The organism is Methanospirillum lacunae, assembly GCF_003173355.1.
In the GTDB taxonomy this organism is placed as follows: Archaea; Halobacteriota; Methanomicrobia; order Methanomicrobiales; family Methanospirillaceae; genus Methanospirillum; species Methanospirillum lacunae.
Map to the genome: position 1 here is coordinate 173015 of NZ_QGMY01000006.1, position 57671 is coordinate 230685.

At 46.0% G+C, this 57671-nt stretch carries 56 protein-coding genes and 2 tRNA genes (2 of these 58 running past the window's edge); 18 read left to right on the forward strand and 40 right to left on the reverse strand.

The genetic code is table 11. The annotated features are described in order from the left end of the window. Positions 1 to 1009, forward strand: partial view of an Nre family DNA repair protein gene (locus DK846_RS06655; RefSeq protein ID WP_109968153.1) — the 3' portion only. The gene continues 155 nt to the left of window position 1, outside the view; only the last 1009 of its 1164 coding nucleotides appear in the window; its start codon lies beyond the left edge, outside the window; its stop codon occupies positions 1007 to 1009. A 62-nt stretch (positions 1010 to 1071) separates the two neighbouring features. On the opposite strand, the gene DK846_RS06660 is transcribed toward DK846_RS06655, so the two are convergent. After that, positions 1072 to 3792, reverse strand: coding sequence for a DUF3821 domain-containing protein (locus DK846_RS06660; RefSeq protein ID WP_109968154.1), 2721 nt, complete (start codon positions 3790 to 3792; stop codon positions 1072 to 1074). A gap of 58 nt (positions 3793 to 3850) precedes the next feature. Further along, positions 3851 to 5122, reverse strand: a complete 1272-nt coding sequence (locus tag DK846_RS06665) for a 6-bladed beta-propeller (RefSeq protein ID WP_109968155.1) — start codon at positions 5120 to 5122, stop codon at positions 3851 to 3853. Positions 5123 to 5325: 203 nt separating this feature from the next. On the opposite strand from DK846_RS06665, the gene DK846_RS06670 reads away from it, so the two are divergent. Then, positions 5326 to 5733: a bacteriohemerythrin gene (locus DK846_RS06670; RefSeq protein WP_146201167.1), complete on the forward strand. Its 408-nt coding sequence runs from the start codon at positions 5326 to 5328 to the stop codon at positions 5731 to 5733. Between the two features lie 51 nt (positions 5734 to 5784). Here DK846_RS06670 and DK846_RS06675 read toward each other — a convergent pair whose 3' ends face one another. After that, complete coding sequence (locus DK846_RS06675) at positions 5785 to 6315, reverse strand: hypothetical protein (RefSeq protein ID WP_146201168.1); 531 nt, start codon at positions 6313 to 6315, stop codon at positions 5785 to 5787. A 185-nt stretch (positions 6316 to 6500) separates the two neighbouring features. Between DK846_RS06675 and DK846_RS06680 the strand changes: the two genes are divergently transcribed. The 4 genes from DK846_RS06680 (at position 6501) to DK846_RS06695 (ending at position 11163) form a co-directional block, all read left to right on the forward strand. Continuing rightward, entirely contained in the window at positions 6501 to 7589 is a 1089-nt protein-coding gene (locus tag DK846_RS06680; RefSeq protein ID WP_109968158.1) for an ABC transporter substrate-binding protein, read from the forward strand. 109 nt (positions 7590 to 7698) lie between these two features. Continuing rightward, positions 7699 to 9648 (forward strand): HAMP domain-containing sensor histidine kinase, encoded by a 1950-nt coding sequence (locus DK846_RS06685; RefSeq protein WP_109968159.1) that lies wholly within the window; start codon positions 7699 to 7701, stop codon positions 9646 to 9648. Beyond that, positions 9638 to 10015 (forward strand): response regulator, encoded by a 378-nt coding sequence (locus DK846_RS06690; protein WP_109968160.1) that lies wholly within the window; start codon positions 9638 to 9640, stop codon positions 10013 to 10015. Before DK846_RS06685 ends, DK846_RS06690 begins: the two co-directional genes overlap by 11 nt. Then, a complete protein-coding gene (locus tag DK846_RS06695; protein WP_109968161.1) occupies positions 10015 to 11163 on the forward strand; it encodes a response regulator in 1149 nt (382 codons plus the stop codon). Before DK846_RS06690 ends, DK846_RS06695 begins: the two co-directional genes overlap by 1 nt. A gap of 134 nt (positions 11164 to 11297) precedes the next feature. Here DK846_RS06695 and ilvD read toward each other — a convergent pair whose 3' ends face one another. Then, on the reverse strand, positions 11298 to 12941 hold the full coding sequence (gene ilvD, locus DK846_RS06700) for a dihydroxy-acid dehydratase (protein WP_109968162.1): 1644 nt from the start codon (positions 12939 to 12941) through the stop codon (positions 11298 to 11300). Positions 12942 to 13105: 164 nt separating this feature from the next. Between ilvD and DK846_RS06705 the strand changes: the two genes are divergently transcribed. Together DK846_RS06705 and DK846_RS06710 are read left to right on the forward strand one after the other, a co-directional pair. Beyond that, entirely contained in the window at positions 13106 to 13543 is a 438-nt protein-coding gene (locus DK846_RS06705; protein ID WP_109968163.1) for a hypothetical protein, read from the forward strand. A gap of 8 nt (positions 13544 to 13551) precedes the next feature. Beyond that, complete coding sequence (locus tag DK846_RS06710) at positions 13552 to 13935, forward strand: response regulator (protein WP_109968164.1); 384 nt, start codon at positions 13552 to 13554, stop codon at positions 13933 to 13935. Between the two features lie 28 nt (positions 13936 to 13963). Here DK846_RS06710 and DK846_RS06715 read toward each other — a convergent pair whose 3' ends face one another. After that, positions 13964 to 14533: a cysteine hydrolase family protein gene (locus DK846_RS06715; RefSeq protein ID WP_109968165.1), complete on the reverse strand. Its 570-nt coding sequence runs from the start codon at positions 14531 to 14533 to the stop codon at positions 13964 to 13966. 124 nt (positions 14534 to 14657) lie between these two features. Between DK846_RS06715 and DK846_RS06720 the strand changes: the two genes are divergently transcribed. Then, positions 14658 to 15461 (forward strand): sulfite exporter TauE/SafE family protein, encoded by an 804-nt coding sequence (locus DK846_RS06720; RefSeq protein ID WP_109968166.1) that lies wholly within the window; start codon positions 14658 to 14660, stop codon positions 15459 to 15461. Between the two features lie 151 nt (positions 15462 to 15612). On the opposite strand, the gene DK846_RS06725 is transcribed toward DK846_RS06720, so the two are convergent. From DK846_RS06725 to DK846_RS06740, 4 genes are all read right to left on the reverse strand, one after another. Then, positions 15613 to 17523, reverse strand: coding sequence for a S8 family serine peptidase (locus DK846_RS06725; RefSeq protein ID WP_109968167.1), 1911 nt, complete (start codon positions 17521 to 17523; stop codon positions 15613 to 15615). Positions 17524 to 17766: 243 nt separating this feature from the next. Beyond that, positions 17767 to 18204, reverse strand: coding sequence for a hypothetical protein (locus DK846_RS06730; protein WP_109968168.1), 438 nt, complete (start codon positions 18202 to 18204; stop codon positions 17767 to 17769). A 300-nt stretch (positions 18205 to 18504) separates the two neighbouring features. Beyond that, positions 18505 to 19782, reverse strand: coding sequence for an MFS transporter (locus DK846_RS06735; RefSeq protein WP_109968169.1), 1278 nt, complete (start codon positions 19780 to 19782; stop codon positions 18505 to 18507). Positions 19783 to 19917: 135 nt separating this feature from the next. Beyond that, positions 19918 to 21396 carry a serine hydrolase domain-containing protein gene (locus DK846_RS06740; RefSeq protein ID WP_181391663.1) on the reverse strand — a complete coding sequence of 493 codons (1479 nt, stop codon included), beginning with the start codon at positions 21394 to 21396 and terminating at the stop codon, positions 19918 to 19920. Positions 21397 to 21629: 233 nt separating this feature from the next. Between DK846_RS06740 and DK846_RS06745 the strand changes: the two genes are divergently transcribed. Then, entirely contained in the window at positions 21630 to 23204 is a 1575-nt protein-coding gene (locus DK846_RS06745; RefSeq protein ID WP_109968171.1) for a tetratricopeptide repeat protein, read from the forward strand. 60 nt (positions 23205 to 23264) lie between these two features. Here the strand turns inward: DK846_RS06745 and DK846_RS06750 are convergent, their stop codons facing one another. Then, positions 23265 to 23816 carry an NADPH-dependent FMN reductase gene (locus tag DK846_RS06750; protein WP_109968172.1) on the reverse strand — a complete coding sequence of 184 codons (552 nt, stop codon included), beginning with the start codon at positions 23814 to 23816 and terminating at the stop codon, positions 23265 to 23267. 77 nt (positions 23817 to 23893) lie between these two features. Continuing rightward, on the reverse strand, positions 23894 to 24511 hold the full coding sequence (locus DK846_RS06755) for an SOS response-associated peptidase (RefSeq protein WP_146201169.1): 618 nt from the start codon (positions 24509 to 24511) through the stop codon (positions 23894 to 23896). A 172-nt stretch (positions 24512 to 24683) separates the two neighbouring features. Between DK846_RS06755 and DK846_RS17890 the strand changes: the two genes are divergently transcribed. Beyond that, positions 24684 to 28409 carry a PAS domain S-box protein gene (locus DK846_RS17890; RefSeq protein WP_219970663.1) on the forward strand — a complete coding sequence of 1242 codons (3726 nt, stop codon included), beginning with the start codon at positions 24684 to 24686 and terminating at the stop codon, positions 28407 to 28409. A gap of 20 nt (positions 28410 to 28429) precedes the next feature. Here DK846_RS17890 and DK846_RS06785 read toward each other — a convergent pair whose 3' ends face one another. Then, a complete protein-coding gene (locus DK846_RS06785; RefSeq protein WP_342769652.1) occupies positions 28430 to 28798 on the reverse strand; it encodes a YkgJ family cysteine cluster protein in 369 nt (122 codons plus the stop codon). Between the two features lie 739 nt (positions 28799 to 29537). Here DK846_RS06785 and DK846_RS06790 point away from each other — a divergent pair. Further along, complete coding sequence (locus tag DK846_RS06790; protein ID WP_109968175.1) at positions 29538 to 30602, forward strand: PEGA domain-containing protein; 1065 nt, start codon at positions 29538 to 29540, stop codon at positions 30600 to 30602. A 381-nt stretch (positions 30603 to 30983) separates the two neighbouring features. After that, positions 30984 to 31544, forward strand: a complete 561-nt coding sequence (locus DK846_RS06795) for a flavin reductase family protein (protein WP_109968176.1) — start codon at positions 30984 to 30986, stop codon at positions 31542 to 31544. 53 nt (positions 31545 to 31597) lie between these two features. On the opposite strand, the gene lon is transcribed toward DK846_RS06795, so the two are convergent. Together lon and DK846_RS06805 are read right to left on the reverse strand one after the other, a co-directional pair. Beyond that, the gene (gene lon / locus DK846_RS06800) at positions 31598 to 33991 is read right to left on the reverse strand and encodes an endopeptidase La (protein ID WP_109968177.1); all 2394 of its coding nucleotides are present in this window, start codon (positions 33989 to 33991) and stop codon (positions 31598 to 31600) included. A gap of 50 nt (positions 33992 to 34041) precedes the next feature. Beyond that, complete coding sequence (locus tag DK846_RS06805) at positions 34042 to 34461, reverse strand: MarR family winged helix-turn-helix transcriptional regulator (protein ID WP_109968178.1); 420 nt, start codon at positions 34459 to 34461, stop codon at positions 34042 to 34044. A 359-nt stretch (positions 34462 to 34820) separates the two neighbouring features. Between DK846_RS06805 and ilvB the strand changes: the two genes are divergently transcribed. Both ilvB and DK846_RS06815 read left to right on the forward strand, forming a co-directional pair. After that, on the forward strand, positions 34821 to 36500 hold the full coding sequence (gene ilvB / locus DK846_RS06810; RefSeq protein ID WP_109968179.1) for a biosynthetic-type acetolactate synthase large subunit: 1680 nt from the start codon (positions 34821 to 34823) through the stop codon (positions 36498 to 36500). Between the two features lie 86 nt (positions 36501 to 36586). Beyond that, positions 36587 to 36985: a hypothetical protein gene (locus DK846_RS06815; protein WP_146201170.1), complete on the forward strand. Its 399-nt coding sequence runs from the start codon at positions 36587 to 36589 to the stop codon at positions 36983 to 36985. A 124-nt stretch (positions 36986 to 37109) separates the two neighbouring features. On the opposite strand, the gene DK846_RS06820 is transcribed toward DK846_RS06815, so the two are convergent. The 26 genes from DK846_RS06820 to DK846_RS06945 all read right to left on the reverse strand — a co-directional run bounded on the left by DK846_RS06820 (position 37110) and on the right by DK846_RS06945 (position 56293). Continuing rightward, complete coding sequence (locus DK846_RS06820; RefSeq protein WP_146201171.1) at positions 37110 to 38228, reverse strand: hypothetical protein; 1119 nt, start codon at positions 38226 to 38228, stop codon at positions 37110 to 37112. A gap of 264 nt (positions 38229 to 38492) precedes the next feature. Continuing rightward, positions 38493 to 40178 carry a glutamate--tRNA ligase gene (locus DK846_RS06825; RefSeq protein ID WP_109968182.1) on the reverse strand — a complete coding sequence of 562 codons (1686 nt, stop codon included), beginning with the start codon at positions 40176 to 40178 and terminating at the stop codon, positions 38493 to 38495. A 1-nt stretch (position 40179) separates the two neighbouring features. Next, complete coding sequence (locus DK846_RS06830) at positions 40180 to 41142, reverse strand: polyprenyl synthetase family protein (protein ID WP_109968183.1); 963 nt, start codon at positions 41140 to 41142, stop codon at positions 40180 to 40182. A gap of 13 nt (positions 41143 to 41155) precedes the next feature. Then, complete coding sequence (locus tag DK846_RS06835) at positions 41156 to 42493, reverse strand: RNase J family beta-CASP ribonuclease (RefSeq protein WP_109968184.1); 1338 nt, start codon at positions 42491 to 42493, stop codon at positions 41156 to 41158. A 19-nt stretch (positions 42494 to 42512) separates the two neighbouring features. Continuing rightward, positions 42513 to 43580 (reverse strand): type 2 isopentenyl-diphosphate Delta-isomerase, encoded by a 1068-nt coding sequence (gene fni / locus DK846_RS06840; RefSeq protein ID WP_109968185.1) that lies wholly within the window; start codon positions 43578 to 43580, stop codon positions 42513 to 42515. Next, positions 43577 to 44347: an isopentenyl phosphate kinase gene (locus DK846_RS06845; protein ID WP_109968186.1), complete on the reverse strand. Its 771-nt coding sequence runs from the start codon at positions 44345 to 44347 to the stop codon at positions 43577 to 43579. The genes fni and DK846_RS06845 overlap by 4 nt, the downstream gene beginning before the upstream one ends. Next, complete coding sequence (gene mvk, locus DK846_RS06850; protein ID WP_109968187.1) at positions 44340 to 45209, reverse strand: mevalonate kinase; 870 nt, start codon at positions 45207 to 45209, stop codon at positions 44340 to 44342. Before mvk ends, DK846_RS06845 begins: the two co-directional genes overlap by 8 nt. Next, positions 45210 to 46004 (reverse strand): AmmeMemoRadiSam system protein B, encoded by a 795-nt coding sequence (amrB, locus tag DK846_RS06855; RefSeq protein ID WP_109968188.1) that lies wholly within the window; start codon positions 46002 to 46004, stop codon positions 45210 to 45212. It abuts the gene before it with no gap. Between the two features lie 60 nt (positions 46005 to 46064). Next, positions 46065 to 46673 (reverse strand): 30S ribosomal protein S2, encoded by a 609-nt coding sequence (gene rpsB, locus DK846_RS06860; RefSeq protein WP_109968189.1) that lies wholly within the window; start codon positions 46671 to 46673, stop codon positions 46065 to 46067. Beyond that, positions 46660 to 47868 (reverse strand): phosphopyruvate hydratase, encoded by a 1209-nt coding sequence (gene eno, locus DK846_RS06865; protein ID WP_109968190.1) that lies wholly within the window; start codon positions 47866 to 47868, stop codon positions 46660 to 46662. Before eno ends, rpsB begins: the two co-directional genes overlap by 14 nt. Before the next feature lie 12 nt (positions 47869 to 47880). Further along, positions 47881 to 48048 (reverse strand): DNA-directed RNA polymerase subunit K, encoded by a 168-nt coding sequence (locus DK846_RS06870; protein WP_109968191.1) that lies wholly within the window; start codon positions 48046 to 48048, stop codon positions 47881 to 47883. A 31-nt stretch (positions 48049 to 48079) separates the two neighbouring features. Continuing rightward, positions 48080 to 48154, reverse strand: a tRNA-Pro gene (locus DK846_RS06875). After that, complete coding sequence (locus tag DK846_RS06880) at positions 48155 to 48343, reverse strand: DNA-directed RNA polymerase subunit N (protein WP_109968192.1); 189 nt, start codon at positions 48341 to 48343, stop codon at positions 48155 to 48157. Positions 48344 to 48383: 40 nt separating this feature from the next. Beyond that, the gene (locus DK846_RS06885) at positions 48384 to 48785 is read right to left on the reverse strand and encodes a 30S ribosomal protein S9 (protein ID WP_109968193.1); all 402 of its coding nucleotides are present in this window, start codon (positions 48783 to 48785) and stop codon (positions 48384 to 48386) included. A gap of 12 nt (positions 48786 to 48797) precedes the next feature. Further along, entirely contained in the window at positions 48798 to 49220 is a 423-nt protein-coding gene (locus DK846_RS06890) for a 50S ribosomal protein L13 (RefSeq protein WP_109968194.1), read from the reverse strand. A gap of 7 nt (positions 49221 to 49227) precedes the next feature. After that, a complete protein-coding gene (locus DK846_RS06895; RefSeq protein WP_109968195.1) occupies positions 49228 to 49593 on the reverse strand; it encodes a 50S ribosomal protein L18e in 366 nt (121 codons plus the stop codon). 6 nt (positions 49594 to 49599) lie between these two features. After that, on the reverse strand, positions 49600 to 50418 hold the full coding sequence (locus tag DK846_RS06900) for a DNA-directed RNA polymerase subunit D (protein ID WP_109968196.1): 819 nt from the start codon (positions 50416 to 50418) through the stop codon (positions 49600 to 49602). Continuing rightward, entirely contained in the window at positions 50418 to 50813 is a 396-nt protein-coding gene (locus DK846_RS06905) for a 30S ribosomal protein S11 (protein ID WP_109968197.1), read from the reverse strand. The genes DK846_RS06900 and DK846_RS06905 overlap by 1 nt, the downstream gene beginning before the upstream one ends. Positions 50814 to 50815: 2 nt before the next feature. Beyond that, complete coding sequence (locus tag DK846_RS06910) at positions 50816 to 51361, reverse strand: 30S ribosomal protein S4 (protein WP_109968198.1); 546 nt, start codon at positions 51359 to 51361, stop codon at positions 50816 to 50818. A gap of 9 nt (positions 51362 to 51370) precedes the next feature. After that, positions 51371 to 51826: a 30S ribosomal protein S13 gene (locus DK846_RS06915; RefSeq protein ID WP_109968199.1), complete on the reverse strand. Its 456-nt coding sequence runs from the start codon at positions 51824 to 51826 to the stop codon at positions 51371 to 51373. Positions 51827 to 51865: 39 nt separating this feature from the next. Beyond that, positions 51866 to 51950 (reverse strand) — tRNA-Ser (locus DK846_RS06920). A gap of 153 nt (positions 51951 to 52103) precedes the next feature. Beyond that, on the reverse strand, positions 52104 to 53078 hold the full coding sequence (locus tag DK846_RS06925) for a deoxyhypusine synthase (RefSeq protein ID WP_109968200.1): 975 nt from the start codon (positions 53076 to 53078) through the stop codon (positions 52104 to 52106). Between the two features lie 130 nt (positions 53079 to 53208). Further along, a complete protein-coding gene (locus tag DK846_RS06930) occupies positions 53209 to 53988 on the reverse strand; it encodes a CBS domain-containing protein (protein WP_109968201.1) in 780 nt (259 codons plus the stop codon). Beyond that, positions 53985 to 54746, reverse strand: a complete 762-nt coding sequence (locus DK846_RS06935; RefSeq protein WP_109968202.1) for a CBS domain-containing protein — start codon at positions 54744 to 54746, stop codon at positions 53985 to 53987. Before DK846_RS06935 ends, DK846_RS06930 begins: the two co-directional genes overlap by 4 nt. A gap of 6 nt (positions 54747 to 54752) precedes the next feature. After that, on the reverse strand, positions 54753 to 55664 hold the full coding sequence (locus DK846_RS06940) for a CBS domain-containing protein (RefSeq protein ID WP_245926489.1): 912 nt from the start codon (positions 55662 to 55664) through the stop codon (positions 54753 to 54755). Between the two features lie 62 nt (positions 55665 to 55726). After that, entirely contained in the window at positions 55727 to 56293 is a 567-nt protein-coding gene (locus DK846_RS06945; RefSeq protein WP_109968203.1) for a CBS domain-containing protein, read from the reverse strand. A 212-nt stretch (positions 56294 to 56505) separates the two neighbouring features. Between DK846_RS06945 and DK846_RS06950 the strand changes: the two genes are divergently transcribed. The 3 genes in view from DK846_RS06950 to DK846_RS06960 are tightly spaced (at most 5 nt apart) and all read left to right on the forward strand, a layout consistent with a single transcriptional unit that may run on beyond the window. Beyond that, complete coding sequence (locus tag DK846_RS06950; RefSeq protein ID WP_109968204.1) at positions 56506 to 57135, forward strand: Era-like GTP-binding protein; 630 nt, start codon at positions 56506 to 56508, stop codon at positions 57133 to 57135. 5 nt (positions 57136 to 57140) lie between these two features. Continuing rightward, positions 57141 to 57503, forward strand: a complete 363-nt coding sequence (locus tag DK846_RS06955) for a DUF2073 domain-containing protein (protein WP_109968396.1) — start codon at positions 57141 to 57143, stop codon at positions 57501 to 57503. A 2-nt stretch (positions 57504 to 57505) separates the two neighbouring features. Next, positions 57506 to 57671, forward strand: the beginning of a protein-coding gene (locus tag DK846_RS06960) for a Zn-ribbon domain-containing protein (protein ID WP_109968205.1). 230 nt of this gene lie beyond the right edge of the window; only the first 166 of its 396 coding nucleotides appear in the window; it begins with the start codon at positions 57506 to 57508; its stop codon lies off the right edge, out of view.

The following is a 57671-nucleotide window of genomic DNA, read 5'->3' on the forward strand; positions in this document are numbered from 1 at the left end:
TGCACCGGTACATGGTGACACATCAGTCATGGATCGACCTGAAGAATGGATTCCGGGCAACATTCCACAAGAGGAGATCATACGGTACCGGCTCAGCCTGGTCAGGGGATTGCACCAGGTTAAAGCAACAGACATTGATTCCAGGTTTGTCGGAAAACTCCAGGAGATAGCACTTTCAGACAATTCAATAGAGAGTGAGGCTACTTTTTCCACGGCCCCTGCGGGATTTTCATTTAGCGAGGAACACACTCCCTATGGTCCAAGTGCACCGATAAAGAGTCTTGAGATAGAAGAGCAGAAATGGAATCATGACCTTGAAAAAGTGTATTATGATACCGATCTCAGGGCTGCAGATGCGGTCGTAGACCTGCACAAGGGGGGTATCCCATTTTCACACATTCAGAAAGCATTTTCTGTCGGAGTGATGGGTAACAAAAGGGGAAGACATCTGGTGCCTACCCGGTGGTCAATTACCGCATGTGACACCATAATCGGAAACAACCTGCTTAAAGAGGTGAAGAAATGTTCAGCTCTTGATACCTGGAAGGTGCATGAGTTTAGCAGTCTCAATAACCGGTACGCTGTCATACTCATGCCAACGCCTTGGCAGTACGAGTGGACAGAGGCATTTGTCAGGGTGCTAGGAAGCGAGGAGGTTGTCTTCTCTGACCATGAACTGCATAAGCCAAAGACCAAGTACTCACACCTTGGCGGATGTTATTACTCCTGCAAAATGGCAGTTCTTGAAGCACTGGCAGAGCAGCAAAAACAGGCAGGAGCAATCATTCTCAGGGAAGCAACATCAGGGTATGTTCCGCTTGGGGTATTCAATGTACGGGAAAACGTGCGCAATGCCATGATGCAAAAACCCAGGGAGTTCGAAGATGAAAAACAGGTAAAGGATTACCTGTCAGGCACGTTCACACTTCCACTTAAACGGTTCGAGGAGGCAGGGGTCCTCTTTCGTACGCTCGGAAAAAAGAGGCAGACAACCCTTGGAGAGTTCTAATCAATTATAGTGTTTCCATCAGACAGACTGCCTAAAAAAAGGATACGAAAATGAGGCAGGAATCAGGTTTCCTCATTCTCTTCTTCTTTATTCTCTTCTCTCTCGTCCTCTTCTGGCACATTATCCTCTTCTTCAGTCACATCTTCGGACTCATCATCACCTTTTCGCCGAAGTACGTAGACCAGAAGAACCACAAGTCCGGCTATGAGGAGGCCGACACCCATTCCGGTTACAAGAGAGAAGATCCGGTCATCTGATTGCTCTGGCACCGGAGTGGCGACAGGGAGCAGTGTCTGAACCTGTGTTACCAGTGTTACTTGTGGAACCTGTGATATTGTTGGGATCAACTGGGTTGAACTTCTCACCGTTGGAGTTACATTCACCGATTCATTTGAACGATTCGAGGAACCATTTTCAATCTGTGCAGGTGTCTCAGGCTTGATCGTCGGCTGAATCGTGACTACCGGAGTTGGCTCCGTTATCGTGAGAAGACCGGACGTTGTCGCTTCTGACTCAACAGCCTGCACCAGAACCCTGTACTCTCCGGGAGCTAACTTTCCTTTCGGAACCGTTAGTGAGAAGTACCGCTCACCTACTCCCTCCTGGATTTCAGCAGTTCCTGAGAAGCCATACGAATCATCACGAATCTCCTTTCGTGTTGGGGCAAATTTATTATCGCTCACCTCTATCATGAGCCGTTTGCCTGCACCAAGGTTGGTGGTTCCCCAGATTTTTACAGGACCATCTGAATCCTGTCTGAGTGAGGTAGAATTGAGAGTGATCTTCGGGCTCATGACCCTGATGTCCCATCTGGTATAGGTATCATCGATATATGCACTATTAAGGGCACTAATGAGTGCATTGGCTCCGTCAGATCCCATGAGGGCTCCGGGACCGCCGACCCGGAATATTGGAGCTCCTGAATACGGATATCTACCAAGGACGAGTTGCCGTTGCCCATCTGGCCAGATATCGAACTCTCCGTTTGTCATCGGATGCTGGATGATAACAACGTACTGACCGGCAACCATGTCATTCGTCTGCCATCCTGGAATCTCATACTCAAAGTGTCCATCTCTCTCAACAGAAGCCTGGTCATACCTGAAGTAATTTCGTCCAAAGATCCAGACTGCTACGGTTCCGCTACCGACACCGGAACTCATCCCGGTAAGAGTGAGTGAATCTCCTTTCGCAACCTCGGTCTCCTGAGGCATGAGAGACACATAGGGTCTCTTGAGTGTGAGCGAGATTGTCTGGTACGGAACTGACCCCAGATTGTTCCGGCTTACCGGAGCAGGAACTGCATAAATCGTGTATGTTCCTGCATCTAGTCCGAGTTCACCGGTATAGAGCCGGTAATCCCAGGTCTCACAATCACCAGACGCTGTGGTGAACGAAGACGGGTTACCGGTTGTAACAGCCTGACGGGGCCGGTCAAGTCTTCCTCCTGCAGATGGAAGATTCGGACCAGTTATGAAGAGGTAGGTATCACAAGACTCTGAGTTATGGCCAGAGAGCCTGACCTCCTCTCCAATAGCGTACACATCTTTTCCTGTCGCCACACTGACCGATCCCTTCTGGACGGTTATTGGGATCTCATCTGTATGAATATTTGATCCACCCGACTTACTCTCAACCTTTAGCGTATACCTCGCATCATCAGTTTGATCGGTGGTCCTCAGCTCAAGAGTGCGTTTCCCATTCCTGTCAGGCACGATCATCCCGTAATATTTTACGCCATTATATGGCTCACGGGGTACAAGCTCCCTGATGCTTCTTCCCCCTTCAGATGTCGGGCGGTATGATCCGATCAAGTAGGGACCATCCGGAGAGTCCTGACTGACTCCTTCCTGGGCAAAGAGTATCATCGGTGGCTGATCTCCAGGACTGCCGGTCCTTGATCCAGCATCAACCCAGAAGTAGACAGGCACTCCCGGGGTTCCGGAGATGGTTACAGAGAAAGAATGACCCCTGATAACCTGATCATCACGGGTTCCGATGGTGGTACGATCTGAACCGAGGGTTATTGAAGCGCCCCTGATGTTATACCCTGCCGAAGTTGATTTAAGATTCTCATCTACACGGTTGAACGCAAGTTTTGGTTGAATTGTGTACATACCGGCTGCGTAGAGATAATTTCCACTTCCAACAGCTCCCGTGTCCCATCCACCGGTCTGGATAGCTGGGAAGACCTGAAGAGAATCCTGTGGAGTGATCCTGGTCAGAGAGATACTGCTTCCGGTTTTCGTCTCCACAGCAGTAAGAGTCCCACCTCCGGGTGTTGAAATGAGGAGATCAAATATTCCGTCGCTGGCAGGATTGTAACCGGGCCGCTGCGCTACTGATCCAAGGTTCGTATCCATCTGGAACAGGAGATCTGATCCCCGTGGCACCGTTCCGGATGAGATATCTTCCATAGTCAGCCGCTGCAGGATTCGAACGCTTACCCTTGGCTCCCGGACATTGAAAGCGATACTGCCAGGAATTGCCTGCCTGCTGTCCCATTGATACCATGAGCCGGTGCGATCTGAATAGAGGTTTGGACTTACAGAAAAGGAGGACTTTTCCAGGTGCCTGATATCAAGAGGTATGTCACGACCCGGTGATGATCCTGGAGGATAAAACGCGATTTCATCATAAGGAGCTGGCACTGCAGCCCTCACGTCAAGCCCTTCTTCACCAAGAAAGACATCTCCCCCGGGAGGGATTACAACTGATGTGGCTGCTACAAGTCCGGGGATGATCAGAAAGAGTGCGATAAGAATGAGAAACCTGATAGTCATGAGTCATCCTTTCAGGCGGAAAGGAGATGAGGCTTCCCATGACAAAAAGTCAAGGAGACTATTCCAGGTAAAGACCCCGTGGAATAGGGTCTGTTGATCCTGAAAGCACGGTGAAGGCATCATACTTTGTAGCCGAAGAACCATTTGTAATCTTTATACTCATATTGTATACACCTGTAGAGGCCCCCTTGAGCGGAAGGGTAACGTACATGGTTGAACTTGTATTTGTCTTACCTTTGGTCCAGCTCCCTTTCAGAGTTTTATCCCCTTTCCAGAGTGTCACCGTACCGGATCCAAGGTTTTTGCCAGTGATAGTAATATTAAGTGGGCCAGTACTATGCCCAAATGCCGGATGAATGATCAGAATTGAGGGGAGAGTACTATTAGACTGGCTGCTATTGACCGCATACTGGCTGAAGACCTGGACACGGTTGTTGTAGGTATCACAAACATACACAGATCCGCTGGCATTCGCGATGAGTCCTTCAGGGTTATTGAATTTTCCGGAGTCTGTCCCGTACCCGCCCCATGATTCTGTCTGGGTTCCATTTGATGTGAACATTCGTATAGCGTTCAGATCGGTATCTGTAACAAATACATATCCTGACTCATTCACCGCTACCCCTTGCGGATTGACCATACTTGTCTCTGAACCATTCCATGAACTCTGGTAATACCCGGATGTGTTGGATTTTACAATCCGTGAATTATACCGGTCAGCGACATACACACTCCCATTTTGTTGTACAGCAATACCAACAGGAGAGTTTAGCTCACTGTTGTTTGTTCCCAATGAGCCCCAGGAAGTAATGTACTGTCCGATGGAGTTGAACTTCTGAACACGGTTGTTACCCGTATCAGAGACATATACCGTCCCCACAGCATCTGCGGTTATACCTCCAGGCCGAATAAACTGGCTCATGTTAGAGCCATAACTCCCCCACGAGAGAAGATAATCCCCTTTAGGGCTGAATTTCTGAATACGGTTATTCCCGGTATCTGCAACATACACCCCACCACACTGGTCAGCTGCAATACCAGACATATTTCGAAACTGCCCTGCATTTGACCCGTAACTCCCCCAGGAGAGGAGGTAATTACCAGTTGAATTAAATTTTTGAATCCGGCTGTTTCCTGTATCTGCCACGTAGATATTGCCAGACTCATCAACAGCAATAGATGAAGGGTTCTCAAACTGGCCTGCAGCCGAACCCTGACTTCCAAAGGAGAACAGGAACTGGTAACTTGTATTGACTGCAGAGACCGGCTGGAACAAGCATGCACCTCCCAGGACGAAGAGCACCAGACAGAAAGCGGTTACACGTTTCATTCCTCACCCGATATAGGAGAATATGGGTCTCTCGTTTATAGATAACAATTGGGAACTGAAGGGTTGGATATTGCATTCTCACATGCTGAATCGGTTTAAAATTGGATTTGTCTGCTGACGTAAGAAACAATTGGTACACTCGCGGTTACTTTGAATACCATGAAAAAGAGAATATCAGTATCCACGGAGGTGGAGTATCTATTATGTCACTCTTTACCTGGAATGAGAAATATTCAGTTCATGTTGAAAATATGGACAATCAGCATAAAAAACTCTTTGAACTTATCAACCGGCTCCATGAAGCCATGTCAACTGGAAAAGGAAATGCCGAGCTCGGTGAGATCCTAAATGGGCTAAACGAGTACACAGCCACCCACTTTGCAGATGAAGAAAAATACATGGAGTCCTTTGGATATACCGGTCTCGCAGAACAGAAAAAGCAGCATAAAATATTCATTGATAAAATTAACGAATATGCAAAGGAATTAAGTGAGAAGAGATTAGGGCTTTCGATAGAGGTTCTTAATTTTCTAAAAGATTGGCTGGTGAATCATATCCAGAATATTGATACGAAATATACAGAAAATTTCCATGCCCATGGTTTGGAATGAACGAATCATTAATTGACCTAATTAACCTGAAGGAACCATTTTTTTCCTGATTCACAGATCCGAGTCGCAGTCTTGAGATGAAACATTCTCCTGGCTCTCTTCAACCTGAAGGAGAACCACATCACCGGTTTTTCTGGTTGAGATGAAGATATTTACTGGGACACAGTTGCCCTGGATCTCCTTTTCGATTGTTGCAGGACGTTTGTCTACAGATTTTCCAGTCTGGTACGTCTCTTTTACCGAATTTCTTATAACACAGCCGGAACAGTGCGTTGATTTTCCACATCCTCCAGGGCACCTTGCATAATCACACTCAAATACTTCGCCCCCGAGATGTCCAATTGCCGAAGTAGCCTCATTTTGTGAAATTTTATTGATCTCCTGATTTGCACAGAGGATCTGCATATCCTCATCAACAAGCACCACAGGATGGTCAAGCATATTGATATACTCGCCAATATCGACACCCATACTGGCCTTGATGTGATTATAACAAGACGTACATACACCATGTGATATCTTGTCATTATCTTGGGCATCAGAAGATAGTTCGTCATTACAGAATGCGCAAATCCGTTTCAAAGTATATCTCCCCGCAGATTCGCGTGGTTGTTCTTTACATATCGACTCCTCAAGGTATGAGACTTAGGAAACCGGCCAGTAATATATTTTCTAGAACTGAGTAAAATCAGAGCCAAAGAAACAGGTCCCAAAAAACTAGACTATAAATACTGTGACACAAATCTCTGGTTACCAGGTGAGCAGGAATGAATACACGTGTAACTGCGATAATGGCCCTTATTCTGATACTGGTTATCATACCATTCCCCGGAGTAGCAGATTCTGATGCAACCGGCCCTACTACAAAAGTTACTGATCCCGGAGGGCAGACCATTACAATCGTGGATGACCGGGGTCAGTATATAACCATTCCATATCCGGTAAACCATGTGGTATTCCTCGTAGAAAACGCAATGAACAGCATGTATGCAGTTGGTGGTGCCGACAAAATTTCAGGAATCGGACCTATCTGGATGTCTGAGAAAAAAGAGCCATTCTTCCAATCTATCGATCCCGGATATAATGATAAACCAAAAATCACTACAAACGGCGGAACAGTAGACCTTGAAGCACTAAAAAAGGCAGATCCGGACCTGGTTGTCCTCTGGTCAGCAGACTGGAACGATGAAGCCACAAAATCTATCAGACAGGCGTTGAATGTGCCTGTATATGGTGTGTATTACACCAAACTCTCTGACGTCTCGAGAGCGAATAATGTTTTTGCAAAAATTATCGGAAATGAAGCACGAGAAGCCGAGGTGTCAGCGATTATGGGAGAATATACACGCATGGTAACCGATAAAACCGGAGGCATACCGGATGAGAACCGCCCGAGGGTATACTGGATGTGGAACGACATCTATGGGACAGCAGGGCTGAACAGTGCTACCAATGACCTCATCAGACTAGCTGGTGGAAAAAACGTGCTTGAAGAGGCTAACCTCAAAGGAAAGATGCAGGAACACCCAAAAATATCTCTGGATCTTTTAAAGAAGCTGGATCCTGATGTCATCTATATGTGGTATAATGAGAACGTGGATCCTGCGGACGTATTAAATGGAAACGGTGATTTTGCAGAGTGGAAAAACCTGAAAGCAGTGAAGACAGGAAAGGTCTTTGAAGTTACTGATCCTTTCATTTATGATTCATTTTCTCCACAGCAGCCACTTGCACTGATGGCTATCGCCAAAGATCTTCATCCTGAACTCTTTTCAGAAATTCATCTGGACCAAGTCATCGATTCATTCTTTGTGAAGATGTACAGGGTTCACTACCCGGGATTTTCTCAAGCATAATTTTTTGTTTGAACAGAGGAAACACATCCTATGGCTGAACAGAAGCCAGAAACGGGTAGAATCACAAGTTTCGGAATAATTATATACTATTGGGAGGCATCCCGAATCAATGAAACTCAGATCCAAGGTTCTTCTTCTGTACTTCTGCATCATGATCCTCGTTTTGATCTGTGTCGGAATACTACTGCCTTCTTCTCTGCATGAGAAAAACCTTGGAAGGATTCAGACTGATACAACAAATCAACTCAAACACATTGATTTTGCTCTCTCTAATTTCATCAGCGAACTTGAGAATGATGTGAGACAACTCAAAGACGATGAAGATGTAAGATATCCGGATGATACTGGTTTTACATCATTTCTCAATGCATCCGAAGACACATTTCATTACTCAATCACAAGCCATGAACAGGCCATCATTAATGAATTAAACTCATTCAGACTGACTCATCCGGTGGTCAACTCTGCATACATGGGAAGAGAAACGGGAACATTTGTCAGATCGCATCCACGCCCGAATTCAACAGCATATGATCCCAGGACAAGACCCTGGTACATCCTGGCAAAGGATCATCCTGGAGAAGTCAGAATAACTGACCCGTACCAGTCAGTAACTTCTCCTGATCTAAATATCGGGATCGTCTCGGCATTGACATATCCCAACGGATCAGTGTATGGGGTGATTGGTGCAGACATCACCCTTGTTGATTTAACCAAATACATGACCGAATTTGATTTTGGGAGAGATGTAAAGATCATTCTGGTAAATAAGACAGGTACTATTCTTGCTGCTAAAGATCCCTCACTCATCTTCAAGAATATCAGCCAGGTTACCGAAGATCATACAGAGACTTTTATGCAATCAGAAGAAGGTATGATGACTCTCCATGATTCATACCTGATATACTACACATCCCCGCACCTTGGGTGGAAGTACGGTGTAGTAATTCCTTTCTCACAGATCGAGAGAGAGATGTTTGATTCCATCATCACTATCCTCATTTTTGTATTTATTGCACTCATCCTGCTCAGTCTTCTCACAATAATAATTCTCGATCGCACAGTCATCAATCCAATCTCAACACTCACCACTGTCGCACGCAGGATCACAGAGACCGGAGACCTGAATCAGGAGATTATAACAGATACAGGAGGAGAGATCGGTGAATTAGCCCACTCATTCAGTACCATGATTGCGACAATCCAGGTGAAAGAGGATGCACGACAGATGGCTATCGACGAGTTGTCACAATACCGGGATCACCTGAGTGAGATTGTCAAAGAACGGACACTTCAGCTCGAAGAGGCAAACATAAACCTGTTACATGCCAAAGAACGGGCTGAGGATGCAGACCGGCTAAAATCTGCTTTTCTTGCGACAATGTCGCATGAGCTCAGAACACCTCTCAACTCCATCATTGGTTTTACCGGAATACTTCTACAGGGGCTTGCAGGCCCACTAAATGGTGAACAGGAGAAACAACTCGGACTTGTTCAGTATAGTGCCAGACATCTCCTGGATCTCATAAATGATGTTCTTGATATATCAAAGATAGAGGCTGGTGAACTAAAGATTGCTCATGAACCGGTGGATATCGCTTCTTCAATTAAATCGGTGGTAAAGACCATTCAACCGATAGCAGCGGGAAAAGGGCTGGAGGTAGTAGTAAACGAACCAGAATTAGCACACGGGATAATTATCGGGGATAGACGAAGGCTTGAACAGGTTATCATGAATCTAATCAGTAATGCCATTAAATTCACCGAGACCGGGACAATATCAGTAACAATCAGAGATCTGTCTGACCATGTAGAAATTTCTGTGAAAGACACCGGAATTGGAATAAATAAAGAGGATCTTAATACCATATTCAAGCCATTTCATCAGATCGATACTGGGACGACACGAAAGCATGAAGGGACAGGTCTTGGACTTTCCATAACCAAAAAACTTGTTGAACTTCACGGAGGAGACATTACGGTACAGAGTACCATAGGGGAGGGGAGTGTGTTCACGATACATCTGCCAACACAAAAGGGAGAAGAACATGGGGTTTAAAATTCTCGTGATTGAAGATAACGAGCAGAATATGTACCTGATGCACTTTCTCCTCAAATCAAAAGGACATATCGTTATCGAAGCAAGAGACGGAGAAGAAGGCATTCATCTTGCAAAAGAGGCAGGTCCTGATATTATTCTCCTTGATATCCAACTTCCGGGAATGGATGGATATGAGATAGCTCAGCGGATCAGGAGTTCGCCAGATCTTGTCTCCATTCCGATTATAGCTGTGACATCCTACGCCATGGCCGGAGATCGTGAAAAGGCCATGGCTGCAGGGGTGAATGATTACATTGAGAAACCTATCAACCCGGTCACATTTCTCGATCAGATTGGACAATATTTTCCAAAGGAGGGGGTATAATGCGAGTACTTGTTGTGGATGATCAATACATCAACAGGTACCTGCTCGAAAAAATTCTCGAGGGGCATGGACTTGAAGTCGTTTCTGCAATAGATGGAATTGATGCCTTTGAAAAGGTTCAGGCAGGAGGGATCGATCTCATCATATCAGATGTGCTTTACCCAAGAATGGATGGTTTTCAGTTTTGTAGAGAGATAAAAAGTAATCCAGCGTATAAACACATTCCATTTGTCTTTTACACTGCTGCATACACTGAGGAAAAAGATCAGGAATTCGCATTCCGCCTGGGAGCTGACCGCTATATTCTCAAACCCACAGATCCCTCTGAATTCATCAATATAATAAAGGGACTGATTGCAGAGTACCCCGAACTGTCAGGATTTTCTACAGATCCTGCTCTTATGAAAGAAGAACAATATCTTTCAGAGCACAATAAGCGCCTGTTTCATCAACTTGAAAAAAAACTTATCGAACTCGAAGAGTTGAACCAAGCCCTTCGTAGATCAGAAGAGCGGTACAGGAACCTTTTTGAGAATGTGAACGATGCAATAATCCTCCACGAAATTCTTCCTTCAGGTGAGCCTGGAAGGATCCTGGAAGTGAATACTGTGGCATGTAAACGGCTTGGGTATTCCCGTGAAGAGATGCTTGAAAAAAAGATTTCAGATATTGAAACACCGGAATCTGCTGCACGATACCGTGAGATACAACCTGATGCTGAAACAGCGAGGGTTACTTCTTTTGAAGGAGAACAGGTGGCAAAAGACGGGACTGTAATACCGGTAGAGATCAATGCACACCTGTATCATGAAAATGGGATGGGGTTTTGTTTGTCAGTTTGTAGGGATATCACAGTAAGGAAAAAGGCGATGAATGAACTCTCGCGTGCTCTTTCCCAGATAAACCGAAATATCTATCAGATGGCAACAATTGGAGATAAAATCAGAAATCCCCTTGCCATCATCGTCTCAACCTGTGAAGAGTGTCGTGGGGAGAGAACCGAGGTGGTTCATTCAGTTGTTCAGAACATCGATGAGTTCATCAGTGAACTTGATCAGGGCTGGGTAGAATCTGAAAAAGTGAGAGCATTCCTTCAGAAACAATATGGAATCGGGAACCAGGAAATGAATCATACGAAAGCAATTTAGTGCAAAGAAAACCAGGTGGATAATGGCCTGATTCCACAACATCCAGGGCAGGAAAGATCTTTTTTCTATCTGGTTTAAAACAGGGCCCAAAGTTTTCTGAATTTTAAAAGGTTAACATAGATGAAATGAACAGATCACTTCATCACAGCCCCGGTGTCAGCCTGGCCTACACCAACGACATATCTGGCTAGTATTCCATCTAATTCCCGGTATATCGGTTTAAAGGTCTTTCGGCGTTCATCCAGTTCAGCAGATGAAACCATGAGATCGATCCTTCGTTCATGAAGATCAATTTGGATCTGATCGCCATCCCTGACAAGCCCGATTGGGCCACCTACTACAGCTTCTGGTGCTACGTGACCAATACACGGGCCTCTCGTACCACCTGAGAACCTCCCGTCTGTTACAAGGACTACCCGGGTGTACCCAAATCCCATCAGGGCAGATGTTGGTGAGAGCATTTCAGGCATTCCCGGTCCTCCCTTTGGCCCTTCTCCCCTGATAACGATCACTTCCCCTTCAGTTATTGATCTGGCAAGGATCGCTTTCATTGCTGCCTGTTCCCCGTCAAAGACCCGTGCAGGTCCGGTATGCCGCCACATCTCATCCCTGACTGCACCACATTTGACTACCGCACCATCAGGTGCTAGTGACCCTTTCAGAATGCGAAGACCTCCGGCAGCATGCACCGGATTTGTCACAGGCTGAATCACGGATTCATCAATGTATGTCACACGGTCTGCAATCTCATGTACAGTTTTGCCTGATACAGTTGTACATGGCTCCAGATGTTCACGAAGTTGTTTAAAAACTGCAGGAATTCCACCTGCCTTGAAGAGATCATACATTGAATGTGGACCTCCGGGCTGCATGGCAGCAATATGGGGAACCTCGTTTCCGATCTTGTTGAAGTCATCCAATGAGAATGGAACTCCCGCCTCCTGGGCGACGGCCATCAGGTGGAGTACTGTATTTGTTGACCCTCCAAGAGCCATGTCAACCCTGATAGCATTTCGTAGACTGACCGGGGTGATGAGTGACCGGGGTAAGATCTGCTGGTTGACAAGCTCGACAGACCTGACACCGGAGGAGTAGGCGAGCCTGAGTTTTTCTGCAAATACAGCAGGGACAGCAGCACAACCAGGCAGGGACATTCCCATCGCTTCAGTCATACAGGCCATGGTATTAGCGGTGTACAAACCCTGGCAGCTTCCACATCCAGGCATTGCTGCTGCCTCGATCTCTTTGAGCTCCTCTTCGCTCATGGTCCCGGCTGCAACCTTTCCGACACCTTCAAAGATATCGGTTAATGAGATCGGACATCCATGATGGTAACCGGGCAGCATATTACCTCCGGTTAATATGATTGCCGGGATATTACACCGGGCAGCAGCCATAAGCATGCCTGGAACAATTTTATCGCAGGTGCAGATGCAGACAATACCGTCGAACCGGTGGGATTTAATCATCAGCTCAACTGAATCTGCAATATTTTCCCGTGAAGGGAGAGAGTACCGCATTCCCTCGTGGCCCATCGCAATTCCGTCGCAGATCCCGATGGTATTGAACTCAAACGGGGTTCCTCCCCCGGCTGCAACACCTTCCCTTGCACGCTCGGCAAGCTGGCGAAGGTGTGTGTGACCTGGAACTATAGTATTCCACGAGTTTGCGATTCCGATGAATGGCCGGTTCATCTCTTCTTCAGTGATCCCAAGGGATCTTATCAGTGACCGGTTGGCTGCACGGGCGTACCCTTGCTTGACGTCATCGCTGCGCATTGATACCACTCATGTGATTAGAGGGCAGAGGTAATGAAGATACGCAGAGTGGTGCAGAGTCAGTGACACACTGCACCAAAAAAGCAGGCTGATGGTGAAAATGAATAGAAGCAGCACCAATACTCAGTATGGGTTTTGAGTGCCGGATATGCGGTACCTGTTGCATGTATCTGGGTGATTACATCGTTATCGAGAAGCAGACAAGCCAGTACACATTTGACTGTTGCTGTGTCAGTACCGGGACAGAGTTTTCAGCAGAGGTAGATTCTGACAAACAAAATCTGTTTGATGATCACACGTTTTCTGATCAGAACCCTACTGCCTGCCGGTTTCTCCGTCCACTTGGTGAAGGAAGGATTGGATGTACCATTCATACAGACAGTCCAGCCCAGTGTAAATATTACCGGTGCAAAATTATGGATATATTTTCGACTGATGGAAATCAGGCAGGATATATCACCGGAACACTTGCATTACACAGTAGTGATTCACTTCTCCGGGATACCTACAACGGGATTGTTACAGATGTATCAGGACCTGGAGAGGACTCTGAAGAATATATTAAAAACCAACTCATCAAAGCCGGATATCAGGTACGGTAATTATCCATATGACAGAACAGTTCTGTAATAAGAGACAGATCCTGATCGTAGATGATGCTGAACTAGCCCGTGAAATTGAAGCCCTATTTTTACACCACGCAGGATGTACGGTAGTGGAAGCTGAAGACGGAGTTCAGGCACTGCAGAAGTATCTGGAACTCAGGCCTGTTCTTGTTATTCTTGATATCATTATGCCAAACCTCAATGGAATTCAGACCCTTAAGCAACTGAAGAAGGTAGATCCTGCAGTCAGGGTTCTGATCTGTACAGCAGCAGATGATTACCGGATGATTGACATGGCACTCAAGGAAGGGGCACTCGGATACATCATAAAGCCATTCAAAGGCGAAGAATTCCTTAAAAAGGTTCATGATATCATCGGGGATATCTGATTTCAGAATCTGGCACCTGTCAAATGGGTTACCGCTTTAGACAGGACGCAATATCTGTAGATCGTATTATTTGCACTCCGATGTTGGCCATATCCCTTACATTATTCTGGTGAATCTCATCATTCTGAGCTGCGGTTGCGTCAGTAGCCAGAAAAGTATGATAATTGTACGCCATGGCATCAAAGACTGTTGTCCTGATGCAGTTCGGAGTCTGAATACCTGCAACAACGATTGTGTCCACTGCCAGTGTCCGCAGGGTCAGATCAAGCCCGGTTCCGATAAAGGCACTCATTCTGATCTTGGGAAGCAGGTACTCACACTCCAATGGTGCAAGTTCATGGATCACTGCTGCACCAGAAGTTCCTTCAACAGCAAACGGGCTTTTTTGGAAGAGTTCTTTGCGCATAATCTCAACATCTGAACCATCAGAACGATGAATACGGACAACATGAAAAACCGGGAGACCCGCAGATCTGAACTGATCCAGGACATGCCGTATATTCGGAATGATTGAACGAGCCCCTTTGACCTGAAGTGGTTTCCCTTCAAGGACAAAGTCATTCTGCATGTCAATGAGAAGGAGGGCGGCTTTTGACATACTCTAGTACCTGACCTGTACCAGTATCATACCAGCTATCCCCACAAGCGTGGCGCAGAGCAATAAGTTCAGAGACACAAATACCCTGTGAGAAGTATCATCAACACCGGAGACCGGTTTATTCATGGATATTATACTCTACCTGCTTTCTCTGATTACAACCGGATCTGTTGCCGGATTCGCATCAGGCATGGTTGGCGTCGGCGGATGTTTCATCATGGTGCCGGTGCAGTACTGGCTGCTCGTCAGCGACGGACTTGACAGTACCCTTGCCATCAGGGTTGCTTTTGCAACCGGTCTTGCAGTCACCCTTCCCACGGTGATGACATCAGCACTCGGGCATCATCGGAGGAAAGCAGTTGACTGGCAGACTGCAATACCGATGGGAGGTGCAGCAGTGGTTGGGGCTGTCACAGGCGGGACAATTGCAACATTTCTGCCAGGTCAGGTTCTCAAAACTTTTTTTGCCGTGCTTGTGACCCTGATGGCTGTAAGAATGTTTTGGAATGTAAAGGAATGCTTAGTCTGTCCTCCCAGACAATCACTGCCTGTGCTTCTCTTTATCGGGTTTTGCATCGGCAACATTACGAGTCTTGCAGGGGTAGGCGGAGGTGTAGTCCTGGTCCCGGTCCTGGTTCTCCTTCTGCATTATCCGGTTCACACTGCAATCGGAACTTCTTCAGCCTGTCTTATATTTTCATCAGCAGGAGCGGTAGCAACGTATCTCTGGCATGGACTCGGAGTTGCAGGTCTGCCACCATACTCTATCGGATATGTTGATCTCGTTCAGTGGGGAGTTCTCGTAGCAACAACCATTCCCCTTTCAATAGTGGGAGTTAAATATGCACATCGGTGCCCTGCAAAAATTCTCAGGTACTTTTTTGCTGTCCTGATGTTTATTGTCGGTGTTCTGATGCTTATTCCCTGAAAAGAAAAATCGTTTCAAATAAGGTTTGATTTGGAATACCAACCAAAAAAAATATTATTCTATCAGGTAAATTCCAAGGTGCAAAAAAAATAAGAACCCAGACTGTTCCGGATTATTCCATAAACAGTTGGCACTTTTCGTTACCGGTTGCTTACTTTATGCTTCTGTAAAGGGTAAGGATATCAGTAAAGTCAATCCTGCCATTTCCTGAAAAGTCAAACGCAGATACAGGCTCATTAGATGCAATCCATTCGATCATCCTGAAATAAAGCTCTACATCTGTCTGATTACTGACACCATCACCATTCAGATCTTCATACTTCCCATCATTGTTGAGATCACGGGGCTGATTGTTTTGACCCTGGAGAGGCTGAACTCCAACAGAGGGACTTAAAGTCTGAGTCACCGTCGGGGTTACCGTAGGTACTTGTGTTGGAATCTGGGTCGGAACAGTTGGAGTTGCGGTTGGTTGTACTGTTGGTACCTCGGTTGGAGCCTGAGTTGGTGCAGGAGTCTGCGTAACTGTTGGCATTACCGTAGGTGCCTGAGTTGGAACGGTCTGTGTTGCAGTAGGTACTGCAGTCGGTACCTCTGTGGGTGCTCCACCAGTCGCAGCATTGAGGGTCTTTCCTGCATTTATCCTGCCTCCGGATACTACTTTTCCTGAGAATGCAGGAACCTGATCAGCATTATTCAGGATTAATTGTTTGATCTGATCAGTTGAGAGGCTCGGATTGACTGACAGGAGGAGTGCAGCAAGACCTGATACCTGCGGGGTAGCCATTGAGGTTCCTTTCATCTTGATATAGTCATACCCAAGAGCTGTAGGATATGTTGAGAGGATCCAGTCACCAGGAGCTGCGACATCTACCGAGGTAGGACCATAGTTGGAGTACGAGGGAATTCCATCTTTGGCATCACTTGCAGCAACTGAAATGATCTGTGGACTGTCAAAGCAGGAAGGATACTGGGCGATAATATCAGTATTGACTCCTGAATTTCCGGCAGCACAGACAATCGGAAGACTGGTCTGGGAAACAGCATCACCAAGAGCTTCACTGCGGGTTGTTCCTCCCCATGAACAACTGATAACTTTGGCACCCATTGTCCGTGCATATGCAAATGCCTTGATTATACTTGCCATGTCTCCGTTACCATCTTTTCCGAGAACTTTAAGTGGCATAATCTTTACTTTTTGATTTACACCAGAGATACCGACACCATTGTTTCCAACTGCACCAATCACCCCTGCGCAATGAGTTCCATGACCGTTGTCATCCATGGGGTCATTTGTGTTGCTGATGAAATTCCATCCATGAACATCATCGACATACCCGTTACCATCATCATCAATTCCATTTCCAGGGATCTCTTTAGAGTTTGTCCATATGTTCTGGGCTAGATCAGGATGATTATAATCAGCACCGGTATCAATGACTGCTACCACGATTGAGTCGGAACCGGTAGTTTTTGCCCAGGCAGGAATGACATTGATATCATCACCGCTGGAACCGCCGTCCTGACCGGTGTTGTAGAGCGCCCACTGTTCGTTGAACCTGGGATCATTCGGCCCGCCCGATACCGATTCGGCACTCATTTTTTCCGGTCCCGGCGGTGTCGAGTTCTCATTTGGCATCAGGGACACGATATAATTGGGCTCTGCATACTCCACAAAGGAGGAATTAGTCAATTCAGTGACCGCCTGCTGAACAGTGACATTCTCTCCGGTATGGATCATCTGCATATTTTTGAGGCCTTCTGCTGAGAAATCATCAGATAACTCGGCTCCCATTGCCATCAGACCGGGTGACATAACACTCTCTGCTGATACCCCGCCGGATGGTTTCTTGTACCTGACAATAACTTCGCCAGGCACATACGGAGCGCCGGAAGAGGTATACGCCACCTGCGTGGCCGTAGGTGCAACATTACCCGTTAATTGCGTCACAGATTTGTTATCAACTGCAGTTCCAGATCCGTCAGCGTTTACTGCCGGGAACAGGATTATTCCAAGAAAAATGGTGAAGATAAGAGATCTCCACAATACATGCTGATTTAACATAGCATACCTTCCCCACCAGGGCTATTGAGAGACACAACCCTGTTAGTATGAATATTGGACCCATGAGAATTAAGTACTACCTGCGTAGGGTATCATCAGGTGGTCAGAGGATGACAGGGATCAAGATCTTTTTGGAAAGATTCTGGATCTAAAATCAAAAAAATATAAAGAGGATCACGTAGCCGAAAAATATGAAGAGTTCCTGAGTTTACTATGCTCATACTTACGAGATATTCATCAGAATTATTTCTTTTCACCTTCGGTTGATGAAATTACATCGGCATAGTAGAGTTTAATAGTACCAGCGCCTTTTATCTGAACCTGATTCAGATTAACTCCCTTTTTTACAAGAAATACTTTAAATGCAGTCGCATTATCACTCTCACTCCCTGTTGTGTACCGACCTCTCCATTGTTTATACGGAGAAATTTCAGGAAATGTATCGTTACCGGTAGTGACAGGGCCATACCATTTGCCATCAGTATGTTTTCCGTAAATCAAAATTTCAAAATGGAGAGGGAACATAATATCGTTCACAGATCCCCAGACATATGAATCATCATACCCATCAATCGTAACCATCGGGTCGGCCAGCCCCGGACTTATTCCCCCAATCAAGCCAACGCAAATAAAACAGCAAACAACTGCACACCGGATAACGGGATCCTTTCGTGCACTCATACATTGTATATCTGCTGGTCACCGTATAAGGGTTAAACTATTTGTACCCGAAAAATAAGGGTCGAATTAATAAAGATTACGTGTATGTCATAAATCTGTATACACTATAGTTTGAGAAATGATGATTTCTCCTGTAAAAACCGCTTGTTCGTTGAAATCGTTATGCAAACAAAACTAAAGAGATATCCGGGTAAAAAGCGCACTTGTCATTTCCAAACCCGGAAAAACACGATTACATTGAGGTTGAAAAAAACCACGACAATGGGATATGAGTGCTTATAAAAAACAGGGTTTTTTAGTTTACATTCGAATTCCTTTTTTTCCGGCCATAAATATCATCACAGCCCCCAGACAGAGGATGAAAGTAATCACCGGCCATCCACTATCAAGGGTCTTAAAAAGGGAGATGAGATATCCGGTTATCACCGGTCCGACAAAACCTCCGAGATTTCCAATTGAATTTATGACCGCAACGCCGACAGGCTGCTCATCTGGAGTAAACACGGAGAGCACATACGACCAGAACGGCCCGATAATTGATAAAATTCCGGATAATGCAATCGTGATGCCCAGAAGAGAAAGTATGGGATCTTCTGCCAGCTGATCAAGGGTCAGACCGGCTCCGGCAATGAAAAACAGAATAATAATGTGATAGAGCCGCTCGCCCCTGAGATCAGAATGAGAAGATACAAGAAACATACAGATAAGGGTCACAATATAGGGAATCATCAAAATGAGTCCGATAACTCTCATGTCAAGATCGTGGAGAAATGAACTTGAAAGTGTTGGAAGAAAGAAGATGATTGCATACATTCCGACAGTTACTGCAAAATAGGTCCCTGAAAAAAGCAGAACCCTTGTATCTGTCAGAATATCCCCAAGACGATGAGATTTCATCCTGATTGTTCCGGATTCGAGCTCTGAAACCAGCCACTGTTTTTGATCAGAATCAAGCCAACCGGCATCAGCAGGCCGGTTTTTGAGAATGAAAAGTGAAAGAACACCAAATAGGATGGCAGGAATCCCTTCAATAATAAAGAGCCATCTCCATGATGCAACAGAGCCCCAGTTTACTGTATCCAGGATATACATCGAGAGTGGGGCTCCGATAATATTTGAGATCACAATTGCTGTTGAGAAAAGTGCAATTGATCTGGCAAGATACCGGTGAGGGAACCACGTACCGAGGTACCAGATCATTCCGGGAAAGAACCCGGCTTCTGCTATACCGAGTAAGAATCTGAGAATAATCAGGTGCTCAGGGCTCTGGACAAATCCCATCAGCACGGCAACAAGACCCCAGGAGATCATGATCCTTCCAATCCAGATCCTGGCGCCCACCTTTTGCATGATGATGTTGCTCGGAACCTCAAATATCAGGTAGCCGATGAAAAAAATCCCGGAAATAAACCCAAATAACTCGGCACTTATGCCAAGATCAGGATTCATAACAATAGCAGCATAACCAAGATTGACCCTGTCAAGAAATGCAACGATATAGAGAAGTAATGCAAACGGAATAATGTGGAGACGAATGAGGCTAATGATCCTCTTTTCTGACTCCTGGCTGACCAGCATAGATAAGCGTCACCTTTTTCATGAGAAATAGGTATCCAACCGGTGACGGAGTTATGTAATTTCTTCTCTGCTTACCGGCCAGATCTTACGAACTTGATCAATGCCGACATTCCCCACATAATCAAGGAATAAGGGTCAGGATACCCTGCTAAAGATAACAGGAGGGCGGTCCGGGTTTGTCAGGCCTTGAGCAGATATGGTTTCGACCTTATTGTCAGAATTATATGTGAACGAGAAGAGTCCATCAGGAGTGGAAACATTCTGTATCAGCGGTTCAAACCTGAAGAGACTGGATGTCTTATTGACTGGAGTCAGATTAAGTCTTAATGGCCTGGGACCGAGTTCAACAATGAAATCTCCGGATTCATTTCTGATATTCATCTCACCATAATAATTATTCAGATACGAACCCTGAAGACCTGAATAATCATACGTTCCCGGTTTTACACCAGAATATGGGGATACAGGAGCAGTTGGCCTGATATCACTACCAAGTGCACTGATATTGGTGAACTCGTAGTAATCTGTCGGATTTGATATCATGAACATGAAAGTATCTCCAATAAAATCAGCAACACCATTCTCACCGGCATTTGTCAGGACAACAATCCCAATACCCTCCTCAGGGATGAATCCATTATACGAACTCATTCCGGCAGTTGCACCATTATGCCAGATTACCGGATAAGGCAGCATGGGATCACATTTTACCACCCAGCCTTTAGCATAAGTAAAATTAAATCCTGGCCCTGAAGCAATGGTGTTAGCCGGCCTTAAGATCTCCCTGATTGTTTCATTTTGCAGCACCCGATTACCGGATATTTTACCTTCATTGAGCCATAACCGAAGCCATTTTGTCATATCAATCACATTTGAACTGATACCACCCGCTCCAACCTCACCATACTCTCCATAGAGATAGTCCTTGTCCATTGGAACCGGCACATAGCCATTTTCAGATATGATATGATGATCTGCAAACCCGCACCGCGTTGTTTCAGGAGAAGAGAGAAAATCAAATCCAATTGAAGTGTTCTGCATCCCAAGAGGAGTTAATAGTAGATCTTTCAGAGTGTAACTCAGGGGATAACCGGTCTTCTTGTTGATCATTTCGGATGCAACAAAGTAATGCAGATTGTTATACCCATATCCAGATCTAAACGGCTTTTCTGTTTCAAGATACCGCATCTGATGAACAATGTCATTCGATTTAAGGCCCATTCTGAACAGAAGATCTCCATCATACTCAAAGAGCCCTGAATTATGAACCAGCAGATCACTGATGGTGATCTCCCGGGTTGTTTTAGGGTCACTCAGGGCAAAATCAGGAAGAATTGAAACGACAGTGTCATTCCAGGAGAAAACACCTCTGTCAATCAGAATACCGACAATTGCCGATGTAAAAGCCTTTGACATTGAATTTATCAGAAATATTGTATCAGGAGTTACCGGCTGCGGGTTTTCAAGAGATGTCATACCAAACCCCTTTGCATACAGTATATGGGAGCGATCTGTGATCGCAATCGCCATTCCGGGGATATCAGACTGATTGAATACATCGGTTGCAAACTGGTCAAAATCTACAATGATCGAATCCTGCGTTGATGTATTCATCAGGGGTGCTGAAGAGACAGGACAGACAATGCTGCAGACTATGAGAAAAAACAGACACAACCGGATTTGATAATTTATTATATTTTTCTCTTTCATCCAGGGTCAGTCATTAATATAATACACCCATTCCTGAAATAATCAGATAGTCCGATTATTCATCATAATATTGAATGAACGTACCAGGGAACATGACATATCGATAGCCATATGATATCAAAGATAAACCATTCTTTATGAAAATGCTTCCTCTCCTCATCCTTCAGACTCTCATTTTAGGCGTTGTAATGAACGGATGTTTCGCTGATAGTGATTCTGCTGATTCATGGATTAGCAGAGGAGAGGCGTTTATGGACCAGGGTAAAAATCAAGAGGCAATACAGGCCTTTGATAAGGCCATAGCACTTTTCCCACAGAATTCCAGTATTCAGGTTTATAAAGGAGATGCCCTGCAAAGATCGGGCCAGTGGGAAAAGGCTATCAGGGCATATGATCAGGCTATCACACTCAGCCCAAGAAAGATAGAAGCGTGGCTTCATAAAGGGGAAGCTCTGTTAAAACTAAAAAAATACGATGAGGCTGTAAAGGCATTCGATACAACCATAGCAATCTCTCCAAAAGAAGAAGAAGGCTGGATAGGGATGGGGGATGCTCTGGTATGCCTGGAAAAATTCGAGCGTGCAGAAAAAGCATATGATCAGGCTCTTGAAATAAATCCTGAAAATTCACGGGCATGGACTGGTAAAGGGGAATCGCTCGCCAGGCAAGGACAATACACTGAGGCTATCACTACATTTGATAAAGCAACCTCAATTAACAAGAATGATGCAGAAACATGGAGAATAAAGGGGGAAGTCCTATCAGCACTTGGTAAGTATAGCGATGCAGCATCGACATTCGGACAGGCATCAGCCATCAGCCCAAATAATCCGGAAATATTGACTGCAAAAGGAGATGCCCTTCTTAAACTCGGAAAATATCAGGAGGCATATGATGTATTTAACAAATCTGCAGGATATGAACCTTCCAATATCTCGCCATTGATCGGCAAAGGTGTAGCACTAGCTGGGATTGGGAAAAAAACTGATGCAGTTGCAGTATTTGAACAGGCAATTTCCATAGATCCCACTACTGCTGAGGCCTGGTACCAAAAAGGGATCGTTCTTTCTGGACTCAACAAGACAGATGAAGCATTGGATGCATATAGCGAGGCCATTAAAAGAAATCCACAAAATGCTGAGGCCTGGGTTAAAAAAGGAGATATACTGGTAGATCAGGGAGAAGATACCAATGCTGCCAAAGCATTTGATCAGGCTTCTGATATAACTCCTGATAACCTGACAACATGGATAAAAAAAGGAGACGCACTTGCCAGGAGTGGAAAATATCAGGGGGCTCTGGATGCATACAATTCAGCTCTTGATATTGATCCAAAAAGATATGATCTCTGGATCAAAAAGGGAACAATCCTCGTAGATATGGGTAAATATGGGGACGCTGTGGTTGCATACAACCAGTCACTCATTCAGTACCCTGATAACGCTGATCTCTGGAAAGCAAAAGGTGATGCATTAAAGAACATTGGAAAGAATGAGGAAGCCATTGAATCTTATAACAAGGCAATCGCCATTGATCCACAGAATAGTATCGTATGGAGTAGTAAAGGCGATGCATACAAAGGCCTTCTGAAATACAAAGAAGCATTGCAGGCATATGGGCAGGCACTCAAAATCAATCCTTCAGATAACGGAACCATAATATCAAAAAGTTTTGTTCAGGATGCTATGAATAAGACCAAGAAATATGTGTAATATACAATTGGATTCTTAAAAAAATTGTATTGTTATTCTTGTTAAGAGATAGCGGTATGATTAAGGCGAATAAGTCTTCACCCAGGTGACATAGTGATCCATCCAGTTCTGCATAAATGGTCTGCTTCTTTCTCCAATGGTATTGTTCTCGTCAAACAACCCGTCCCTGAGTTGGATATAAGCTTCAGGCTGGCGAAGAACTGGAACATCAAGATATGAAAGGACATTACGGAGATGCTGTTGTGCCATGGCTGTTCCTGCAGATCCGGTTGATACACCCAGGATTCCGGCTGGCTTTCCAGCCCAGACATTCTTATCATGAGGACGGGATCCGTGATCAAGTGCATTTTTGAGCACACCAGGAATTGATCGGTTATATTCTGGAGTTACAAAAAGAATGCCTTCAGCCTGACTTATCTCATTCTTCATCCTCACAACAGAGGGAGCCTGGTTTTCATCATCATCCTGATTGTATAATGGCAAATCATCGATACGAATATGAGTAAATAAAAATTCAGAAGGTGCCAGTTTACCAATAGCAGTGGCCAGTTTCTGGTTATATGACTCCTTTCTCAAGCTTCCAACAATTATAGCAATGTGATAGGAACTCATGATATCTCAACCATCTGTATGGAATAATCAGAGATAATATCAGATAAAAAATTCCAAGAAAGGTTATTCCACCTTTCTTATATCTCAAGTTTCGTCTGTTTATATCCCTCATTAACAGGTTTAATCAGGCCAGGATCATCATTTACCACGTGATTAACCCGTGATGATACCTGGTGCATTTCAAGTTCGATTGAAGGTGGAATATCCCCATCTGCAAGGTAATCTTTCACATCAGAAAGGGAGAGCAATACAGGCATACGGTTATGAACATCAGCATAATGAGGCATAGCCTCGGTTGTGAGGATGGCTGCCTGATAACCAGTTTTCCCTTGTTTTAGCAAACCAGCAAACGCAAATAGCGGATCAGATGGTGGAAAGAAGTAATAAGGAACCTTCCGGTTCTTTTCTTGTTTCCATTCATAGAATCCAGAGGCTGGAATCAGACACCTATGAGTAGTGTCTGAATCAGTACGGCTGATATACTCATTGATCGATTCACTCCTGATATTGATAATTCGTTTTTGATCATTGAATTGATAGCCCCATTCAACCATATGGGCTGCAGATCCGGTTATTACAAGGATCATCTGGCCTGGAGCAATATTATATCTGGGCCTGAACACGGTTGGAACAAAGACCTTAAACAGGTCTGTTATCTCCCCGGGAGAAGCCGCAATACAAAACCGCCCACACATCTGAATTAATTCTCCTTCTCTCCTATGAGAATCTACCGACAGTACATTTTCGAAAAATTTGATCCTGTTAGAACCGAATACTTCGGCATATAAGTTTATATCTAATCCATACACTCTTACAATACCAGAACTATCTCTTGATTATCCGATTGATATTCACTAATGGAAGACAATGATAGTTGATAAATATCAGATCCTCTATGTTGACGATGATGAGGATCTGCTGACAATAGGTAAACTTTTTCTGGAGCGTTCCAGTGATTTTTCAGTAGATATTATCCCTTCTCCTCGTGAGGCAATTGAAAGAATATTTTCAGGTTCATATCATGCTATAGTCTCTGATTACGAGATGCCTGCACTCAATGGAATTGAGTTGCTCCGAAAAATCAGAGAATCTGGAAATAACACACCTTTTATTATATTCACCGGAAGGGGACGCGAAGATGTTGTTATTGAAGCTCTCAACAGTGGGGCTGATTTTTATCTGCAAAAAGGAGGAGAACCAAAATCTGAGTTCGCCGAGCTGAGTCATAAAATCAGAAGTGCCATTGAACGAAGGGAGGCAATCGATGCACTCAAAACCTCTAGGCTCCAGCTTTCAGAGATGATCTCCGCCCTTCCAGATCCCACCTTTGCCATTGATAAAGATCATCGTGTTACTGCATGGAATCGTGCCATTGAAAAATTTACAGGGGTTTCAGGAAAAGACATTATCGGCTTGTCAGGATATGTTTATTCCATCCCTTTCATGGGCATTGAAAAACCCCAGATTATTGATCTGATACTTGATGATATCCCGGGAGTTGCAGACGAATACCCGGAATTCAGGCATGAAGGCGATCAGATTATCGCTGAAAACTATTTTCATCTCCCAAACGGTGAAAGATATCTGCGTATTCATGCAGGTCCTCTGTATTCATCTGAAATGCAAGTAACCGGTGCAATTGCAACTATCAGGGATATTACGGATCAGTTCCTTTCTGAACTTGAATTGCGCAATTACATGGATATTTACCAATATATCACAGATTACACTGCAGACTGGGAGTACTGGGAAAATCCGGACAATCAGATCATTTACTGTTCCCCGACTGCCCTTACCGTAACCGGATACCCAAATACTGAATTTGTTCAGAACCGCTCTCTTATCACAGAAATAATTCACCCTGATGATAAGGAACTCTGGCAGAATCATATACAAATAAATGAAGATAAAAAAACCAGTGAAAGGATTGAATTCAGGATTATCAATCGCAACGGCAATATCAGATGGATTGAACATATCTGCATCCCAGTGTTTGGATCACATGGAGCATATATCGGCAGAAGAGTAAGCAATCGGGATATAACTGAACGAAAACAGACTGAAGAAATCATACGTGAAAATGAGTCACGGCTTCGAACCCTTATCAATGCAATGCCTGATATCATCTGCTTCAAGGATGGGGAAGGCAGGTGGATTGAAGCAAATGATTTTGATATTGAGTTATTCCAACTCGAGGGTGTGCAATATAAGAATAAAACAGATAGGGAACTTGCAGAATATAACTCATTTTACCGGGATGCATTCCTGGTCTGTCAAGATTCAGATGAAAAGGCATGGCAGGCAGGAACCAGTATCAGGGGAATAGAAAGTATCCCACGTCCTGATGGACCGGACAGGGTGTTTGACATCATCAAGGTGCCAACTTTCCATGAAGACGGCAGCAGAAAAGGACTCGTAATTATCGGTAGGGACATCACAGAACTGTATTCAGCTCAGCAGGCGCTCAAAAAGAGTGAACGCGAATTCAGAAACATCTTTGACAATTCAGCACTTGGAATATTCCAGACTACCCCGGAGGGCAAGAACCGGGCTTTAAATCCGGCATTCGCCAGGATATTTGGATATGAATCCCCTGAACAGATGATTGAAGAAGTGGTCAATATTGGAGACCAGATTTATGTAAATCCAGAAAAACGCCTCGAATTTGTCAGGACACTATTGGATAAGGGATCAATTGAAGGGTATGAAGTTGAGATGTATCGCAAGGATTCAAAGAAGATTTGGATCTCACTTTATGCCCGGCTGGTTCAGGAAGGGGATGACATCTGGTTCGAAGGCACCATCGAAGAAATTACGGCACGAAAAAATGCTGAAAATGAGTTAGTTGAAGCATATGCAAACCTGCAGGCAGCCAACGAGGAACTCATCGCAACTGAAGAAGAACTTAAAAGACAATATGATACAAACGATGCGAATCTTAAAGAGTTGCTGCACAGCCAGTCCAGATTCAGGGATCTCTTCTTTAGTTCACCAATAGGGCACGAATGGTTCGATGCTGATGGGAAACTCCTTGAGATTAATCAGGCATGCCTGGATATTTTTGGTATCACAAACTATGAGGGCCTGAAAGGATTCAACCTTTGGGAAGATCCAAATCTACCCGCTAATTTACGCGAAAAAGTGGAAAAGGGTGAAATTCAGAAATTTGAGGCCCTTTTTGACTTTGAAAAGATATGGTCACGGAACCAGTACCAGACCTCAAAATCCGGAACAATGTATCTGGAGGTGGTCATCAGTCCAATATGGGATAGTCAGAACCTATCCCAGAGAGGATTTCTTGTTCATGTTATTGATATTACAGCAAAAAAGAATCTTGAAAAGTCACTGGTAGAAAGAATAGTGGCTCTTACACAGCCTCTGAATGAACCAGGATCAGTTCAGTTTGCAGATCTCTTCAACATCGATCAGCTTCAGCAGCTTCAGGATGCATTTTCAGAGGCCACACAGGTAGGATCCTTGATTACCCTTCCTGATGGCACATGGATTACAAAGCCTAGCAACTTTTGCAGGCTTTGCAATGATATTATCCGAAAAACTGAGAAAGGAAAGGCAAACTGTACACATTCAGATCAGTCTATTGGCAGATTTCACCCGTCTGGTCCTGTTATCCAGCGATGTATGAGCGGAGGATTGTGGGATGCAGCTGCAAACATTACCGTAGGGGGAAACCACATTGCAAGTTGGCTTATCGGGCAGGTAAAGAACGAGGATGTAAACGAAGATGAGGTTCTGGCATATGCTGATGAGATTGGTGCAAACCGGGAGAAATTCAAAGAGGCATTTGCAGAAGTCCCGCAAATGTCAAGAGAACAATTTGGAAAAGTTGCTTCAATTCTCTATCTCTTTGCAAACGAACTTTCAGCCAGAGCATACCAGAATGTTCAGCAGGCCAGGTTCATCAGTGAACGACAACGTGCAGAAACTGCCCTCAAGAGAGCCAACGAACAGATAAACCTGCTAACCAGCATTACCCGTCATGATATCAACAACAAATTAACTGCCATGATCGCATATCTCGTCCTGATAAAAGATAATCCAAATGATTCTGAATGCAAAACCTACATAGGGAAGATTGAGCAGATCGCAAGTACCATGAGAAACCAGATTGAATTTACCAAAGTTTACCAGGATCTCGGTTCTCATGAACCTCTATGGCAGAAAATTCAGGAAATTCTTCCATATCAGGAAATTCCTCCTGAAATTGCCTTCAAATCAAACGTTTCAGGTTTGGAAGTATATGCTGATCCTATGCTGGAAAAGGTCTTTCAGACCCTGCTTGATAATTCAATCAGACACGGTGAGAAAGTAACTATGATTGAAGTATCATATGTCCGGGAATCATCTGGCTGTACAATATTTTGGCAAGATAACGGAGCAGGGATTTCAGACCAGGAAAAAACATTTATCTTCGACAGGGGATATGGAAAAAATACCGGACTGGGACTCTTCCTTGCCAAAGAAATACTTGGGATTACTGGAGTTGAGATTCAAGAGACAGGAATTCATGGGAAAGGGGCCCGATTTGAGATACATATTCCTTCTGATATGTTCAGAATCCGGGGTTCTCAGTAGTAAAACTTGAAATTATCATATTATGATCTAATCTGAAATCCAGCTCTCCGTACGATATCACACATCTTTTGATCCCAAACCTTATCATCAGGTTCATGAAGAGTTCTTACACTGGTATCCCAAATTTTTTCCAAATCCGGGTCTTCTGCATGGAGATGTCTGCTCTGCATCACTCGTCCGGCACGGTTACCAGATGAGTCAAGAATCAGAAACCGCCAACACCCATATTCCTGGCAGATATCAGGCCGTGTGAGATGGACTGTGCAGTAATGGAGACCATCTTTATCATCTCTCCTGAAGAAAGGACAGGCATCAGGACGCTCAGTAAATATTGTCTGATCATCGTAGAGATGATGCATGTGTGGAGAGACCGATACTTTATGCTTCATTCCGGTGTACTGGTTTTCAATCAGAAATGTGTATGGATTGCAGGGCTTTACAATACAAAAAACCAGCCCCAGGTAACTGCAACATTCACCACATTGCTGGCACTCAAATGAGATGATCCGTTCCTCCCTGTGAAGCTAAAGAAAATATACTCATTGGGTTTAGATAGTTCTTCCCGTGAAAATCTCAAAACTACAATTTATAGGTCCGGCATACATTCGGATATATTTCACCATGTGATCTGTCGAGAAGAAAGCATATGTAAAATACCTTTTACATATAGTATGGTAACACCTGGAGCAACCCTCCAGATGAACCAGAACGTAAGTCACATGACAGGTTTAGAATGCAGAAATAAATAGCTGCAGAAAAAACATGGGAGGTCACAAAAACATCTTAATGAACCAGGAGACATGAAACTAGATCCATCCATCCCTTAGCGGGAAAGAAGTGAAACGGGAATCACTCTAAAATACCTCTCTCTTCACCGTTTCACTTTACAGCGTTCACCAATTCTCGAAAATTATCAGAAAACATCGAAGCGTCTTTTTCACTTACCTGCACACTGTCTTACTGATAATAAGACACTCAAATAAGGGAGTCAGTCTTATTTTGATGAAATCATAATAATTGCCGCTCTTTTAATCTTAAACAGATTATAGTGATTTTTTTGTTTTGATAGAACCTGAATAACTAAACTGATGGATATTGATATGTATGAAATAAGTGAAGATTCCCTGTATGAAATGGTTTATTATAGCTTTAATTCTTGTTTTTGTACTCATAGTAATTCCAGGTTTTTCGGACACAAACCAGTCACAAGCAGGATACCTCAGTATCATCTCATCCCCTTCCGGAGCTACGGTCACATTTGACGGGATTAATTCTGGAGTAACTCCGGTAATAATTCCGATCCCAAATAGCAGCAGACTTCCGCATTCTATTACCCTCGAAATGACCGGCTATCAGGACTGGACCACCACAGTAAATAAAAATCCGGATACAGGAAGTGTTGAAACAATATCTGCAACCCTCACTGACAGCACAGATACCGGAACAATTCAGGTAATATCTGATCCAACAGGGGCGACGGCAACCTGTGATGGATCAAATACACAGTTGACACCATATACATACCGCGGATTATCACCAGGCAAACATGAAATCAGCCTTTCTCTTAATGGATACTATCCCTATTCTACTACTATATCTGTTGCATCAGGAGCTGAATCAGTTATATCAGCAGCACTCAGCCCGGAAGAAACCAGATCCACGGGATCAATATCTGTCTCTTCAGATCCGACCGGGGCTACAGTAACTCTTGATGAGATGCAATCAAAGATAACACCCAATACCTTCACAAATGTCAAGACCGGAACTCATACTATAGAGATCAAAAAATCAGGGTATTCATCATATACATCAACAGTGACGGTGACATCAGGTGTTGAATCTGAAATTTCTGCTTCACTTAGCCGTGTGAAAAATACCGGGTCTCTTACCGTCAATTCAGACCCTTCAGGAGCTAGTATCTACCTTAATAACGTGTATTACGGAATCTCTCCAATTCACATCGATACACTGGATACAGGGATTTACACCATAAAAGCAGAAAAATCATCATACAACAGCGACACTGAGATCATCAACCTGATAAAAGGACAGGAGAATACGGTTCAGTTAACTCTCTCGTCAAAAATGCCTGAAAGACCATTCAATCGTTGGATGGATATTGCACCGATGGGTATTCCACTTGGAGGGGATATTCCGATGGGCAGTCCGGGTATGCCTCCCGGACCGCGATAATATCTGCAACTTTCCTTAATTAATGAAAAGATCCAGTATTACCTGAAAAAAGGATGAATCAGATCACATATTTTTTTACATAAATCGGTTTGTGAAGAGAGATCCTATATTGAAAGAACAACATGTAATCGACCTACCTGCGGGTATTACTAAACTGCGGTATGTAGCAGACTTACTACAGGATTTCCGCAACAACTCAAAATGAACCACGATTACCATCACATTCCGCTACAGCCTAACCAGGTAAAAAAAGATGCGAAAAGGCTTCGGATTGATAAGAGGTTACCAGGGTTGGGAGAGTGACTGACAAGATTCGGAGATTGTGGATGATGGTGAGATACGCTTAAACCTGTTCCTCGATAAAATATCTCAAGAGTGTATATGACAGAAAAAATCACGCTCGGCCCAATGCCGTACATGAGTGTTATGCCTGCTGTCCTCGTTGGCAGTAATGTTAAAGGAAAACCAAATTATATGACTGCTGCATGGGCTACGGTAGCATCTATGGCCCCACCTATGGTGTGTGTTGCCCTCAACAAGGCCAGGTACACAGCTCTGGGTATTGAAGATAATAAATCCTTTAGTCTGAATGTTACAACCTCATCACAGGTTATTGAAACCGATTATTGCGGGATTACGTCTGGATCACAAAAAGACAAATCAGATATCTTTACTTCTTTCTATGGAAAACTGGAAACAGCCCCAATGGCTGCAGAATGTCCGGTCAACATCGAATGTAAACTCTTCACTTCTGTTGATTGCGGCAGCCACCTGCTGTACATCGGAGAGGTTATAGAAGTACATGCCGACAAGAGTTGCGTAACAGATGGAAAGCCCGACATTAAAAAGATCAACCCGATTGTCTATGCTCAGGCAACATATTTTAGCGTTGGATCAGAAACCGGGAAGGCTTTTTCAGATGGAAGGAAGTACCAGCAATAATTTAGGTTAAATATTACTTTTTTAAAAAATGGACTGGGTTTATTCTACCCATTTCAAATATTCTGAACCGATGCAAGGGAAGATCGGGGAGTAAACAAGACCATTTCCGGAAGATCAATATCCAATGCTTCGCGAAGAACCTCTTCGATGCTCTCAACTGGAACAAAGGTCAGTTCATCCCTGACATCCGCCGGTATCTCCTCAATATCACGCTCATTCTCCTTCGGGAGAATGATCTTTGTCAACCCTGCCCGATGAGCTGCAAGAACCTTCTCCTTGATTCCGCCAACAGGGAGAACTGCTCCGCTCAGGGTGATCTCCCCTGTCATCCCAAGCTTTGGATCCACTGTTTTTCCGGTAATGAGTGATACCAGAGCTGTGAACAATGTCACACCTGCTGAAGGGCCATCCTTAGGCGTCGCTCCAGATGGGACATGGATGTGTATGTCGCTGGTCATGAAATCAAACTGGTTTGCAGAATGGGCAAACCGTGACCTGATCAGACTCATGGAAATATTTGCCGACTCTTTCATAACATCACCAAGTTGGCCGGTAAGTGTTAGTTTTCCGGTGCCTGGCATGAAGGTTCCCTCAATAAAGAGGATCTCTCCTCCTACCGGTGTCCATGCAAGGCCGGTTGCAACCCCTGGAGTAAGCCGGCTACGTGCTGCCTCATGCCTGAAGACTTCTTTCCCTAGTATCTCCCCAAGCATTTCCGCTGACACTACATATGGCAGATCAGCTCTTCCTGAAACGATCTTTTCAGATACATACCGGGCAATCCGGTCGAGCTGTTTCTTCAGACCTCGGACACCAGCTTCACGGGTATACTTCTCAATTACGAGTGAGAGGGCATCATCCTCTATCTGCAGTTTCCCTCCATCAAGCCCATGTTCCTCAATTGTTTTTGGAAGCAGGTGCTGTTTGGCGATAGCAAATACCTCATGCTTCGTATAACTTGAGATCTCTATCAGTTCCATCCGGTCAAGGAGTGGTCCCGGGATAGATGAGAGAGAGTTTGCCGTTGCAATGAAGAGCACATCAGAGAGATCATAAGGTACCTCAAGGTAATGATCTGAGAAACTGTTGTTCTGTTCAGGGTCGAGCACTTCAAGCAGGGCACTTGCCGGATCCCCTGAATAAGATGCACTTAATTTATCAATTTCATCAAGTACAAAGACAGGATTTTTTGTTGCTGCCCGCTTGATCCCCTGTATAATCCTTCCGGGAAGTGCTCCGATATACGTACGGCGATGACCACGAATCTCTGCCTCATCCTTTATTCCACCAAGGCTTACTCGGACATATTCTCTACCCAGGGCCTCCGCAATACTCTTGCCAAGGCTTGTTTTTCCTGTTCCCGGAGGTCCGGCAAAGAGGAGGATAGAGCCCTGTTTGTCATTTTTTAGTTTCATGACTGCAAGATGTTGTATGATCCGTTCCTTGACTTTCTCAAGCCCGTAGTGGTTATTTTCCAGGACCTTTCTGGTTGTATCAATATCTATGCCAGATCTCTCCCCGGTAACCCATGGCAGATCAAGCAGAAGATCGAGATAGTTTCGTATAACCGGAGCTTCGTGATTATGCGGTCCGCCCATCTCGAGCTTCTTGACTTCAGCAAGAGCTTTTTTCTTTACATCTTCAGGCATCTGTGACTGATTGATTCGATCCCGGTATCCTGAATCTCCCGGACCATTTCCCTCAATATCATTCAGTTCTTCCTGAATCACACGGAGTTGCTCTCTGAGAATGGCTTCACGATTTGTCTTTGAGATCTTATCAGAAACCTTCCTGGTGACCTCAATCTTGAAATCTATCTGCTCCTTGACCTTGAGTAACAGATCGAGAAATGCCAGAGCCCGTTCCTGCTGTGAAGAAATCTCCAGAAGTGCCTGTTTCTCTTCTAGTGAGACCGGAACATACGGCATGGTAAACCCAATCACAGTATCTATTGAGGTCATTTTGTCAACCGGCTGGGTGAACTGTTCAGAACCCTGGAAATGATTACTTATTTCATGAATCGTCTCTTTAATTTCTCCAAGTACCTCGTCATGAGCCTGGGTATCAAGATCAGATGATTCTTCAGCCGGAACCCAGGTTGCAAATAATCGACCCTCACGGTCGGTGATAGTATCAGCCCTGACTTTTTTGAGTGCATGAACACATACAAGGTATCCTTCCTCCGCCGGCTGAATGAATGAGATTTCGAGAAGATTACCAATGGGATATACAGAAGACGCAGATATCTCTGACGGGATAGTTCCGGTTTTTACAGTCAGACCAATTGGATGACCATCACTCCTGCTCATCTCCTGCAGAAGAAGATTACCCGTTTCTTTGTCTACCATGATCTTTGTCCGCGTGTTGGGAAACACTACAATCTCGTAAAGGGGCAGTACGAAATGCTCCTGTTCTGCTGGTGATTGTGTGAATTCGGTGGTACTCATATAAACCTTTAGTTTTGTTTAACCTAACTAGTTATTCAGATAAAATTTTTTTAGCTTACTTTTTGCAGGATCTCTATCAGAAGATTAATCTCATGATCGTCCAGTGAATCGACGAGTCTTTCAACAACCTGCTGAAGGGCTCTCTGTTCTGAACGGGCGATACTTTCTCCTCTTCCGGTAAGACGGATGTAATTAATTCTTCCATCATGTGGACAAGGCTGCCTGTATACGCAGCCCATCCGATCTAACTTATGCATCATCTCTGTGATGGTTGGCTTGGAATTCTGGGTGATCTCAGCAAGTCTGCTGAACGTGACCTCATCATGGGCATCAATCATTTTCAGGTAATTGATCTGCTTCACCGTGATATCCGAGAGCTCACAGGCAGAGAAGATACTACAAGAACATTCATTTTTCAGTCTGATCAGGGTATCAAAGACCTGAAAAAGATGTTCTTTCTTGGCCGTCATGGATCCGTGCTAGTTAGTTAGGATTTACCAAACTATAAAGGTTCTGTATGAGGCAGTGATTGTCTTCAGTTATCAAAGATAGAATAATGGAAATTTTCATACCTCTTACCATACTCAAGATTCATTATTCAGAAACACTAAAAATTAAGATGTGATGGACAACCATGACTGAGTGTTTTGTTGGTCCGAAAGGACATTACATCCAAGAAACGAGATACTGACGAACTAACGTCTTCTTTTGATACTGCTTTAGAACGAATTCCAACCACCAAACAGGAACACCTGCACTCTTTATTACAGGATAACCAGGTTTACCTGCAGGTATCTTCATCAAATCCAAATCCGAGAGGGTGGACCCGATGAGGACTGGAGCAAAAATTCTTCTTGATTCTCTCGAATTTCAGGGAGTTGAGACGATTTTTGGATACCCCGGCGCTACAGTACTGCCAATCTATGATGAACTTCCTAAATCAGGGATCAGGCATATTCTTGTCAGGCATGAACAAGCTGCAGCTCATGCTGCAGATGGCTATGCCAGAGCTGGAGGTGGGGCTGGTGTCTGCCTGGCAACTTCCGGACCTGGAGCCTGTAACCTGGTTACCGGTATAGCCACTGCATACATGGACTCAATCCCGGTTATTGCAATAACCGGACAGGTTCCCACGGATCAGATTGGAAATCAATCATTCCAGGAAGCAAATATCACCGAGATCACCAGGCCGGTGACCAAACAGAATTATCTGGTGACAAAAACTGCTGATCTTGCAAAAACGGTGAGTCAGGCATTCAGTGTCGCGATGACTGGACGACCTGGCCCGGTCCTGATTGACATTCCAAAAGATGTTTCAACAGGCCTTGTTTCTGAAGAAAAGCAAATTGGGCTGAGAACAAAAATAATCCAGGAAAAGCAGATCGATCCTAATACCAGAAGACTCTGTGTCAAAGCAGTTGAGATGATATCAAATGCAGAAACTCCGATCATCCTCGCAGGTGGAGGAGTTATCAGTAGTCATGCATCAGAAGAGATCCAGATTCTTGCCAACCGGTTTGGTATACCTGTTACAACTACCCTGCTCGGTATTGGAACAATTCCTTCAGATAATCCCCTCAACCTGGGTATGATAGGAATGCATGGAACAATTGCGGCAAATCATGCGGTGGATACCTGTGACCTCCTTATTGCTATTGGTACCAGATTTTCAGACAGGAGTTGTGGGACCGGAGGTCTCTTTGCACCACATGCCGCAGTCATTCATGTTGACATTGATCCAGGTGAAATCGGAAAAAATCGCACCGTGGATCTTTCTCTTATCGGTGATGCAAAAGACATCCTTCAGGAGATTATCAGAAAAATCAGGAGATTGCGCACGACCATAGCATGGAGAGATCAGATCAATATCTGGAAACATCAGGCTGATCTATCACCTATTTCTGAAAGTAATGGCCTCTATCCCCAACAGGTCATCAGAACTCTAGCTTCGATTCTGAAAGGGAGAGGGATCATCGTTTCAGAAGTGGGACAGAATCAGATGTGGACCGCCCAGAACTACAGGTTTCAAAGACCACGATCATTTCTCACATCAGGAGGCTTGGGGACGATGGGTTTTGGACTACCGGCTGCAATGGGAGCCTCGTTTGCATGCCCGGATCAACAGATCTGTACCATTGCTGGGGACGGATCACTACAGATGAACATTCAGGAGTTTGCTACCCTGGCCGAATACAAGATTCCGGTCAAGATTCTGGTCTTGAATAATCAGTACCTCGGAATGGTGAGGCAATGGCAAGAGCTCTTCTATGCTCGAAGGTACTCATTTACTGAACTCCCATCAATTGAATTTACAAAGATTGCAGCAGCGTATGGAATCGAGGGAGTCAGAGTAGATAGTCCGGAGGAGATACCGGAGGCAATCAAGGATGCATTTACAACCAAAGGACCTTTCCTCATAGATTTCAGGATCTTACGTGAGGAGAATGTCTTTCCTATGGTACCTGCAGGTGCAAAAGCAACCGAGATGATTTTTAAAAATACAGGTTAACAAAATTCTTTGAGTGCTTGACATTTCCTAATCTTTTTTTATTCAGATGTAACAGTTACTTCATGCATATCAATCCCAGATCATTGATGACAGCAGGATTTGCCGGGGGTTTTATTCTTCTCATTATCAGTTTTGTAGCAGATTTTGCCACCCAGTTTGTTACACCGTATAGTATCTTTGAGGTTCCCGGCATGCGGAGCATATCTGATCCGGTTATGATGCTGTATTTCGTATACCCCTTTATTTTTGCATTTATTGCGGCCATTATCTGGCAGATTATAAGAGGATCTCTTCCTGAAAATCAGAAGAGTGCAGCATGGCAGTTTGCAGGGATTTTATTCATACTTGTTATCGTGCCAAATATCTGGGTGATGTATACTTCAATGTTATATCCAACCGGGTTCTACATCTCTAATATTCTTACCGGCGTTATTGGGTATCCAGCGATAGGATATCTTAACGCTCGATTTAATAGAGGAAAATAAGATTCAAAACGAAGAATTCTAAACTATTCAGAAGGTTCACACCGTTGTTATTCAGGATATATTTCATCACATTATTTTTATGAATCCTGAAATGATAAAAAAAGGAACTGTTTTACAACAGTTTTCAAGATTTATAGATTATTGAAATTATCTTTGGCATTCCGGAAGAATTTGACATCGCCGGATTTACTGGTCTCTTTTGTGTATCATGATTAAGACCGGAAGGACTTACATTCATTTTTGCGCTTTCATTACCGGTAACTTGTGAACTCTGATTCAGAACTTCTTTTGGAATAACCACAGGAACACTTGCGTTTACCTTAACACTCTCATTCACAGTTACAGATTCACTCTGATTCAGAACTTCTTTTGAAGTGACTACAGGAACACTTGCGGTTGCCTTGACGCTCTCATTCACAGATACAGATTCACTCTGATTCAGAACTTCTTTTGGAGTGACTACAGGAACACTTGCGGTTGCCTTGACGCTCTCATTCACAGATACAGATTCACTCTGATTCAGAACTTCTTTTGGAGTGACTACAGGAACACTTGCGTTTACCTTAACACTCTCATTGACTGGTGCTGGAGTACTCTGGTTCAGGACTTCTTTTGAAGTCACTACAGGAACACTTGCGTTTACCTTAACACTCTCATTGACTGGTGCTGGAGTACTCTGGTTCAGGACTTCTTTTGGAGTGACTGCAGGAACACTTGCGTTTACCTTAACACTCTCATTGACTATTGCTGGAGTACTCTGGTTCAGAACTTCTTTCGGAGTGACTGCAGGAACACTTGCGTTTACCTTAACACTCTCATTGACTATTGCTGGAGTACTCTGGTTCAGAACTTCTTTCGGAGTGACTGCAGGAACACTTGCGTTTACCTTAACACTCTCATTGACTGGAGTTGGTGTACTCTGGTTCAGAACTTCTTTTGGAGTAACTACAGGAACGCTTTCGTTTACCTTCATACTCTCATTCACAGGTGCTGATGCATTCTGATGTATGGCAGTATTATTAGAACTTTTGTTGCCTGATCCCGGGTAATTGAGTATAACAATAACAACCGGATTCGAATCAGATGTTGTTGTTGTTTGATTTACAAGATCAGATGCATTTTCTTTTGATGAAGACTGATTTTGGGGATCAGCTGACACACCCATAATCCCAAAACCAAACATCAGGAAACTCAAACAGAGAATAGTCGTAATAATAATTCGGTACCCATTACTTCTCATCATAACCCCCAATAAATCGCCAGAATGGAATATTTAAGACGTGATCCTACTCCGCATACGGCCGATTTATGTTTAGCATATCTATTCACTTAAGTTTATATTTATCGATAGAAGGATATCCATCCCTGTGTTGTAAATCCCACTGTCTTATCCAACTAGAATATTTCACCCACTTGCAACAAGAATTTGTTTAAAAAAAGGAAAAAAGGATGATAATTTTCATCAGCGCAACCATATGAAAAAGCAAAGCATTTTCAGGACAAATTATTATCGGTGGCTGTAATATGCTACAATCCGTTGATCTGCAGAATCAATCCGGGAAAAACCCACCCTTTCAAACTGGACCATTTTACCTTTCCAGGTAGAGACTTCAGGTTCACAGACACCATTCATATCCCCGTCTGCTTTTCTGAGAAGACATGGAGTTCCATATCCTGAAGGAAGCCACTGGATAATCGGTGCCTTTGCTTCGCGGGCCTGCTGGAGATCGTCCCCGACATATGCAGCCGAATATGAACTCCCTTCTTTCCTGACTGAGATGTTGAAAAGATCCTTGAGCCTGATCATTGAAGCACCGGACTCAAGTTCTGCTTTTGGAACAACCAGTTTTCCAGTGAAAGGAATCTCACGAAATCCCCGGGCTTCATCTCCGGGATACCGCATAGCCTTTGCAGTATGAGGGTTTGCTCCATCAATAGTGAGTTCTACCGGATCAGCCACAAAGAAGAAGCGGTCTGCTTTTGCATCCACAATATCCTTGTTCTTTGCATAGAGGTTCTCCCATGAGAACTGAATATCTGTATCACCAATACCAATGTCAATCACAGCATTACGGACTGCTTCAGGCTCTATTCCACGCCGGGCCATTGCTCGCAGTGTTCCCAGATGGACATCATCCCAACCGGTGTATTCACCGGCAAGGATTCCCTGCCTCATCTGTGAAGTTGAGAGTACAACACCCTCAATACCCATCCGGCCATAATGACGATATACGGGTTGTTTCCAACCCATGTAGTCAAAAATAAACTTCTGCCGGCCGGTATTGGCAATATGATCCTTGCCTCTGATCACATGGGTCATTCCAAGAAGATGATCATCGACCGCAACAGAGAGGTTCATGAGGGGGTAGACGATTGCATCAACCCGCTGATGTGAAACAGATGTCAGAATTCGAAAGAGTGGGAAATCCCGCATTGCCGGATCAGGATGATTAAGATTGGTTTTAAGCCTAACAGAAACCTCCCCCTCGGCAAATCCTCCTTCAAGCATCTTATCAAAGAGTTCGCCAGCCTCTTCAGGGGTCTGGGAGCGGCAGGGGCATGCTGCCTTGTGCATCTTGAGGTTCTTGAATTCCTCATTATCACAGTTACAGACATATGCTGCTCCTTTCTCGATCAGTTTCCTGCCGATATCATAGTAGAGCGGAAACCGGTCAGACTGGTAGATCGTCTCGGTGATGTTAAGCCCCATCCACTTGATGTCTTCAGGGACCATCTCGTATGCATCTGTATCGACCCTTTTTGGATCTGTATCTTCTATACGAAGGATATATTTCCCGCCATACCTCTTGAGGTATTCATCATTGAGAAACGCTGCTCGTGCATGCCCGAGATGAAGAGGACCTGAAGGGTTTGGAGCAAACCTCATTACAACCCCGCCTTCTGTTTCTGGAAGGTCAGGAAGTGTATGTTTCTTCTTTTCTTTCTTTTCAGAAAGTGCTGCAAACAGATCAGGTGCAATTTCTTCAAGCCTGATCTCCTGTTCTTCATGCGAGAGGGCAGCAACCTCTGCGATAACTTCACCAAGAAGACCCTTGATCTCTCCAGACCGTGCCCGAAGCTCCGGATGCCCACCCATCACTGCGCCCATTACTGCACCAGCTGATGGAACACTCTTGTGTTTTACTGCATTCTGTAGTGCAGCACCGAGGAGAATGGACTTAAGATCGTCCAATTCAGTACCCCCGTTGAACAAAGAAGTAGGCAAGGTCAGAGAGAAGTTGGCGTTCAGGACACTCACGAAGCACTGACAGACCATTGATAGCATCACGAACCATGTTGTCTGCTGTCGCCTGAACTTCAGAAATTACTTCCTTCTCCTGGAGAAGTCCGATGAGTTCCTTGATCTCTACAGGCTCAAGTTTTCTGCGGTACGGTGAGAGGTCAACACCTTTTTCACGGGCAGTAATCGCAATGATCGTCTGCTTTCCTTCCCTGATGTCAGAAGCCTGATCCTTTCCTGACTGCTCTGGAGGTGCCATCAGATCAATGATATCATCCTGGATCTGAAACGCTGCACCGATACTACACCCGTATATATACAATGCATCTATCTGTGGCCTGGTTGCACCGGCAAGTAATGCTCCCATTGCCGCCGCCGCTCCGTAAAGGACACCCGTCTTCTTGGTGACCATATCAAGGTACTCATCCCTGCTCACATCCTGCCTGGTCTCAAATGTCATGTCGAGTTGTTGTCCTTCGCAAATCTCAACACAGGTCTTTGCAAGAAGTGCAGAGGCCTCAACCTTTGCAGCATCAGGAGCTATCGCGTCAGCAACAAGACAGAATGATCGTGCAAAGAGCACATCACCTGCCAGTATTGCAGCGGGTTCTCCCCAAAGGGTGTGAACCGTCGGTTTGCCCCTGCGGGTTGCATCTCCGTCCATGATATCATCATGGATGAGAGTGAAGTTGTGGGTCACCTCAAGAGCCAGCCCTGCAGGTAAGATGCCTGCAGAACTTCCGGAGCGAATGGTGTCGGCTGCCAGTTTAAAGAGTGCCGGCCTCAGACGCTTCCCACCTGCAAAGAGCAGGTGGTTTGATGCCTTTGATAATTCGGTTCCGGGATTGCCATAATACTGGTCAAGCAGCGTGTTGACCTCGGTTGCAGTTTTTCGCAGATAGGTCTCCAGATCCATACGTTTTCACCAATCAGGCCAGTTTTTGACGCTGACCATTTGCCATAAGGAAGAAATCCTTGTTCAGAGTATACCCGCAATCAGTTGCAAGATTCAGGTACTCGGAGGTGAGATTCACTCCTCCGTGTGCAGCAATTACAAACTGGGGGTTAAGCATGTTCAGAAATTCGTAGTGATCCTCACAGTATGCGTGTCCTGATACGTGAAGTTCATCAAAGATACGGCCACCCTGCTGACTGAGCATCGTGAACATCCGGTACCGCTGGGCACGGTTCATGTCATTTGGGATCAGCTGGGCACTAATCATGATCTTATCACCTTTCTCGATCCGGTACGGAGTGTCTTTCTGTGCCATCCTGGTCAGGATAGAACCGGGTTCACCCTGGTGACCGGTTACGATAGGAACATACTCATCTCTGGGACCTTTGATGATCCGGCGTAGTGTCCGCTCCACGACCCTGCGGTTGCCAAAGATGCTGGTCGTGTCAGGGAACCTGACATATTTCATCTGCTCTGCAGTGCTACAGTAGCGTTCCATCGATCTGCCAAGGAGCAGGGGCTTTCGTCCAATCTCATGGGCACACTCTGCAATGGTTTTTACCCTTGCAATATGGGAAGCAAAGGTACTGACAATGAGGGCATTCTTATCATCCTCATAGCTCGTCATCACATCGCGGACCATGTTCTTAGCCAGTTGCTCACTCGGGCACCGGCCCTTTTTGTTCACGTTGGTGGACTCGGTGATAAGGCAGAGGACTCCTTCCTTGCCAATTTTGCGGAATTTTGCAAAGTCAGGTGGTTCACCAAGGACCGGGTTGCGATCCAGTTTAAAATCAAGGGCATATACGATTGCCCCTTTCGGGGTGTACAGTACAACCGTTGCCGTATCAATGATACTATGCTGGGTTCGCACGAGTTCAAGTGAGAGAGTGTTTGAGATTGTGTATCGTTGTGAGTATTTGAGCGGGTAAAGTTTGTTATTCACCCCGAACTTTTTCTCACCCTCTATCTGCTGACGGACGAGCTCGATCGTGTATGGCGTCCCGATGATCGGAGCATTATACCGGTGTGCCAGCTTTGGAACAGCACCGAGGTGATCAAGGTGACCATGGGAGAGAACAATTGCCTTGACTGTTCCCTCGATCTGGTTCATCACCGTATCATCAGGGATCACACCCATCTCAATAAGGTCGAGTGAATGGGTATTCTCCATCTCAATATCGGGATGCATCATCAGGGAATCTAGCCTGATTCCCATATCGATTATAACTATTTCCTTTCCGCAGCGGACGGCGGTCATATTTCGGCCAAATTCATTATAGCCACCCACTGCAAGGACTTCAATGTCCAAGTTGGTATCCTCCTGTAAATTATTTTCTTTGTATCAGTTGCGCAGTCGGACCGGTTACGTACCATCTGGTATCGGGCATCTCTGACACCCGGGTATGCCCGGTCAGGAAGAGAGAGATTCGCAGTTGCTGCTGAATCGTCTCTATCGTCTCTGACAGGGCTTCTATTCCGTCGCATGCCGGTTTTAACAGGGGAAGAGCCATTCCACCGAGTTTAGCACCGAGAACCAGGGCCTTTGCAATATCAATCCCGGTTCTAATCCCGCCGCTTGCAATAACCGGGCCACCACATCTGACAGCCTCAGTAACGCTCACCGCGGTGGGGATACCCCACTCTTTAAAAAGCAGGCCGAGATCCGAGAGCCGCTGATCTCCACCTGCTTCCCCTTTCCCTGCTCTGAAACTCTCGATCGCAGCCCACGATGAACCACCATACCCACCGACATCTACGCAGTCAGCTCCGGCTCCATAGCAGAGCCGTGCAACCTCTTCAGAAAATCCACAGCCGGTCTCTTTTACGATGACCGGTACTCGAAATTCCCTGCAGAGATCGCGAAGTGCATCAAGACATCCAACTGCATTGTGGTCTCCTTCAGGCTGGGTTGCCTCCTGAAGAAAATTCAGATGAATGGCAAGAGCGTTGGCATCTATCATTTCAACCGCGTTTTCAGCCCATTCGATCCCATGATCCCTGAGCTGAACGATACCAAGATTGCCAACGATGAAGGCATCAGGGGCACTGTCCCTTACAATCGAGAATGTTTCAGCGAGAGTTTTATCTTCAATTGCCGCTCGCTGTGATCCTACACCAATCCCGAGGCCGTATTTCTGTGCTGCCTGTGCAAGCACCTCGTTCACCCGGGTTGTCTCCGGGTGTCCTCCTGTCATTGCAGAGATAAAAAGCGGAGATCCGAATGTATGCCCTAAGAGATCGGTTGAAAGATCCAGCGTATCCATATCTGAATCAGGAAGTGCATTGTGTACCAGTCTGATATCTTCAAACCCGGTACTTCCAGACTCAATATCTTCTTCGAGACAGATCCGAAGGTGATCCAGTTTTCGCGATGATGTAAACCTTCCCCGGTTCATAATTCCTCCGGGAGGATACGTGTCCCGCCATGCTCCTTCCCGGCGAGAAACGCATCGACCTGCGAGACATGGAACATTTCTGATCTGATCCCATGATCGGCAAGAGCGAGAAGTTCGGCAATCTTTCCTTCCATTCCCCCGGTCACATCAATATGACCCGAGTTGCCGATGGTAACCTGGTGCGCCGTTGATCGACGCAATTCCCTCACAACTGATCCGTCACACTCGAGAAGACCTGGTACATCGGTCGCAAGACCAACCCGGTCCATTCCAAGCCCTTCTGCGAGGACCCGGATCAGCTGATCACCGGAAACTATGCAGGCACCTCTTACGCGATCCATCACCACATCACCATGAATGACAGGAACCAGACCAAGGCTGATCATCCTGTCCAGGTGTCCGAAGACTGGATCAATAAGTATGCCGTCTGATGCTTCACATCCATGAAGTGGATGGATTGGAACAGCTTCGATACCACTACTCCGCAGGGCATCAATCACAGCCGTATTCAGTTCCCTGACTGCCTGATGGGTCTCAAAGATACCTTTTCGGTTCTCTCTGGTCACTCCTTCCTGAATATGGTATTCTTTAGCCTGGGGATGACCAAACGAACCCGCACCATGTACTATTAAGAGTGGCATATCAGGGTACAGCGCAAGATTCCTTGCAATAGCCTTCAGGGTATCATATCTGATAGCCCCGGCAGAGCCTGCTGACTTTTCGGTTATCACGCTCCCGCCGAGCTTGAGTATCGTTCGATTACGCATCCTTTTCTTTCCGAAGTCCTTCTGTATCAAGACAGGTAATAAGTGCCCGTCCCTCTGTGACCTCTAGTGCTCCGGCAATCCGGGCCTTGAGGTTTTTTGGAGCCAGTGCCACCATGCATCCCCCGCCTCCGGCACCAGTTATCTTTGCTCCGTATGCACCTGTTGCCCGGGCAGCAAGAACCAGTCTGGAGAGATGGGGATGGCCCACCCCTAGCACATCAAGGAGGGCGTGATTCATATCCATGAGACGGCCGAGATATTGCGGCTCATCAAGATGTTTCATCGCGTCGAGGGTGATTGCCTCGATCGCATTCAATACAGGTTCACAGATCGTTGGGTACTTGCCTTTCAGATCTGCAACCTTCTCGACCATTCTCGCGGTCGAATGCGTTGCCTGACTATTTCCCACAACAAGGTGATAATTCTGGGGGGCCAGACGTTTGCGTGTTCCTTCTTTTATCAGAAACATGCCACCGTATGTTGATACTGTAGTATCAGTTGGGCTTGCCCTGCCTTTCTGCACCCGCTTCTCGATCTTAAATGCAAGTTCAGCAATCTGATCGCGGGTTTTTCCAAGTCCGAACTCATCGTTGATGGCAGCAAGTGTAGCAACCGTTACTGCTGCCGATGAGCCGAGTCCTGAAGAACTGGGGAGTTGTGAGTTTATATAGACGCTCCCCTTCACGTTCAGTTCCTTGAAACATTGATCAATATAAGGCGATTTGGCATGGTGGGCATGACTGGTTTTTCTGACTGTCACATAGACACGTGGCCGGATAGCAAGTGCTATACCTGGTTTTCCGTACACTACTGCATGTTCACCAAAGAGAAACACCTTTCCGGGTGCACTCCAAGTTGCCAATCAGTTCACCGCCAATGCCGCATATCCAACTACCTGCTGGTAATCCCCGCTGGACTCACCGCTGGTAGTATATGAGATAAGATCGCACCGGGTTGCGCCTATTGGTTTGAGAGCCTCGATCATTGCGGCAATTGGCCCGTAACCGCAGGCAGAAATCCGGTGCTCTTGTATCCGATTATAGAATTCCTGCACGTTCAGATCCTTCAGCGCTTCAATGACAAAAAGATCGTCTTTTTGTGCCTTATCTGCAGGAACATAATGCGAAAAGTCACTTGAAGCAACAATCCTTACATCTTTCTCATATTCACGAATTGCGCTCGAAATCAGCCTGGATACCCGCTCTATCTCCTGCCATGTCTGTGGACTCATCATTATGGCAACGATAGCCGCGTCAGGAAACCGGTATCTGATAAATGGGATCTGAACCTCAAGCGAGTTTTCATTTCCATATGCCATCGCCTGATCATCAACCAAAAGCCCTATTCGTTTGGCAAGATCGGTGTCAGTCCTGACAGGCCCAATCGGGGTATCCCATGGTATGCCAGAAACACATGTTGGAAATCCACGATGACTTGGCCCAATAAGGATAAACGTACCATTAAAACCCTCTTTAATAGCACCAAATGCATGGGCAGAGGTCTGACCAGAATAGATATATCCGGCATGCGGAGATGCAATTCCCTTTGCATCCCCACCGGTACGAGCAGATCTGAAGAACGTGTCCAGCATGTGAGTCAGCTGAACCGGGTCAGCCGGGTAGAACATCCCGGCCACGCCACAACGTCTGATCATCATGGGACTGTGTGTTGATGTGTGAGTACATCAGGGTATCGGCCCTGATGATAATACTCAAATTTACAGATCAGTCTCGAAGTCCTCAGGAGTCAGGGAAGTTGAATATCCCTTGTGCCGGAGGAATTCTCTGGTGAGCAGGAAGTAGATCATGGAGAGAGCCTTGCGACCCTTGTTGTTGGTTGGAATAACAAAGTCTACAAGACTGGTCATGTTGTTGGTATCACAGAGTGCAACGACCGGGATTCCAATCTGAAGTGCCTCTTTGATAACCTGAATATCACTGACCGGGTCAGTTACGACAATGACCTCAGGTTCTGCATATTTGGGCAGAATCGGGTTGGTCAGGGTACCGGGGATATACCGGCCTGTCATTGGGAATGCACCGATTGCATCGGCAAACTGGCGTGCAGGGAACTGCCCATACTGACGGGAGGTCACAACAAGAACCTTTGCAGGATCATACTGGGAGAGGAACTTTGCTGCGAGTTTTATACGCTCGTCTGTCTCTCTGATGTCCAGAATGTAGAGTCCATCTCCGCGGACGCGGTAGATGAAATTCTTCATGTCGCTGCTTTTCTGCTGTGTTCCAATGTGTACACCGGCCGCCAGGTACTCCTCAACAGAGACAAGGGGCTCGTTCAGTTCAATCTCCATCTCATTTCCGTTCATACATACTCTCCTCTATCCGAATGAGTTCATTCAGTTTTTCTGTTCGTTCTCCGCCGACAACACCGGTCTTAATGAATACACATCCAAACGCACATCCCAGATGAGCAATGGTTGTGTCCCCGGTCTCCCCGGAACGATGGCTCATAACGGTCTCCATTCCATGCTTCTGGGCGAGTGAAATCGCTTCAAAAGTATCAGTCAGGGTTCCGATCTGGTTCGGCTTGATGAGCACACAATTTGCCGAACCTTCTGCTATTCCCTTCTCTATACGGGAAGGGTTCGTGACGAAGAGATCGTCACCACAGATGAGGCAGACACTCCCCATCTGTTCTGTCAGGGTAGCAAATGATTCAAAATCCTCTTCATAGAGAGGATCTTCTACATAAACAAGTCCGAATTCGTCGATGAGCTCAGCAACATAGTTGATCTGCTCTTCGGCTGTCCTGACAAGGCCACCTCTGTATTCATACAGTCCGGTTCCAGAGTTGTATAACTGGCTTGCAGCCACATCAACACCGGAACTTATGGCGAACCCGACTTCATCAGACACCCGGGAAACTGCTTCAGTGACAACCTCAAAGGCGTCCTGATCAGATATTGCTGGTGCCCATGCTCCCTCATCGCCCTTACCACAGGAGATTCCACGATTTTTCAGGAGCTCTTTTACCACCGCATGAACACGGGCATTTGCATAGATACCTTCGCTGACACTTGAGCATCCGGTTGGGACAACCAGAAACTCTTGTATCTCAGTAGCATGCGTTGCATGTGCCCCACCCCCAATCACATTCCCTAATGGAAGGGGAGCAGAGGATACAAACGATCCACCGAGATGTCTCCAGAGTGGTATCTTCATGGCTGCCGCAGCAGCCTTGGCATTTGCCATAGAAAGGGCAACCGCCACATTCGCGCCTATTCCTGCAAAGTTTTCTGTCCCATCTACTTCACGCAGAAGAGAGTCAAACCCTATCTGATCTGTTGAATCAAGTCCGGTCAGATATGGAATCACCTGAGAATATGCATCATCCACTGCCGCTGTTGCATCTTTGACTGCAGCTTCGTGAGCGCCGGTACTGGCACCACCCGGAGCTGCGGCTCTGCCAAATCCTCCATCAACAGAAATATCTGCTTCAACAGTTTTGCGACCGCGGGAGTCGAGTATGACTCTCAGATCAACGGCACGTATGGTGGTCATCCTGATCAGTAATTATCTCCGCTTGACCGTGATGGGAATGACATCTTTGTCAAACTCCTCCATCGCGAGGTAGAGCGGATCTATGGTCGTGCTCGTGATGAGAATGGGAGCGCCCATCGAGATCTGTAACGCCCGGGCACCGACGATGCGGGCCTTTTCATAGCGTGTATAGTTCTGCATCCGATTCCTCAAGAATTAGTCAACACAAGAATGGGGTCGCTGAGATTTGAACTCAGGTCAGAGCGTCCCGAACGCCCTAGGATGGTCCAGGCTACCCTACGACCCCTCATTGATAAGGATTGAGTTCATCAATAATCTCCTTGTGCGTGAGCAACATACGCCGGCAGCAATACCGATCCATATTGAGATCGTCGAGGATCTTTTTAGGATCCTCGCCCGCATCTCGGCGGCGCTTATATTCCTCATATGCAGTGGAGATTACTTTTCCACAAGTGAAACAGCGGACCGGTATCATATGGTTGCACCACTAACGTAAGCTGTATTCGTAATAAAGCTCACCGGTATGACTTCTGGAATTTCTTGCGTGCACCACGACCGTGTGGCTTCTTAGCTTCCTTCTGACGGGAATCATTTACCAGCAGGCTGCGATCATATGCAAGATAAACATCCTTAAGTTTCGGGTCACTGTGCCACTGTACAATCCCACGTGCAAGTGCTGTCCGGGCGGCTTCTGCCTGACCCATGACCCCACCACCGCGAACCTTAATCGCGACATCCACGCCTTCAAGCGCAGTCGGGACCAGTTGAAGCGGCTCGGCGATCTTCATCCGTGCAAGTTCGGTGGAAAAGACGTCAAGAATCAGGGAGTTAATCCTGACGACACCTTTTCCAGGTCTGAAGGTTGCACGGGCAATCGCTGTCTTCCGCTTACCACTCGTGTTGATCACTTTTGACATCTTCATCCCTCCTTAGAACTTTGCTCCAAGGAAATTGCTGACTGTTCCAAGGGTCACACATGCGGGCGTGTTCAGCCGTGTCTTGTGAGCGTCTGCAAGTTTCTCTGCTGCAATCCCGTCAAGTTCGCAGGGAATGCCAACATAGATCTTAATCCGCTTCATTGCCTCGACACCGCGCTGCCGCTTGTACGGAACCATCCCGCGGATGGTCCGCTTCAGGATGTGATCCGGCCTGCGTGGGAAGAACGGACCACCTTCACGTGATCCACGTTCCCTCTTGTGCTTGTAGTTGCCAAGAACACGGGCACGGCTTCCTGAGATCACTGCCTTCTCTGCATTGATGACTGCGATCTCTTCACCGGCAAGTGCACGCTTTGCAACCACGCTGGAAAGTCTGCCTACAAGCAGTCCGTCTCCATCGATTACCGTTACCATCTGATACTCACCTCAGAATCCTTACGTGGCTGCCTTTCGGGTTCTGTGCAAGGAGCTGCTCAATACTGAGACATTCTCCCTGTTTCCCCGCGATCTTGTCTTCAGCTGCCTCTGAAAAGTTCAGTGCTGCAACTGTAACCCGGCAATCCAGAAGGCCGCTCCCCAGTACCTTTCCAGGCACCAGCAGGGTTTCGCCTTCCTTGGCGTACCGGTTGATCTTGCTCACGTTCACTTCTGCGTAGTTTTTACTTGACTTCTCAAGTCTGACCGCGATGTCGCGCCAGATCTGCACCTCATTCTCACTCGACGTCTTCTTCAGGAGCCTGATGAGTTCGGTGAGGCGCGGATTGGACTTATCATAACTTTTGCTCATGATCCGTTACCCCCTGATTTCGCTGAGCGCTTCGAGGAGTCCGTCTGATTGATTCTTCAGAAACAGCAGCCCCTGGCTTAGGACCTCTCGTGCAGGAAGTGAACCATCACCCTCCATCGAGAAGATGAACCGCTTATCATCCATGATAATATGAATGGCAGGCTCATCGCCGATCCCACTGTTCAGGCAGGCCTGTTCACAGAGCCGGCAGAGTGAACACTGTATATCGCCACCCTCCTTTACTGTGACCTTTCCGCCTTTAACCTCCAGGATATTCTTGGGACAGACCTCCACACACAATCCACATCCGTCGCATGTTTTTTCAGGACTGATGATTGGATAGTTCTTGTATCCGCAGACCGTTACCGGCTGCCACTTTGAGTGTTCAAAGCCGCGATCCAGGATTGCATATGCTTCAATTACGACTTTCTGGTTCTTCTCAAGCTTGACAATTGGAATATTGCCTGCTGCCGGATGAACCGCGGGATCCTGGGAGATGAGGTCTTCAGAAAGGACCATGCGTGGCCCTTCAACGCTCATCGTCAGGGTAACCGTGCACTTGGAACAGCCCTTGCCTTCGCAAGTGCATTGATTCCGGGGTACGTAACTCTTCAGGTCTGTGGTGAGTGGTATGAGTCCGATCCGGTGTGCAAGCATTTCATCAAAGAGTGCGCTCGTATTGTCATAGATCTTAAGATCCTCGACAGCGAACGTCATGACTTCGCTCTGCATCGCCCGACGGAGTGCATTTGCAAATGCAATATGCGATTCACTCAGCACAAACGAGGTGCTGTTGTCCTCAAGGCTGCTGAATTCGATCTTCATCAGACCCGACGACCTCTCTTCCCGCCCTTTGCCCTGCAGGAGTCGTGTGGTACTGGCGTGACATCTTCAATGATACCGATACGAACACCGGCACGGGCGAGAGCACGGATTGCTGCCTGGGCACCAGGCCCTGGTGAGCGCTGCTTTCCCCGTCCGGGTGCACGGACCTTCACATGAAGTCCGACAAGCCCTTTTTCCTTGGCTGCCTGGGCAACATTCTGTGCCATCTGCATGGCAGCGTATGGAGAACTTTCATTACGTGCCTGCTTGACGACCATTCCACCACTGCTCTTGGTGATCGTCTCGGCGCCGGTCTGATCGGTGACGGTGATGATGGTGTTGTTAAAGGAGGCGTAGATATGTGCAACGCCCCACTTTTCCTTCCCTTCAGCCATATTTATCTCCCTACCTTGGCGATACGCTGTCTCTCTCCATGAATGTCACTGACCAGCGGTGAAGAGCCTGCATATGAGATCTGTTCCTGTTCAGCTGCACTGACAGTGTATCCCGGAATGGTTACTCTTCTGCCGTTGATGGAGATATGTCCGTGCGTAATGAATTGGCGTGCCTGTTTCGGCGAGCGTGCAAATCCACGGCGGTAGACCAGACTCTGCAGTCTGCGGTCGAGCTGCTGCTCAACGCGGACAGATAGAACATCATCTATACCTGCATTCTCACCAAGAATGCCGATGCGGTTTAAGTGCCCGATAAGTTCGGCTTTCTTCCGCTCGATGATCTCCTGACCTGCACCACCTGACTGCAGTGCGATGATCTCACGGGCAGCCTTACGGTACCGTCGGAGCGCGCCCTTGGCGATCCAGACTTCCCGCTTGTTACGCAGACCGTACTCAATCACCAGTTTGGTCTCTTCCTCGATACGGGAGAGTTCAAATGGGCGTTTTGGGGTCTGGTACTGTTTATGGTTCTTTCCTGGATATCCCATGATTCACCCTCACGTAGTTTTTCTCTTGACACCAACAATCAGACCGGTTCTTCCGGTAGACTTGGTGCGCTGACCACGGACCTTCTGTCCGGTCTCGTGTCTGATTCCACGGTATGCACGAATCTTCTTGAGAATGTTGATGTCGTCCTCATTTGTGAGGGAGAGATCGCTTCCGATGATATGCTTAGGAGCACCGGTGTAGACATCTTTTGGCCGGTTGGTCATCCATACCGGAATGCGTTCTGCATAGGTATTGACAACTTCACGAATCCGGTCAACAGACGCTTCATCGAGTTTTCCAATAAGTTCGTGCTTAGGGACCTCAGCCGCCTTCGCAATAATCTGGGCGGCATGTCTGCCAACCCCTTTGATACCTGTCAGTGCTACAATGACTGATTTGGTACCGTCGAGGTCAGTGTTGAGAACCCTGACGAAATAATTAATTTCCTGATCTTCCTGAGCCATGCAATGCCTCGCTTTATGAGAAAGCGCCTGCGTGTCAAGCGTTGAGGGAGGGATTTGAACCCCCGAGTCCCAAGGGGACACAGGGTTAGCAACCCTGCGCCATACCTGGCTTGGCTACCTCAACAATCAAATTCGCATCTGTGTAGACACTCGCAACAGAAACTCTGTTGCTACAGGAATTGTGCTTACCAATGTGGTAGAGATTCAGATATAAGAGTTATGATATTCAGGGCAATAATTGATAAGAAAAATTTCGAATTCAAAGAATCCGGGATGATTATTCTTGTTTTTTTGCTGCACGTACTGCTCCTGATCCAATGAGCGCGGAGGTTACCAGCGGGAGAGCGATAGTGGCATCACAGAAGCACTGAACATTTGAGCAGGTGCATGACTCCTTGCCCCAAGACATTGCCTCTTCAAACGTACATCCTGAAAGCCCGCCAAAGTGCGGCGTGTCAGTGGTGTACTGGATCGCATAGTCATGACCACTGCAGTCACTCTTATGAATCGATGCAATGACCTGAGTCTGCTGGATAAAGTTCTTGGGAACTCCACCTCCGATGTAGACGACTCCAGTCTTTGCAGTTTTTTCAACAAGACTAGTTATCTCATCAGCATCCTGGATCTGATCAACAAGAATTCTGATCCCCTGCCGCCGGGCAATCACAAGGCCAATCCCTATTGAGGAGTCACACAGTGCAGGGATGAAGATTGGAACATTTGATGCTGCACAGGTTGCAGTCAGAGATCTCCCTTTTGGATAGGTATCAATCAGCCATTGTCCAAGAACTCTGATAAATGAGGCCGATGAACCTTCAAACCCGCCATGGGATCGTGCAAACTCTGCTATAATATTGTCAACTTTTCTGAACTGTTCCTCGTATGCAAAGACATCGTAGATACGATCGATTCCATTCTCAAAGAGTTCGATATCATCAACGTGATGGTGTCCGAGGTAATGCCTGATTCCGCAGTGTTCACATATATCATGGAAAATGTTAGCTCCGGTAGAGACGATCGCATCTACAAACCGTCTGCTGACAAGTTCGATGAGACACTCCTGCATCCCTGCTGGAATCATTGCACCTGACAGACCAAGCAGGATCGTGACCTGTGGATCCTTCAGCATATCTTTCCAGACTGCCACCGATTCACCAAGTTTTCTTCCCTGAAATCCGGTCCTGCTCATACCATCAAGAAGGGCAGAAACATCAGAAACGGGCCTGACCGGTGTCGTTGGATCCAGCATCATTGGATAGCGTTGGAAATCAGGAGATAAATAAGATAATGCAACAGTTCTGATACTCTGAACCAAGGAATCTCAAATGTTCTCAAATGATATGCAAAAGATAATTCAAAGATAAATATCGTTGAAAAAAGGATCAGAGTGCCTGGATTAATGACTGGCGGGTCACGATGCCAACGACCTTGCCATTCTCAGTTACCGGCACGCTGCTGAAATTCTTGGTGCACATAAGATCTATCACCTTGTTCAGAGGCGATCCCATCTCAACACTCTGCACTGATGCGGTCATGATATCCTGCACAAGGATGTTACGGACTTGATGCTCCTGGTGGCGGTCATCAACCGAGTCGCGGAACTTCAGAAGGGCAACAGCAACATCAGTTTCAGAAACAATGCCTGCCATCTTCCCCTCGTTCATGACAACAAACCGGGCAATATTCTCATCAATCATCTTTCTGCGCAGGTGAACCATTCTTTCACCGGAATCGATGAACTGGACACGCTCCATTACAGATGTCAGATCACCATCAGGGACCATCTTTCCGAGAATGTCACCTGAATTAACCTGACCGATCAGTTTGTTATCTGAGTCATAAACAACCGCGAGTTTGTACCGCTCCTGCAGGAGTGGGATGAGGACATCAACTTCCTGATCATCATAGATGAAGGTAAAATCATCATCGATTGTATTGGAAACGTGGATAGCATTCGGTGAGACCTCTGTGCTGTGCTTTGCACCAAGTTTCTCCACGATTTTGTGACGGGACACTGTGCCAACCACTTCATCGTTGTGGACTACGATCAACGGGTCCATTCCGACATCGAGCATTTTATCCAGTGCTTCGGTTACCGGGACTGACTTTGCAACAGTCACCGGTTTGGACATAACATCCCTGACAAGTATAGTATTGGTCATAAAATCACTTCTCCTATGATATCATCTCTGGTTATAATTCCTTTTAGTCCCTGTCCATTCGTGATAATAAGGCAAGATATATGTTTTTCTGCCATTTCACGAATGACATCGCCAGTCCGCGCTTTGTCATCAAGTGTGATCACCGGTGATCTCATCACATCTCCAGCCTTGAGTTTTTCAGGTTGAGTTCGTCCTTCCTGTGCAAAGGTGAGATCACTTTCAGAAATAATACCACTCATGCTGCCATCTTCTCCGGTTACTACAACTTTTCCACAACCAGACTGCATCAGATCGATCACATGATCGAGTGAATGTTCCTTTGTTACCTGTTGTACATCATGCATCACCCCGGATACCGGACGATCCAGGCTTTTTACAAGCGGGGATCGTATCATGTCAGATTTGGTCACCATTCCGAGAACCATTCCCTGGTCTATTACCGGAAATCCCGAGATCTTATGGGTTACCATCAGAACCAGTGCATCATGAATACTGCTGCCTGGTGATATACTGATGATATCTACAGTCATGACAGATGAAACTGGCTCATTATCAGGAGATCTCCGCCGCCAGGCCGGGTCACGACTCCTGAGTCTGTACCCAATATCCTTTTTGGTGATGATCCCTACAGCCCTTTGACCATCCATAACCAGAACTCTGGAGATATGGTGTTTCAGCATGAGGTTTCTGACATAGGAGACAGTATCATCGGGACCACAGACCCGTACGGGTGAACTCATCAGATCAGATATCAGCATGGTTCATCACCCACTCTGCTGTTCTGTCGAGAGAGCCCTGACGAGATCAAATTCAGTTACGAGACCGGCAAGCCTGCTGTTCTCAATCACCGGGAGAGCACCTACACCTTTCTCAAGCATTCTTCTGGCCGCCTCAGTGATGGTCTGGTCAGGTTCAATGGTGTACAGGTTTCCATTTACAAGATCTCTGACTGGTTTTGCCATCACCTCTGCAACGTGACCGGTTACAAGGCTCTCAAACACTTTGCCTGAACCAATATACCGCACAATATCAGTGGCAGTGATAATCCCAAAGACCACATCATTCTTGACGATTGGAAGCCGTCTGAACTGGTGACTGGTCATTACTTTGGTCACCATCGAGAGCGGACAGTCAGGTTCCTGCACAAGAAGTGAGGAAGTCATCACATCACTCACCTTGAGAGTGCTGTATGCCCGGCAGAGAAGTTTGAGAACATCGCGTTCAGTGACGATGCCGGTGAGAACTCCTTCCTCATCAACAATTGGTATTCCACCGATACGATCCTGCAAAATGATCTGGATCGCTTCGGAAAGATTGGCGTGGGGAGGTAGCGTCCTGACATCAGGCTTCATGATCTTGCTGACGCTTTCATTGATGGCAGCAAGGAAGTTGCCATCATGCTTGATGTTGATGAGGTTGAACTTCTCACCTCCACCAAGAAAGTCTACCACGTCACGTGCAGTAAGAATACCTTTGAGACGATGAGTCCCGGGATCGACGATGGGCAGACGGCGGACACCCCACTCAGTGAGAGTCTCGATTGCACCTATGATCCGCATTGTTTGAGGAGCCGAGATGACCTGCCTGGTAGCAATTGAAAGTACTGTCCCTAGATCATTATCATGTCTGGTGTGCATAATTGGTCTGATATTTGAGAAATATGATCGCAAATCCATCCGTTACCTGGAGATACAGGTCCCGGTCTTTTCAAAAAACCAAAGGGATGGAGTTATTCAGGTCAGAGGCGGTCTTCTTCGTTGCAGAGTGAGCAGATAAGAGAACCGTCAACATTTGAGAGATCATCTGACATCCTCCCACATCTGCTACACATCCCTGAAGAAAGATCTTTCGCCTGATTGATATCAATGAGTTCACCCATGAGCTCATTGATCTCAGTCGAGACTGCCATAATATCCCTGACACTCACTATCCCGATGACAATCCCCTTATCATTAATAATCGGCAGACGACGAACCCGGTTCTTTATCATAAGATGGGCCGCATCTTCCACAGATTTATCACCATGAAGTGTTATGAGCGGGGATGTCATAATCTCGTAGACATGGGCCTCACTAGGCTTGATGTCTTTAGCCACAACCTTACAGTTGAGGTCCTGCTCAGTTACGATGCCGACGGCAACATTTTCCTTGAGAACGATACAGCTTCCGGAGGGATCTTTGTTGCACATCTTCCGTGCTGCATCTGCAACCGTTGCTCTATAATCTATGGTTTTCGGGTTCCTTCGCATGATATCCCGCACGGCCACCGAAGTGTCGAGCTGGATCTTCTCATTTGCGTATGTCATGGCTTTCACCTCTGTTATACCCGGGCAGATGCATCCAATCAGTTAATCATCCGGTTCAGATATTAATCCATCGGTCCCGGAATTTTCAGAAAGGATAGGAAACCTGCCAGGGTGGGATAACAACAATAATAATCCCCTCTGATCATATCCATACAGAAGGAACTCCGGATTTGCGGGAGTAAATGCCGCTTCTGCCGGTCAGGACGATACATATGGGACTGAGTCAGACCTTCTCCAAAATTCTTACAAACCTCTTCCATAAGAAGACATCACGAATAGGAATTTACGGACCTCCAAATGCAGGAAAGACAACTCTGGCAAACCGGATCGCCAAAGAATGGTCAACAGGAGTTGAAGGGACGGTCAGTGAGATCCCTCATGAAACCCGGAGAGCGCTTCGGGCAGAAAATATCACGATTACCGGATCAAACGGAAAATCCATCACTATTGACATCGTTGACACCCCGGGAGTCACAACGAAGATTGATTATAACGAGTTCATCGAATACGGTATTGAACGGAGTGAAGCAATCGACAGGGCACGGGAGGCAACAGAAGGAGTTGCCGAAGCGATGCACTGGCTCAGGGAAGATATCGACGGGGTCATCTATATGATAGATGCGACAGCGGATCCCTTTGCACAGGTGAACATCATGATGGTCGGCATCATCGAGAGCAGACATCTTCCGGTTGTAATCGCTGCGAACAAGACTGATCTCCCTGATGCATCACCACAGCGGATCAAGACAGCCTTCCCCCAGCACCCTGTGGTCCCGATATCCTGTATCAACGGAACCAGAGTGGAAGATCTCTATGAAGAAATGATCAGGACATTTCGGTGAAGACCATGCAGGGTGTTCAAATCGATCTTATTTCTGCAGAACGGCTATCACGGATGCCATCCATGGAGAAAATCCGCCTGATTCTCGACAAGGTCAGGAGTGGAACCATCGTAATTCTTGAATCTGGTCTTTCGCCTGAAGAACAGAGTTCACTTATAGAGATGACAATGCAGGAGATACTACCTGACGAATTCTCAGGAATCGAGATTGAGACCTACCCCTCAAAACAGAAGAGTGGGGGGATGTTATCCCGGTTTGTACGGGGAGAGGGAGAATTAAGAAGACTTACAGTGATAGGACCGGCAAACCAACTAAAAATGATTAGGCGTGACCGGGATTTCATTAGTGCCTGGATCTCAGCTCGGTAATTATGCCACACATCTGTCTCCGGTGTAAAACCCGCCTTGAAGCTGCCCCTGGTCTGGCACCCCGCTGTCCTGCATGCGGAGGAACCAGATTTGCCTTTGAGTCGCCACGAAAGGCAGAAGCAGCAAAAGCACTAGAGTCTGTATCCCCCATTTCAGAAGAACCTCCAC

Excerpts from the sequence above, each read along its gene's own strand:
- DK846_RS06660 (WP_109968154.1), bottom strand. The coding sequence starts at position 3,792 with ATGACTATCAGGTTTCTCATTCTTATCGCACTCTTTCTGATCATCCCC.
- DK846_RS06665 (WP_109968155.1), bottom strand. The coding sequence starts at position 5,122 with ATGAAACGTGTAACCGCTTTCTGTCTGGTGCTCTTCGTCCTGGGAGGT.
- DK846_RS06670 (WP_146201167.1), top strand. The coding sequence starts at position 5,326 with ATGTCACTCTTTACCTGGAATGAGAAATATTCAGTTCATGTTGAAAAT.
- DK846_RS06680 (WP_109968158.1), top strand. The coding sequence starts at position 6,501 with ATGAATACACGTGTAACTGCGATAATGGCCCTTATTCTGATACTGGTT.
- DK846_RS06685 (WP_109968159.1), top strand. The coding sequence starts at position 7,699 with ATGAAACTCAGATCCAAGGTTCTTCTTCTGTACTTCTGCATCATGATC.
- DK846_RS06690 (WP_109968160.1), top strand. The coding sequence starts at position 9,638 with ATGGGGTTTAAAATTCTCGTGATTGAAGATAACGAGCAGAATATGTAC.
- DK846_RS06695 (WP_109968161.1), top strand. The coding sequence starts at position 10,015 with ATGCGAGTACTTGTTGTGGATGATCAATACATCAACAGGTACCTGCTC.
- ilvD (WP_109968162.1), bottom strand. The coding sequence starts at position 12,941 with ATGCGCAGCGATGACGTCAAGCAAGGGTACGCCCGTGCAGCCAACCGG.
- DK846_RS06705 (WP_109968163.1), top strand. The coding sequence starts at position 13,106 with ATGTATCTGGGTGATTACATCGTTATCGAGAAGCAGACAAGCCAGTAC.
- DK846_RS06710 (WP_109968164.1), top strand. The coding sequence starts at position 13,552 with ATGACAGAACAGTTCTGTAATAAGAGACAGATCCTGATCGTAGATGAT.
- DK846_RS06715 (WP_109968165.1), bottom strand. The coding sequence starts at position 14,533 with ATGTCAAAAGCCGCCCTCCTTCTCATTGACATGCAGAATGACTTTGTC.
- DK846_RS06720 (WP_109968166.1), top strand. The coding sequence starts at position 14,658 with ATGGATATTATACTCTACCTGCTTTCTCTGATTACAACCGGATCTGTT.
- DK846_RS06725 (WP_109968167.1), bottom strand. The coding sequence starts at position 17,523 with ATGTTAAATCAGCATGTATTGTGGAGATCTCTTATCTTCACCATTTTT.
- DK846_RS06730 (WP_109968168.1), bottom strand. The coding sequence starts at position 18,204 with ATGAGTGCACGAAAGGATCCCGTTATCCGGTGTGCAGTTGTTTGCTGT.
- DK846_RS06735 (WP_109968169.1), bottom strand. The coding sequence starts at position 19,782 with ATGCTGGTCAGCCAGGAGTCAGAAAAGAGGATCATTAGCCTCATTCGT.
- DK846_RS06740 (WP_181391663.1), bottom strand. The coding sequence starts at position 21,396 with ATGAATACATCAACGCAGGATTCGATCATTGTAGATTTTGACCAGTTT.
- DK846_RS06745 (WP_109968171.1), top strand. The coding sequence starts at position 21,630 with ATGAAAATGCTTCCTCTCCTCATCCTTCAGACTCTCATTTTAGGCGTT.
- DK846_RS06750 (WP_109968172.1), bottom strand. The coding sequence starts at position 23,816 with ATGAGTTCCTATCACATTGCTATAATTGTTGGAAGCTTGAGAAAGGAG.
- DK846_RS06755 (WP_146201169.1), bottom strand. The coding sequence starts at position 24,511 with ATGTGTGGGCGGTTTTGTATTGCGGCTTCTCCCGGGGAGATAACAGAC.
- DK846_RS17890 (WP_219970663.1), top strand. The coding sequence starts at position 24,684 with ATGATAGTTGATAAATATCAGATCCTCTATGTTGACGATGATGAGGAT.
- DK846_RS06785 (WP_342769652.1), bottom strand. The coding sequence starts at position 28,798 with ATGAAGCATAAAGTATCGGTCTCTCCACACATGCATCATCTCTACGAT.
- DK846_RS06790 (WP_109968175.1), top strand. The coding sequence starts at position 29,538 with ATGAAATGGTTTATTATAGCTTTAATTCTTGTTTTTGTACTCATAGTA.
- DK846_RS06795 (WP_109968176.1), top strand. The coding sequence starts at position 30,984 with ATGACAGAAAAAATCACGCTCGGCCCAATGCCGTACATGAGTGTTATG.
- lon (WP_109968177.1), bottom strand. The coding sequence starts at position 33,991 with ATGAGTACCACCGAATTCACACAATCACCAGCAGAACAGGAGCATTTC.
- DK846_RS06805 (WP_109968178.1), bottom strand. The coding sequence starts at position 34,461 with ATGACGGCCAAGAAAGAACATCTTTTTCAGGTCTTTGATACCCTGATC.
- ilvB (WP_109968179.1), top strand. The coding sequence starts at position 34,821 with ATGAGGACTGGAGCAAAAATTCTTCTTGATTCTCTCGAATTTCAGGGA.
- DK846_RS06815 (WP_146201170.1), top strand. The coding sequence starts at position 36,587 with ATGACAGCAGGATTTGCCGGGGGTTTTATTCTTCTCATTATCAGTTTT.
- DK846_RS06820 (WP_146201171.1), bottom strand. The coding sequence starts at position 38,228 with ATGATGAGAAGTAATGGGTACCGAATTATTATTACGACTATTCTCTGT.
- DK846_RS06830 (WP_109968183.1), bottom strand. The coding sequence starts at position 41,142 with ATGGATCTGGAGACCTATCTGCGAAAAACTGCAACCGAGGTCAACACG.
- fni (WP_109968185.1), bottom strand. The coding sequence starts at position 43,580 with ATGAACCGGGGAAGGTTTACATCATCGCGAAAACTGGATCACCTTCGG.
- DK846_RS06845 (WP_109968186.1), bottom strand. The coding sequence starts at position 44,347 with ATGCGTAATCGAACGATACTCAAGCTCGGCGGGAGCGTGATAACCGAA.
- amrB (WP_109968188.1), bottom strand. The coding sequence starts at position 46,004 with ATGATGATCAGACGTTGTGGCGTGGCCGGGATGTTCTACCCGGCTGAC.
- rpsB (WP_109968189.1), bottom strand. The coding sequence starts at position 46,673 with ATGAACGGAAATGAGATGGAGATTGAACTGAACGAGCCCCTTGTCTCT.
- eno (WP_109968190.1), bottom strand. The coding sequence starts at position 47,868 with ATGACCACCATACGTGCCGTTGATCTGAGAGTCATACTCGACTCCCGC.
- DK846_RS06870 (WP_109968191.1), bottom strand. The coding sequence starts at position 48,048 with ATGCAGAACTATACACGCTATGAAAAGGCCCGCATCGTCGGTGCCCGG.
- DK846_RS06880 (WP_109968192.1), bottom strand. The coding sequence starts at position 48,343 with ATGATACCGGTCCGCTGTTTCACTTGTGGAAAAGTAATCTCCACTGCA.
- DK846_RS06885 (WP_109968193.1), bottom strand. The coding sequence starts at position 48,785 with ATGTCAAAAGTGATCAACACGAGTGGTAAGCGGAAGACAGCGATTGCC.
- DK846_RS06890 (WP_109968194.1), bottom strand. The coding sequence starts at position 49,220 with ATGGTAACGGTAATCGATGGAGACGGACTGCTTGTAGGCAGACTTTCC.
- DK846_RS06895 (WP_109968195.1), bottom strand. The coding sequence starts at position 49,593 with ATGAGCAAAAGTTATGATAAGTCCAATCCGCGCCTCACCGAACTCATC.
- DK846_RS06900 (WP_109968196.1), bottom strand. The coding sequence starts at position 50,418 with ATGAAGATCGAATTCAGCAGCCTTGAGGACAACAGCACCTCGTTTGTG.
- DK846_RS06905 (WP_109968197.1), bottom strand. The coding sequence starts at position 50,813 with ATGGCTGAAGGGAAGGAAAAGTGGGGCGTTGCACATATCTACGCCTCC.
- DK846_RS06910 (WP_109968198.1), bottom strand. The coding sequence starts at position 51,361 with ATGGGATATCCAGGAAAGAACCATAAACAGTACCAGACCCCAAAACGC.
- DK846_RS06915 (WP_109968199.1), bottom strand. The coding sequence starts at position 51,826 with ATGGCTCAGGAAGATCAGGAAATTAATTATTTCGTCAGGGTTCTCAAC.
- DK846_RS06925 (WP_109968200.1), bottom strand. The coding sequence starts at position 53,078 with ATGATGCTGGATCCAACGACACCGGTCAGGCCCGTTTCTGATGTTTCT.
- DK846_RS06930 (WP_109968201.1), bottom strand. The coding sequence starts at position 53,988 with ATGACCAATACTATACTTGTCAGGGATGTTATGTCCAAACCGGTGACT.
- DK846_RS06935 (WP_109968202.1), bottom strand. The coding sequence starts at position 54,746 with ATGCTGATATCTGATCTGATGAGTTCACCCGTACGGGTCTGTGGTCCC.
- DK846_RS06940 (WP_245926489.1), bottom strand. The coding sequence starts at position 55,664 with ATGGATTTGCGATCATATTTCTCAAATATCAGACCAATTATGCACACC.
- DK846_RS06945 (WP_109968203.1), bottom strand. The coding sequence starts at position 56,293 with ATGACATACGCAAATGAGAAGATCCAGCTCGACACTTCGGTGGCCGTG.
- DK846_RS06950 (WP_109968204.1), top strand. The coding sequence starts at position 56,506 with ATGGGACTGAGTCAGACCTTCTCCAAAATTCTTACAAACCTCTTCCAT.
- DK846_RS06955 (WP_109968396.1), top strand. The coding sequence starts at position 57,141 with ATGCAGGGTGTTCAAATCGATCTTATTTCTGCAGAACGGCTATCACGG.